Here is a 57,671-nt window from a genome sequence, read left to right as displayed (position 1 = left end):
GAGGCTGGATTGCAAGAGAAGCCTTAATACCACTCTATAATCCAGGGATAATTGCCATACCAATTGGATTTTTAGGAGCATATCTTGGAGCGGTATTATCACCGAAAGGGCAAGAAAATGCAGTCCCATTTCATGCTTTCTATCTAAAATCACAAACTGGGATTGATGCAAGGAGAGATCGTCCGTGATGTATTTGACAATCGTTTTATTCGAACGTTTAGGTTTATTATTAGTTATTGCTTTTGTCCTGACACGAAGCCCTGGATTCAGGTCACTGCTTTATCGTGAATTTAGTTTCAAAATGGCAGTTATTCATGCGTGTGTATTTGGTTTGTTCGGAATTGCAGGAACACTAACCGGAGTCGTTATCGGAAGTGACTTTACGGTAGTCCAAGCGTTTGTTTGGGATGTAGGGAACGATCAAATGGTTGTTAGTTCTAGTTTAGTTGCCATTGTCATTGCAGGTCTATTAGGAGGACCAATCGTTGGTCTTGGTGCCGGGATTATTACTGGTTCGCATTTGTTTTACCTAGGAGGGATAGGTTTTCTAGCGAATAGCCTCGTGAATCCACTAACAGGATTATTGGCAGGATTTACGGCACGATTTTTTTCACAAGAACGCGTTATCTCACCAATAAAAGCGCTATTTATTGGGATTTTCCCTCCCATTTTATTGATGCATTTATTGCTTATTTTTGATTCGCAGGACAGGGAAATGGTTGCCATGATTAACACAATTGGCTTGCCGGTTGTATTATCGAATAGTATCGCTATTGCAATTTTTACAGCAATGATTGCCATAGTGATGCGGGAGCAGGAAAATGAAGCAGCATTTGCTACAAAACAAGCATTGACGATAGCAGAAGAAGCATTGCCTTTTTTAAAGGAGGATTCCTTTCAAAAAAAGGCAGAGGGGATTGCGGGTCTTCTCTATGCGCGTTTAAAATTAGCAGCGGTCACAGTTACAAATGAAAAGGAAGTGATGGCACATAAGGGGCTAGGGAGTGATCATCACAAAAACGGAAACCAGTTAACGACAAAACTATCACACCGGGCAATGGAAGCAAAGCAAACGCTTGTAGCCTATTCACAGGCGGAAATTCAATGTTCCAACAAAAATTGCCCATTAGAAGCTGTCATCATTATTCCAATATTAGAAGCGAGTAAAACAATTGGTTTGATAAAATTATATTTTCGCAAGGCACAGCATATCCGTCCGGTAGAGCTGATGCTGGCAGAGGGTCTCGGGCAATTAATTGGAAATCAATTAAAAACGATCAAAACGGAAAGGCTTGAATTACATACACGTGATGCAGAGTTAAGTAATTTACAAGCACAAATCAATCCACATTTTCTGTTTAATACACTGCATATGATTGCGGCATTATTTCGTAAAGACCCTGAAAAAGCAAGACATATAACCGTTCAATTAGCACACTTTATGCGATTCAATCTGAAGCTTGTATCCACACATCTCGTGCCATTGGAAAAGGAATCGGAACATGTAAAAGCATATATTGCGATTATCCAAACTCGATTTACGAGTCGATTACAAATTAATTTTACAGAACCAGAAGGCATTTCCCATCTGCTTATTCCGCCGTCATCGATCCAGCCACTTGTTGAAAATAGTGTCAGCCATGGACTAGAGCACGTGACAGAAGGGGGACGAATTGATGTAACGATGGAGAGAAAGGGTGATCGAATGAAAATATGTGTTCGAGATAATGGAAGAGGATTTTCTGAAGAAATTTTATCACGGGTTGGAAATGTTGTGTTGACAGAAAAGCAGCATGGTGGGACCGGTTTATATAATGTGAATCAGCGCTTAATTAATCTGCTTGGTGAGGAAGCACGATTACATGTACGGAATTTACCTGGGAGTGGTAGTGAAGTATATTTTACGATCCCCTATAAAGAAAGGTAGGTATTATATGAAAATCCACACGATGATTGCGGAAGATGAACAATTGGCACGTGAAGAATTAATATATTTATTAGAAAAAGAACAAGATGTAAAGCTGTTGCCAAGTGCGGAAACAGGGGAGCAGTTAGTTGAGCTGTACATTGAGCATGAACCAGATGTCATCTTTCTCGATGTACATATGCCAGGTATGCGTGGCGTAGATGCAGCGAAGAAAATAACGGAGCTTGTTTACATGAAAGCCCCATTATTTGTTTTTACAACTGCGTATGATGAATATGCAGTAGAAGCCTTTGACATAGAAGCGATTGATTATATGCTAAAGCCTTACGATACAGAACGGTTCCAAACAGCGATGAATCGTATCCGTAAGCGAATGCAGCAAGTAGAGAGCAATGGGAAGCGGTTATCAAACCAGCACATACAGCAGGCGACGAAATTACTGATTGATGATAATGATCGGACGGTTGTTCTGTCTCCAGATGCGATTTATTATGCTGTTCCATTTAAGCGGATGTTAGAAATACATACGGAGGATAAGGTCATTCATAGTAGGATGACGTTACAAGAACTGGAAAAGAAGCTTCAAGGCTATGCTTTTTTTAGGACTCATCGTAGTTACCTTGTTAATTTGAATCATGTCCAGGAGATTACACCATGGTTCAACGGAACGAGCAACGTCACGTTAAAAGATAAAAAACAGACGACAATCCCAGTTAGTCGGGCTGCAAGAAAACATCTTTTCGATTTGTTTGGAAATTAACCATTAATGGCAATATTAAAACAGTTCAATCGTCAATTTAAACCGTTGATGCAAATTTCCTTACTTGTATGTTATCTTCCTTTATAATCTCGGTAAGCGTTTACAATGGAGAACTGGAAAAATATAAAGGGAGGAAATGCGGAGTGACTGAGACATTTGCAGCCGTTAAAGAGAAAGTAAATATGCCTGATTATGACCAAGCATATCAGGAGTTTAATTGGAAAGATGTGGAGAATAACTTTTCCTGGCATGAAACTGGAAAAGTAAATATGGCCCATGAAGCAATAGACCGCCACGCAGATAGCTGGAGAAAGAATAAAGTTGCACTTTATTACAGTGATCAACAACGAGATGAAAAGTATACATTTCGGGATTTGAAATTACTATCCAATCAATTTGGGAATGTATTGCGCACAATCGGTATCGAAAAAGGTGAACGAGTCTTTTTATTCATGCCACGATCACCCGAGCTTTATATTAGTTTATTGGGGATTTTGAAAAATGGTTCGATTGCCGGTCCGTTATTTGAAGCATTTATGGAGCAAGCTGTTCGAGACCGTTTGGAAAATAGTGATGCTCAGGCGTTAATCACGACTAAAGAACTCTTGCCGCGTGTACCATATACGGAGCTTCCTCATTTGAATCAAATTATTTTAGTCGGTGAAGGAGAGTTACCAGAAAACACGGATGACATAACATTTTATAAGTACGAAGCAGAAATGAAAAAAGCTTCACGTGATTTAGAAATTGAATGGGTTGATCGTGAGGATGGCATGATTCTACACTATACCTCCGGTTCAACCGGGAAACCAAAAGGGATCTTACATGTTCATAATGCGATGATTCAACATTATCAAACCGCTAAATGGGTATTGGATTTGCAGGAAGAGGACATTTATTGGTGTACAGCTGATCCAGGGTGGGTAACTGGTACCTCGTATGGGATTTTTGGTCCATGGTTAAACGGTGCATCCAATCTTATCCGAGGTGGTCGTTTTAGTCCGGAAGATTGGTATTTAACGATTGAAAAATACGGTGTCACGGTGTGGCTAAGTGCGCCAACGGCATTTCGAAGGCTGATGGCTGTAGGTGATAATGTTTCAGAAGAATATGATTTAAGTTCATTGCGGCATATTTTAAGTGTTGGTGAACCGTTAAATGCAGAAGTCGTTCATTGGGGAATGAAAGTTTACAGGTTGAGGATTCATGATCATTGGTGGATGACAGAAACAGGTGGCATTATCATTGCCAATTATCGCTCCATGGAAATGAAGCCAGGTTCGATGGGTAAACCGTTTCCGGGTATTGAAGCAGCGATTTTGGATGATGCGGGAAACGAACTTCCGCCAGGGCAAATGGGTAAGCTCTGTGTAAAAGCTGGATGGCCATCGATGCTTCGTGCCGTTTGGAAAAATGAGGAACGCTTTAATCAATATTTTCCAGTAGACGGTTGGTTTGAATCAGGCGACTTGGCTTCAAAGGATGAAGATGGCTATTTCTGGTTTGGAGGCAGGGACGATGATGTTATCCAAACATCTGGTGAACGTGTGGGTCCATTTGAGGTGGAAAGTAAGCTTGTTGAACATCCTGCTGTTGCAGAAGCAGCAGTAATCGGAAAGCCGGATCCGGTACGTGGCGAAATCATTAAAGCATTTGTTGCTTTAAGGGATGGATATACAAAAACAGATGAATTGCAAGAAGAGCTTCGATTATTTGTTAAGCAAGGGCTTGCGGCACATGCTGCGCCAAGGGAAATAGAAATTCGTGACTTTTTACCGAAAACAAGAAGTGGGAAAATCATGCGCCGTGTATTAAAAGCATGGGATCTCGGTTTGCCAACAGGTGACCTTTCAACGATGGAAGAATAGAAGTTCGTAAACGATTTAGAAGGGATGGAGAGGTTTTCTAAGGCTTGGAACTTAGAAAACCTTTTATCTCAAAATCCGAGGAGGATGCATATGGGTGCAGAAAAAGAATATAAGCAAGAGCAGAGGGCTACAAAAGAGGTAGACTATGTTCAAGTAATTGAAAGTAAATCCTTTAAAAAGCTCATGCATGATCGAAGAAAATTCATTATACCCTTAACTATCTTTTTTCTAGTATTTTACTTCTTATTACCAATATTAACTTCATATACGACCTTTCTAAACACGCCAGCGATTGGAGATATCTCTTGGGTATGGCTATTCGCGTTAGCTCAATTTGTGATGACATGGGTTCTATGTACGGTTTACGTGAAAAAAGCAGCTTCCTTTGATAAGCAAGCGGATCAAATTATGAAGGAGATGGAGCAAGGGGGAGATAGTCGATGAGTTCAACTGTCATAACACTCTTTCTAGCCATTGTCGTACTAACTCTTGTAATCACTTTTTTTGCAGCCAGAAGAACGCAAACGGCAGGCGATTTTTATACTGCTGGTGGAGGACTCACAGGAACGCAAAATGGTCTAGCCATTGCAGGTGACTATTTATCAGCGGCATCTTTTCTGGGAATTGCAGGTGCCATTGCACTATTTGGATTTGATGGCTTTTTCTACAGTATCGGATTTTTAATTGCGTATTTAGTTGTGCTATTCCTTGTAGCCGAGCCATTGCGTAATCTTGGCAAATATACACTTGCTGATATGATTAATTCCCGTTTTGATGCCAAGAAGGTTCGGGGGGCAGCAGCACTAAATACTATTACAATTAGTACGTTCTACATGATTGCACAGCTTGTTGGTGCTGGCGCATTAATCCAATTATTGTTTGGCATTGATTATTGGCTTGCTGTACTTATTGTTGGTGTCATGATGACAATTTACGTATTATTTGGCGGGATGATTGCGACAAGTTGGGTACAAATTGTAAAGGCAGTTCTTCTTATGGCTGGGATGCTTATCATGACGTTCCTTGTCTTATTAAAATTTAATTTTAATATTGGGCAAATGTTTACGAATGTAAAGTCTGTTACAGCTCACGGTGAAGCATATTTAATGCCTGGTTTACAATATACAGAACCACTAGGCACACTTTCGCTTATGTTGGCGTTAGTTCTTGGGACAGCGGGCTTACCACATATTCTCATGCGTTTTTTTACCGTTCGAGATGCGAAAACAGCAAGAAGCTCTGTTGTTATCGCAACATGGGTGATTGGGATATTCTATGTACTTACATTATTTTTAGGTTTCGGCGCAGCAGCTTTTGTTGGGTATGAGGCAATTATTGCGGCAAACCCTGGTGGGAATATGGCTGCACCACTACTCGCACAAGCCATCGGCGGCGATTTATTGTTTGCCTTTATTTCAGCTGTTGCCTTCGCAACGATTTTAGCTGTAGTAGCAGGACTCGTATTATCTGGTGCATCCGCATTCGCCCATGATTTGTATGGTCAAATTATTAAAAAAGGGAAGGTGACGGAAAAAGAGCAAGTGCGTGCTGCGCGTTACGCATCTTTGGCCGTATCTGTTCTATCTATTGTCTTAGCATTATTTGCACAATATTTAAATGTAGCATTCCTTGTTTCTCTTGCCTTTTGTATTGCTGCAAGTGCCAACTTACCGGTTATTCTTTACACCGTATATTGGAAACGATTCAATACTGCGGGGGCAGTTACAGCAATGCTAACGGGATTATTATCCGCGTTAATCCTTGTATCGATTAGCCCAAGCGTCTTCTCGCCGGTTGAAGGTGCAGCATTATTTGTAGGAGAACCAATTTTCCCACTTACAAATCCAGCACTTGTATCGGTTCCTCTTGGGTTCCTAGGAGGGTATTTAGGAACAATACTGTCGAAGGAAACGGATATGAAACGTTATGCAGAAGTAAAGGTAAAAGCGAATACAGGATATAAGCGCAGTGGTGTTAGTCATTAGGAAGAAATAGAAAAAATGCTTGCAGCGAATAGCGTGCAAGCATTTTTCTTAATGGATAAATCTCACTTTTTCATTTGTTATTAAGCTTGCTCAGATTTAAATCTATAATATAATACAGTAAGTACTTATATGTTTTCTTTCTTATCGGGAATTAAAAGACTAAAGATAATTCCAAAGAAAGCTGCAATGAAGAATGTTGTAAAGCGTGATGTGACCATTTCCTCAAGTGGTGTACTTATCCAAATGATTGTTGAAATTAATCCAGACAAGATTGTAGCAATAACACCTGCACTTGAATAGCGCTTCCAGAAAAATGTCATTAGAATAGCAGGAGAAAGGGTACAGCCGACACCAGCCCATGCCCAGCTGACAATAAGATATACTAATGATTCTGAAACCAATGCAATGATCATACCGACAAGTCCAAAAAATGCTACGGAAAGACGAGATAGCCATACAAGTTGTCTATCTGAAATCTTCAGACCTAATGCTTTATGAATAATATCCTCTGTAACCGAGCTCGTAACTACTAATAACTGCGAATTGGCAGTTGTTATAATAGCAGCTAGCACTCCAGCTAGCAGTAGCCCAGCAAGCCATGGGGGCATTAACTGAAGCACCATAGTAGGTAAGAGCGTTTCAACATCGGCAAATGATCCTTGATCATACATTGCTATTGCAGCTAAACCAATTAAAAATGCGCCACCATATGCAAGGAATGTCCAGATAATAGCAACGATACTACCTTGATTCGCCTCTTTATTATTCTTCAAAGCCATAAAACGTACACTAAGTTGTGGTTGCCCACCTAGAAAACCGAAGAACCAGGAAAAATTATTGAAAAAAAGGACACCCAGCGAAAATCCAGTTAAACCACCAAACCACGAATTATATGAATCACCCGAAGTAGCTAATGATTGACTAATTGATAGGTCATTCGTATAAATGTAAACGAATGCTACAATAGGTAAGCCGACCAATGTAATTAGCATCATTACACTCTGTACCATGTCTGTCCATACAACTGAAATGAACCCACCAGCGAAAGCTGTTAAAATAATAATGGCTGTAGCTATCAGAATACCAATAGCTGAAGGGATTTCAAAAGTTGTAAATAACATTTTTCCCGCACCAGCCATTTGAGCACTGATATAAAACATTAAAAACCCAGCAATTAAAACACTTGTTAACCAGCGGATTATTTTTGCCTTTTCTCCGAAGCGAACAGCTAAATAATCTGGTAGAGTTATAACATTATACTTATCCGTTTCTGTCATAAATTTTTTAGCTAAAACTAACCAAGCAAAAATAATTCCGCATGCAATTCCTACAGCTACCCATATACCTGATAAACCAGTCATAAATACAAATCCGGTGTAACCTAACAGCAGCCAAGCAGATTCTCCTGTTGCACGCTCAGAAAAGGCCAAAGCCCAGCCAGGCAATTTTTTGCCGCCTAATAAATAATCCGCCTGTGTCTTCGTTTTTTTACTAAAATAGTAGCCTATCCAAACGATTACAATACAGTAAAGGATAAATTCAACTAAAATAATCGTATTCATAACAACCTCCATGTAGATTAAAGTCAATTTAACAGGAAAAAATTAAAAATCTGCACTATATTTATTGATCTATGTATCAACTCCTTCTGCAAGGCCATATTTGTGTAATCTAATCTATTATGTTGATTACATTGAAGGAGGGTTTTATCTGAAAAATAGATAAATTATATTATTCTATTTATACAAGAAAGAGAGGATAAAAAATACAGCATAATTGCACAAAAAATCTATGTTATTTCCAACGTTAAATTTGGAATGAATAAAATAAATGAACAACATGCTTATGAAGGTAGGGGCGAAGAATAATATCGCATTTAGAGAAACTGCCCAAAAATAATGAAAGCGATTACAAAAATCACTTTCATTAAAGGGAGAGTCGATTAAGAAAACTGTTTCCTTAACCCTAAGTATAGCAGCATACAATGTTCAAAGCTTTTTGTATCAAGTGATGTTATTTCTTCAATCTTTTGTAACCGATAAATAAGCGTGTTCCGATGAATAAAGAGCTTCTTGGCTGCCTTACTCGTATTCATATTTGCCTCACAATAAGTTATAAATGTTTTTGCGAGCTCTGCAGCAGATTTATCCTGGAGTAATGGTAATAGCCTGTACCCAAGCTTGTCCTTATAGGTAGTATGGATTTTCTCTGGAAGCAACCCAAGTAACATTTTCCAATTATGATAACTATAAATTTTAGGCGAAATGTTCAACACTTCGCCGTATTGAATTAAGCTGTTTGCTTCTTGGAATGATTGATGTATATCTGCAATTGTTTGTGATAGGCTGCCAATTGCAATGGCGGTATGTTTGATCTGAAAGGAACGCAGTACAGTCATTAATTTTAAGCTTTGCTTTTCAAAGGATTGAAGTGTATCAACGTATGCCTCCTCACTTTTCACGGAATTTAATAAAGTGATTTTCTCTGAGTTTAAAAATGTACAAAGGCTATCCCGCATACATTGAAATGATTCATGCGTTGCCTCGAGCAACTCTGCTTTAAAATCGCCAATTTTATTTTGTATGTTTGTATTTTTTAATAAAGCATTTCCAATGTCTATTACGATGCAAAAACGTTTTGAACTATAACTTATTTGAAGCATGTCACAGTACTGCTCTAATGTCTGCTGGTTGTGCGTATCGTTTAATAAAACATACTGTGCGAACGTTTCGGCTGCTTTCAGACGAAGGTCCTTTGTTTGACGATGAATTGCATCTTGCCACATCATTTCCACATAGCTTTTCACTAAGTATGCATATGGCTTCACTTGTTCTGGTGGACCGATAATACCAAGGACTCCAACGGCTTTATTCTCAAATGTTAATGGAATGACGACTCCAGGCAGAACATTATTCATATTTTTTGTTTTTTCCTCATCACATATTAATACAGTATTTTTCTGCAAAGCCTCTTTGGAAGGGGGATGAATTGTTCCGATTCGATCGGGATTTGTTGATCCGATGATATAGCCATTTTCGTCAATTAAGCTGATTGGAAATGGTAATATATCTGAAGTCGATTTAACTATTTTCTGTGCAAATTGCACGAAACCTTTAATAATCGTCACCTCCATTTTTTTCGATTCATTTTACACCATATTAACATAGTAATATGATTAAGAAAATATAGAAAACTTATTTTTTTGTACATCTTGTCTATAGATTTATTGATATTACGAAGCTATAAATAAACTATACGATCTTTTAAATGGGCATGGAGGTGCGGGTTTGGTTAAAAAGACAGACATCATTATTGTCGGTGGTGGGGTTATTGGATCAAGTATTGCATTTAACCTTTTAAATGATGGGTTTGAAGGAGAAATTACTTTATTTGAAAAAGATAAGACGTATGAATTTGCCTCTACACCAAGAAGTGCAGGTGGTATTAGGCAATTGTTTACGACAGCAATCAATATTCAGATTAGCCGGTATAGCTTAAAGAAGTATGTGACATTTGCCGAAGATATGGCTGTTGATGCTGAAAAAGCAGAAATTGATTTTAAGCAGAATGGTTACCTATTTCTATCAAGTAATGAAAATAGAAACCAATTAATGAAGCAGCAGCAATTACAAGCGAAATATGGGGTGCCATCTAAAGTTTTATCAAGTGAAGAACTGCGTACGATTATTCCTGAATTGCATATCGATGATTTACAAGGAGGGCTTTATTGTAGGGAGGATGGATATTTAGACCCTTACTCTGTCATGCAAGGATACATTCGAAAGACCAAACAGCTTGGTGGCGTATACCAATATGAAGAGGTTGAGACAATTATTCATGAAAGAAACAAGGTTATGGGTGTTTCATTAAAGAATGGCGAGATATACCATGCGCCAATTGTTATAAATTGTGCAGGTCCTTGGGCTCCAGCATTAAGTGAAACAATTGGTTTACCAATTCCTGTTGTCCCATTAAAGCGTCAAATTATTCAATTTGATATTTCGGTACCTTTAACGAATGAATTACCTTTAACCATTGATCCAACAGGTGTCTATTTCCGACATGAAGGAAAATTCTTGATTACTGGTTATTCCGAGAAAGTAAAACCTGGCATTGATTTCAAATGGTCACGCGATTTTTTCTATGAACGTTTATGGCCGGTTTTAAGTCATCGTGTGCCAAACTTTGAGAACGCAAAGATAATCCGTGGCTGGGCGGGAATGTATAGCCATAATACGCTTGACCAGAACGCTATTATAGGAGGACATCCTGAGCTGCAAGGATATTATTTGGCGTGTGGATTTAGTGGACATGGGATGCAGCAGGCACCGGCAGTTGGAAAAGGATTATCAGAACTCATTCGCACTGGCACCTATGAAACACTAGATTTAAGACCGTTATGTTTTGAGCGATTTGCTAATAATAAATTAATTGTTGAAGAGGCAATTGTATGATGAATGGTAAGCAGCACTTTGGCATAGAGAGATTTGAAAGATGATCTTATTTTAAAAAGGGGAGACAGAATGAACAATTTTGTATCCAACGTCGTGAAGAATATGCCGGCATATTTGTTTTCAGAGCTTAATAGGAAGAAAAAAGCCTTGCAAGAAAAAGGGGTGGATGTGATTGATTTAGGAATTGGTGCACCAGATTTACCAACACCAGACTTTATCTATGATGTTTTAGTAAAAGAAGCAAAGCAGCCTGCGAACCACCGTTATTCTCCCTACAGCGGGACGCCGGAATTTAAAGAAGCAGTTGCTTCCTTTTATAAAAATTATTATGGTGTCGATTTAGATCCGAATACCGAGGTGTTAACACTCGTTGGCACAAAGGAAGGAATTGTGAATCTTATCCAGGCAGTAATCAATCCGGGTGATACAGTGCTTATCCCTGATCCAGGGTATCCCGTTTATCGGATGGGCGTTCATTTAGCTGGTGGGAACGCAGTATCCTTACCGCTCGATAAGAAAAATGGCTATATACCACAATATGAAGCACTCACCAAGCAAGAGAGAGAAGCTGCAAAATTATTGTTTTTAAATTATCCAAGCAATCCGACAGCAGCTACGGTTGAATTATCAACCTTTACAAAGGCTGTTGATTTTGCTAGAAACCATAACATCCTGCTTGCACATGACGCTGCCTATGATCTTGTAACATTTGACTCGTATCAGTCACCAAGTGTACTTCAAGTACCGAATGCGAAAGATATTGCGATCGAATTTGGAACATTATCCAAAAGCTACAACATGACTGGCTGGCGAATCGGCTATGTTGTTGGAAATAAAGAAATTATACACGCACTGGCAACTTTAAAGAGTAATATTGACACAAGTCAATTTCTCCCAATCCAAAAAGCAGCAGCCACTGCATTGCGAAGTGATCATCGAACGGTTAAAGAAAATAGTATGATTTTTAAACAGAGAATGGAAAAACTGCACAGTGCACTAGCTGAAATGGGGATGGATGCACATAAGCCGAGAGGTACAATTTTTCTTTGGGTAGGCGTTCCGAGTGGGTTTACCTCAGCTGAGTTTGCTAACAAGCTTTTAGATGAATTAGGTATCATTGTAACTCCTGGAACTGCGTTTGGTCCTAGTGGGGAAGGACATTTTCGAATATCTTTGTCCGTATCAGAAGAGCGTTTAGATGAAGTAATCAAACGAATGAAAAACTTAGATGGATTAGGGGTGAACCCATCTTGATTAGGAAAGAAGAAAACATGACTGCTGCTAGGGCGATTGTTGAATGCATGAAACGAGAGGGAATACAGAAAGCTTTCTGTGTTCCGGGAGAGAGCTACTTGCCCGTTTTAGATGCTCTCTATGACGAACCATCCATCCAGCTTATTTCTGCTAGGCATGAAGGCGCAGCAGCTTTTATGGCAGAAGGATATGCGAAAGCAACATTAAAGCCAGGCGTTGTTCTAGCAACAAGAGCTGTCGGAGGAAGTAATCTAGCGATAGGTGTGCATACAGCTTATCAGGATTCAACACCAATGGTTGTTTTCCTTGGTCAAGTTAGCAGGAAGTTTAGAGGTAGAGAGGGCTTCCAAGAAGTTGATTTAGATCGCTATTTTCAACCAATCACGAAATGGGCAGTTGAAATCACAGATCCGGAGCGGACGCCAGAAATCGTTAGTCGGGCATTTCGGATTGCGCAATCTGGAAGACCAGGACCTGTTGTTGTTTCCTTACCAGAGGACATTCTTCCTGTTAAAACGCATATGCAATTTGGTCCGGTAGCAGCGGCACCGAGACCTGCCCCATCTAAAATGGAAATCAACCAAGTGAAAGCACAACTCGCACAGGCAAAAAAGCCAGTCATTATAGCGGGAGGTGGCGTAAAAAGCGCAGAGGCAGAAGAGTTATTAATCGGTTTTGCTGAAAAAAATAAACTCCCAGTACTTGCTGCCTTTCGAAGGCATGATGTGTTTCCAAATCGGCACAAGTATTATGCTGGTCATCTCGGACTAGGTACGCCAATAGAAGTACTCGAAACTGTTCGTGAAGCGGATGTTATTCTCGCCCTCGGAACAAGGTTATCAGAGGTGACAACACAGGATTACACGATTATAAGCTCCAGTCAAAAATTAATCCATATCGATATTGACTATGACACGATTGGCAAGGTGTATGCACCAGAGATTGGGATTGTAGCTGATGCGAAGGAAGCACTAAGCTTATTAAATGAACTATCAATGCCAATAAATTGGGAAGCGTGGACACTGGAAAGAAGGCAAGCTTTTGAAAAAGTAACTGATTTAAAAGATCTTCAGAATGATGTGATCAATCGTCAAGTCATCGAGATACTGAAGAACAAATTACCAAACGATGCATTGCTAACAAATGACGCAGGGAATTTCGCGGGCTGGCTACACCAATTTTATGTGTTTAACGAACGGCATACATACATTGGACCAACATCGGGTGCAATGGGATATGGTATGCCTGCAGCGTTAGGAGCGAAGCTTGCTTTTCCAGCGAAACAAGTAGTTTCCTTGTCTGGTGATGGCGGATTTATGATGACTGTGCAAGAACTGGAGACAGCGGTTCGCTATCATATTCCGATTATTTGCCTTGTATTTAATAACCAAATGTATGGCACGATTCGGATGCATCAAGAAATGCATTACCCGGAAAAGGTAATTGGTACTGATTTAGGACAGGTTTCCTTTAAAGATTTAGCCATCAGTATGGGCGCTGATGGATATGTAGTAGAAACCTCTGCGGAATTTGCAGCTGCTTTTGATAAAGCGTTATCGAAAAACAAGATAGCTGTTATTGAAATTATGACGGAAAAGGAGCAAATTTCTGTTTCACAGACAATCAAGGGATTACAGGGGAAATGAATATTTAAGGAGGAGAGTCAAAATGACAATACAATTAGAAACAAGGAAACTAGCAAACTTTATTAATGGAGAATGGGTAGGAGTAGGGGAGTCTACAGGTGTTATTAACCCTGCGACAGGTGAGGAAATTGTTCAAGTTCCACTCTCTGATGCTAGTGATGTTGAGAAGGCAGTGCAGGCTGCTAAGAAAGCGCAAAAGGAATGGGCGCTAGTTCCAGCACCGCAACGGGCGGAAGTGCTATATCGTGTTGGTTATCTCTTGAAAGAACAGAAAGAAAGGCTTTCCCAGCTTTTAACACAGGAGAATGGCAAGGTAATTGAAGAAGCTCGCGGAGAAGTACAGGAAGGAATAGATATGGCTTTTTACATTGCAGGAGAAGGGCGTCGGCTTTTTGGTCAAACGACACCTGCAGAATTAAAAAATAAATTTGCGATGAGTCAGCGTGCACCAGTTGGTGTTGTTGGAATTATCACCCCATGGAATTTCCCAATTGCGATCGCTACGTGGAAATCATTTCCGGCAATCATCGCTGGAAATGCAGTAGTATGGAAACCTGCAACAGAAACCCCAATTATGGCGTATGAATTAGCCAAAATATTTGAAGAAGCTGGTCTGCCAAAAGGAGTAATGAATGTCATATTTGGTTCTGGTTCAACCGTGGGTGATGCGTTCGTTCATCATAAAGACATTCGTGTCATTTCTTTTACAGGGTCAAATGATACGGGGCGGAATATTGCAGCTGCATGCGGAAAGCAATTGAAGAAAGTTTCATTAGAAATGGGTGGTAAAAATGCTGTGATTGTAATGGATGATGCAGATCTTGAACTTGCTGTAGAGGCGATTTTATGGAGTGCCTTTGGAACGAGTGGTCAACGTTGTACAGCGTGTAGTCGGGTAATTGTGCATGAAAATGTCAAAGAAACATTAGAGGAGCGATTACTAGCAGCTATGAAGGATTTAACCATTGGTAATGGCTTAGATGAGTCCATTAAGGTTGGTCCAATTATTAATGAAGCTGGGCTAGAAAAGATAAAAAGCTATATTGAAATTGGAAAAAATGAAGGTGCTAAATTACTTGCTGGTGGCTATGAATTGACAGATGGAGAATATCAGCAGGGAAACTATTTTGCACCAACATTATTTACCGATGCAACAGCAGATATGCGGATTGCACAGGAGGAAATATTTGGACCAGTTGTATCCTTAATACCTGTGAAAAGTTTTGAAGAAGCAATCGAAGTAAATAATGGAGTCGAGTATGGACTATCAAGTTCTATTTTTACGAATGATGTCAATCGGGTATTTAAAGCACAGCGGGACCTAGATACAGGGATTGTTTATGTAAATGCAGGTACGACTGGGGCAGAGATTCACTTGCCATTTGGGGGAACAAAAGGAACGGGGAATGGGCATCGTGATTCTGGTGTTCAAGCTCTCGACGTGTTCACAGAATGGAAAGCGGTTTATGTTGATTATAGTGGGACGCTTCAGCGTGCGCAAATAGATGTATGAGGAAAGGGAGAGAGCAGAGGGGTCCCTGGATTTGGGTTTTAAAGAACCATGCTATTATCAAAGCAAGTTGTGTGACTATGAAATGAAGATAATGTGAACCACTAGGAGCTTGAGCGGTATGACGAGGACTCAAGCTCCTTTTAAATAAGTTAATGAAAACGCTTACTTTAAGGTTGTGCAAGTTGCACGAGAATCGTAATCATATGTTATGACTATCAAATAGCATGTTTAGTCCACATTCTGTTATTCTTTTTGCATCATTCTTACGAATAATTGGATTATTTTTAGTCATTTTAACGATAGATATCATGTCTTATTTCAGCTAGAAACTAATATAAATAAGTAACATTTTAAATACAAAGATAGAAGATAGTTGGAATAGTGAGAAGAAAATAGCATTACTGTGGAATTTTACTAAATAGTCTAGTGATTGAATTAGTTAGGAGGATGAAAGTGTATGTTATTTCTAAATGAAAACGATATTAAAAAAGCAGTTACAATAAATGATGTAATTGACGCAGTTGATTCAGCTTATCGTTTATATGAAGCAAATCAATTCCAAATGCCGCTGAGAATGCACGTTTCAGAAAAGGAAAACACATTATTGTTAATGCCTTGCTTTACTGCAGGGGCAATTGGAACGAAACTTGTAACGCTTTTTCCAAATAATAAGCATGTACCAATGCTGCAAGGGATTGTCATATTAAATAGCAGTGAAACAGGAGAAGTAAAAGGGATTCTAGAGGGATCTTTTTTAACGGGCTTACGGACAGGTGCTGTTGGCGGTTCTGCTGTTCGTCATTTAGCTAGGAAGGATGCTACTAAACTTTCTATTATAGGGACAGGTGTACAAGGTCTTTATCAAGCTGTAGCTGCTTGTTCACAAAGGCCGATTACAGACATTTACCTTTATAATCGGAGCCCTGAGAAACTACCTGAGTTTATCGCACAGTTAGAGAACTGGATTGAAACAACTGTTCATTTACACCCTATGGACACAGTAGAAGAAGCTATAAAGAATGTTGATATTATTATTACTTCCACAAGCTCGAATGATCCTGTTCTTCCAAATAAAAAGCACCTTCTTCGCAATAAGCTCGTCATTGGGGTTGGATCCTATCAACCATCCATGCAAGAATTTCCAGAAGCACTCTATGAACTTACAGATACCATTTTAGTAGATACGGAACATGCAATCGATGAATCGGGTGATCTGATTAATCCTCTAGCCCAGGGCTTAATAAAGCCTAGCTCTGTACAAAAAATGTCAACTTATATTTTGAGCGAACCAAAACCATCTCTTGGAAATACAACTGTATTTAAGTCAACTGGAATGGCATTATTTGATGTTGTCGTTGCTAATACAATCTATCAAAAGGCAATGGATAAAGGGGTTGGTACGATACTTTCTTTGTAGCTAAAAATACATACTAGAAAGGAGGGGAACCTATGCGTTCAAAATCTAAGCTTAAAGACCCTGGAATAATCCTGTTAGTAGTATTTATATTTTTGGCAGCAATTGTACTTGTTTGGTGGCCAACTGATATCTATTGGATGGGTATATCGCTAGCTGGTTGGTTAATGTTCTTCAGTTATTTTGTATGGTTTCTACTAGCTGTTGCTTATGTTTACTGGATTGAAAAGGTTGAAAAAGGATAAGCTCTTCCCTAAAAATAATGGAAATGGAGGGGAATACAATGCAATTAACCGAAACGATTATTATTGGAATCTATCTCGTGTTGATGGTTCTCATGGGAATTTATTTTACAAGAAGAGCACATTCGTCGGAAAACGATTACTGGACAGCAGGTAAAAGCATTAATACATTTGTCGGAGCATTTGCCTTATTCGCTGCCTTAGCCAGTTCGAGTTCTTTAATGGGGGCAGTTGGTTCAGGTGTGGCATTAGGTGTACCGTTTCTATTTGCATATGGATTTGGAGCGGTGGCCATTCTACCGTTTACCCTTTTCTTAGTTGCCGGACAAATAAGAAGATCTGGAGTTAGTACATTACCGGAATTTTTTAAGCAGCGGTTTGGTAAATCGGTTCAAATTATCGCTGTTTTTATTGTTGTCGTTGGAATGACATTCTACATGGTACCTCAATTGACGGCGTCAGGATTAATTGGTTCCTATGTGTTAGGTATTGATTATACAACAGCGGTTATAGTACTCGGTCTTGGATTTACGATTTATGCAGCATTGGGTGGGATGTGGGCAATCACATATACTGATCTTGTACAAGGTGCGATCATGCTTATCGGAATGCTCATATTGTCAGTACTCATTTTAACACAGCATAATGGCTTTGCATCATTAATTCAAGATGCTTTAGCTGTTACACCAACATTTGGAGAAATTACCCAGCCTTGGATGTCCTATTTTGGTTTATTTTTAGCTTTCTTATGGTTTGGTATTGTTTCACCATCAGCGGTTATGCGGAATTTTGCATCACGAGATGCAAGAACGGCCAGACGTTCAGCGATGTGGGCTTGCTTGCTTTATTTATCCGTATTTGTATTTGGTTTCATTGTTGCATCTGGAGGTGCAGCATTAGGCATTGCTGATTCACTTACGAATATGGATATGATGTTTGTATCCGTCATCGAACATTATATGTCTCCAATATTGGCGGGGATCATGTTTGCTGGATTAATTGCAGCTATCATGTCTTCGGCAGATGCGATGCTATTAGCTATTTCTGCTGGGGTTGCTCGGGACATATATAAGGAATATATAAATAAAGAAGCCTCGGAAAAAACAGTTACCAGATTAGGATTTATTATTATGATTGTAGCAAGTACGATTGGTATTTTAATAGCAATCGAACCTCCACAACTAATAGCAATTATGGTTGGTTGGGTTGGTGGCGGATTATTATCTGCATTTGGATTTCCATTAGTACTTGGTATTTGGTGGAAAAGGGCCAACACTCCTGGGGCACTAGCTGGAATGCTCGGTGGCGCAATTACGTTTTTAGTATTAGTAATTACAAAGCCTTTCTCGTTGGTTTCCGAGCCAATTATTGCAGCACCAGTTTCTCTAATCCTAGTAATTGTTGTTAGTCTATTAACGCAGCCACCTTCTGTTGCAGTGCAAGAGCGTGTGGAAAGCTATCATTCTGATGCGAAGATAATAGAATAGAGGTGATCCCAATGGAAACAATGTTTCGTAAACAAATAACCATACTTGGTCAACCGAAACAAATTTCAGAAGATCAATTGAATCGATATATATTCAAATCATTAGGTATCATGACAAAAGTAAAAAACAAAGTGAACCAGCATTTTTTGGAACAACATGTGAAGCGTAAAGAATTGCTCTATCATCCTATGTGGCTAGCCAAAATATTAGTTATCGCAGACCGTAAACCATTCCCTCCGAAAAAGATTCCGAAAATGTGCTTCATTGACGCTATATCTGGTTATCGTGGCTTACTTACCACCGTTCCTAGTACTTCAAAGAAGGATGAGCCATTCCGTACATCGTTTGTAATTTCACCCGAAATAAAAGAACCAGACGAAGTAAAACGATATATAAAAGATGTTCAGGAAAAACAAATAAATCGTTCCTACATTTTAAAAAAGCCAGAACATCAGTTGATCGAGTATGATCTTGTATATTTGCCTTTGTGGAAAGTTCAGATGAAAAGTAGTACATTAACGAAAGATTTTTATATCAATGCAAATACTGGGGAATCAGAAGAATATTTGGCAAAACAATGGAAATCCAAACGCTGGTTGCTAAACCGCTAGTAGCTTAAATGCTCCATTTTTTTACTATGCATTTTGATATCTCGGAATGAGCAGAAATTTTATTCCTTTACAGCGCTTATGGCACGTAATAAGAATAAACTCCCTTATTTAGCTTGCTTTGTTTTCATGTATGAATTAATATTCGTCTTCATAAATTGAACTTATAGGAATTTTAATGTGGGGGGATGATTAAAACCGTGATCATTTGCAGATGTGAAGAAGTATTGTTACGCGACATTATCACTTCAATCGAAAACGGCGCAGAAACATTAAAAGCAATCAAAATGGAAACGAGGGCAGGAATGGGCATCTGTCAAGGTCGAACGTGTCGAGTGTTGTTGGAACAGGCTATCGCTCCTTATACAGATATAACTATTCAAGAAACGAATAACATAATGTACAAAAATCCAGTCCGTCCAATAAGTTTAGCGAACCTATCCCGAAGTGGAAAGGATTCTTCTCAATGAGAATAAAAAAACATCCAATTCTTGAGAGTTTGGAGCGGAAAGAAGTACAGATCACCTATAATGGAAAAAGTTATCTAGCGTTTGAAGGAGAAACAATTGCAGCAGCATTACTTGCTAATCAAATACGCATATTACGATATACCGAGAAGGGTAAGGCACCACGAGGAATTTACTGCGGTATTGGTCACTGTTATGAATGTCGTGTAACAGTTGATGACGAAAGAAGTGTAAGAGCATGTATAACACGTGTAAAAGATCAGATGAAGATTATTTCCCAAGGAATAGATGCGGATGAAATATGATCTTGTGATTATCGGAGCTGGCCCTGCAGGGATGTGTGCAGCAATTCAAGCGGCATCAAATGGTGCACGAGTAGCATTGGTCGATGAAAATCCAGTTCCTGGTGGCAAATTGCGCGGTCAGGTCTATAAAGAACCTAAATCAGACTGGTGGATTGGCGAGAAAATTGTACGAAGCATGGAAAGTAAAATAAAGCAATTAGGCGTTACGTGTTTCCTGGAACGTGAAGTTTGGGGAATTTATCCAAAATGGAAAGTCATGTTGAATAATGGAGAGCAATTAGAATCAGATTTTGTTTTAATTGCAACAGGTGCGGCGGAAAAAGCAATCCCAATTCCAGGCTGGACAACACCAGGAGTTATGGCCATTGGAGCAGCACAAGTATTGGCAAATATTCAGCGTGTAAAACCAGGAAACCGAGTTGCCATCATCGGGATTGATGCCCTTTCTTTAACAATAGCCTATGACCTTAAAATGGCTGGAGTTAATGTTGTTGGCATCTATCTTCCGCCATTGAACGCATTTTCATTGGAAAAATCGAATCCATTAAAGATGATCGCCTATCTTTCTAGTTTATCCCATTTAGCCCCGAATCCAATGCTTAAATTACTTGGAAAGTTAGGGCAAATAGAGTCTGTTCAAAAACTGGGAGTTAATTATTATCCTCCATTTGGCATGAAAGTATGGGGAATCCCGTTGCATTTAAGAAAGGCAGTAGTTGAAATTATTGGAAATGAAGCAGTAGAAGAAATTGTGGTAGCAGCGGTTGATCAGAATGGACAGCTTGGAAGAAAGCAAGAAAAACGAATACCTGTTGATTGTGCTTGTATATCAGGGGGACTCTATCCTCTAGTGGAGCTTGCAAATGCAGCTGGATGTGAGTCTGTCTATATCGAGGAATTAGGCGGACATATCCCTTTGTATAATGAGGAATTGGAAACGACACAATCAGGCATTTTTGTGGCAGGAAACAGCACTGGTATTGAGGGTGCAAAGGTTGCCATGGCACAAGGGGAACTCGTGGGAACCGTCATTAGTATTCGATTAGGATTCGTAGAGGGTGGACCAGAATTAATTAAAAAAGCAAAAGAAAAAGTTAACTTAGAGCGAGAGAACGCTGTTATTAAATTTCACCCTGGGCTTGAAAACGGCAGAGCAAAACTAGAGCGTTTGTCTCGAATTAGAGAGTAGTAAGTCATAACAGAATGAAGCTTTCTTTTATAGAATGAAAAGCTGTTTGAGGAGTTGGAGTTCATGGAAACAGCTGATGTTGTAATCATTGGTGGTGGAGTAATTGGAACATCGATTGCTTACAGGCTTGCGGGAAATCACAAGGTGATTTTAATCGAAAAAGGAGAGATCGGTGCTGGGACGTCGGGCTCCTGTGACAAAGCGATATTTTTACAATCCAAAAAGCCTGGATTCCCTATTAAACTAGCACAGGCAAGTAGAATGGTGTATGAGAATCTAGAAGAAGAATTAGGAATGAAAATTGAATTTCAAAAAAATGGTGGCATGATTGTGATTGAGAATGAAAGCCACCTTGATTTCATGAGAAAGTTCGTAAAGCAACAAAATAAAGCAGGCATAAATGTAAAGCTAGTCGATCAAAAAGAAGCATTGGCATTTCAGCCATGCTTATCCCCAGAAATTGTTGGCGCGACCTATAGTACGGAGGATGCGGAAGTCAATCCGTTGCTATTAACACAAGCTTTTGCTGAAGCTGCAAAGCGAAAGGGGATAATTATTCGCACGCATACAGCAGTAACCGATATCGTTACAAAGGATGGTCGAGTAATCGGAGTACAAACCAATAAGGGAAGAATCGAAACGGAACTTGTTATCAATGCTGCTGGCCCCTTTGCTCCTAAAATAGCGGAAATGGTCGGAGTTGGGCTTCCCATTATACCGCGCCGCGGAGTGATTCTAATTTCGGAGAAAGTAAAACCAATGGTTCACGGGAATATTTTATGTTCACAATACATTGCTACGAAGCATCTATCCAATAACACAGATGCTCCATCCTATGGAATTGGACTTTCACTTGGACAAACGGAAAGTGGAAATGTATTAATTGGGGGAAGCAGGGAATTTAAAGGGTATGATAAAGCGGTTGAACCGGAAGTATTAACAGCTATTGCCATGCATGCTCGTCGAATAGCTCCATTTTTAGATTCGATCCGGATTATTCGCACAATGGCGGGATTTCGACCATTTACGAGTGATGGGCTTCCTATTATCAGTGAAACCCCAAATATGAAAGGGTTTATTATTGCTGCAGGGCATGAAGGGGATGGAATTGCACTCGCTCCAATTACCGGCCTATTAGTTGCCAGCTTGGTAAATAAAGATTTGAAATACAAAGATTTTTTAGATCCATTAAAATTCGACCGTTTTAATGCAATTCATGCTTCACCTAAACAGGGGTGATAAAGATGTTGGAAATTATAATACCTTTAGTGTTACTTTTTGCCATTGTTTTTGTTAAACAAATACCAAAAATCGGTGGTGATATAAGAGCAGCGCTTCTCGTTGCTGCAATCTCCTCTGCATTTATTTCAGGCTTAAACTTTAATGAGATGATTGTTGCATTTATTGATGGGATCGATCGCTTATCCTGGGTTATTATGCTTTCTCTATTTGGCAGTCTATATGCTGAATCTCAAGTGAAATTAGGTGCAATGGATACAACGTTGAATAGTTTACGGGCAGCATTTGGTAAATCTCCAAAAGGGTTAATTGCCGCGGTGTTTATTACATTAATTTTAGCTGGCTCCTTTCTTGGAGATGCCATCGCTGCTGCTACGGTAATTGGATTTCTCGTAATTCATGCACTGACTGAATTGAAATTAAAGCCTGAGCAAATTGGAATGATTATCCTGCTCGGTGCATCTATTGGATCGATAATGCCGCCTATTACACAAGGCGTTTTCTTGTCTGCATCTCTTATTGGTATTGATCCTGGCCCGGTTGCTAAGCTTGCGTATATAACCGTATCGATTGGTGGAATTCTAGCAATCTTAGAATCATTCCGCTTTGTTCGAGGGAAAAAGATGCCTCCAGAATTAATTCCGAATCAATCTGTTTTCCAAATACTGAAAGGAAATTGGATAACGCTCATTCCTCTCCTTGTTTTAATCGCTATTGTTATCGCAAATACCCTGTTTGACTATAATATTTTTACCGAAATTGCACTTTTCTCTTATATCCTTGAACCGCTTATCGGGATACCTATTTTACAAGGGCTAACCAATCAAATTGTAGCAGCGATTATTATTGCACTTCTTGTCAGTTTCTTATTCCCTTCCGTTAGAAAACAAACAAAAGGTGTTATAAAAAACGGGTTAGGGAAAGTAAACCAAACCGTCCAAATTCAACTTTCTGCAGGAGTTATGGTCGGAGTGTTCTATGCTTCAGGTTTGATCGAAAAGGTTGCACTTATGACAGAAGGTTTAGCTTCGTCAATGATAAAACTGGGAGGAGCAATGGCGATGGTAGTTGTCGGGATGCTAACAGGCTCTCAAACTACTGCGCAATCTGTCGTTGTTACATTCCTTGGTCCCATCTTAGAATCAATGCATGTTGATCCAACATTAATTGCATTAGGTGCATCCCATATTGCAGCAGCTGGGCAAAATATGCCACCAGTAGGATTAACCGCATTTGTTGTTTGTGGGTTAATTGGTGGGATATTAAATAAAAAGGTCGACCCCATTAAAGTGATGACATTAGCATTACCAAACTCATTTTATTTCTTAATCATTGGTTTAATAGTGTGGTTTATCTAATGGATAAGAAACCACTTATTGGCATATTAATGTTAGATACAAATTTTGATAGACCGAGGGGGGATATTGGTAATCCGGAAACATACGCTTTTCCAGTTGCATACCAAGTCATTGATCATGCAACAACAGATCGTGTTATTAAATTGGGTGATACGCGTTTAATTGAGCCCTTTATTAAGGGAGCCAAAGTACTTGAAAATAAAGGAGTAAAAGCAATCACAACCAGTTGCGGTTTTCTCGCATTATTCCAAAAAGAGATTCAACGTGAATTGCGAGTACCTTTTTATTCGTCAAGCTTAATACAGATTCCGTTGGTACAGCAAATAACCGGCGGGATGATAGGTGTTATTACTGCACGAAGGTCAAGTTTAACGCAAACACATTTTCAAAGCGTTGATGCTCATCATACACCAATTGCTATTGCCGGTATGGACGATATGCCAGCATTCACAAACGCAATTCTGAATGAGACAAATATTCTGGATAGAAAAGCCGTTGCACTCGAAATGCAACAGGTTACGTTAAGATTGCTAGCTAAAAATCCAATGATGAAGGCAATTGTTTTAGAATGTACGAATATGCCGCCTTATAAAAGTGCTATAAGAGAGGTTACGAGATTGCCAATTTTTGATATAAATACGTTGACAGAATATGTAGTGTACGGATTATCTGATTTCAAAGTTTAATGGAGTTAAGCAATCTTGTCATGCTCGATTTCGCGATAAATTTTAATGAATTTAAAATTCGATAAAATTCGAAGTTGACCATTAGTATAGTTTTTGTTAAATTAAAAATAATAAGATAATAAATAACTGCCCCATCTAAATGACGTTGTTGGCGAAGCAGCGCACTACCTAGGTGAAAACCAGTTATATTGACAGTCTAAACTTATAAATCTGTCCATATTTCTGGTTTTTTCGTTTTCATACAAGTGAAAATAAAGAAGTTTGGACACAAATCGAGGAGGAATTATAATGAAAAATTTAATCGAATTGGACAAGAAGCATTTCATTCACCCAACCTCATCTATCCAGCAGCAACAGGAAAAGGGAGCGAAATTGATTGTAGAAAAGGGGGAGGGAATCTATTTAACTGACATAAATGGAGACGTATTCATTGATGCAATGTCATCCTTATGGAATGTAAATATTGGGCATGGCAGAAATGAACTTGCCGAAGCGGCTGCAGATCAAATGAAAAAACTGGCGTATAGCTCTGCTTTTTCAACATTTAGCCATGAACCAGCTATTAAACTAGCAGCAAAGATTGCTTCACTCGCACCAGAAAATTTAAATGCTGTCTTCTTCACGTCAGGTGGATCAGAGTCCAATGATTCCGCTGTTAAATTGGTGCGTCACTATTGGAAAATACAAGGTCAGCCAAAGCGCAGGAAAATTATAGCATTAAAACGTGGCTATCACGGCGTTGCAGCTGCTTCTACAAGTGTTACTGGAATTCCTGAGTTTTGGGATATGGCTGGCCATTTAATGAATGACTTTATCCATGCAGACACGCCATACTGGGAAGGGACAGAGAAGGCTATTACGTCGCTGCGTTCGGTTATTGAAGAAGAAGGTGCAGAGAATATTGCTGCATTCTTTGCGGAGCCAGTACAAGGTGCTGGTGGTGTGTTAATCCCTCCATCTAATTATTTTAAAGAAGTACGTGAATTATGTAATGAATATGGCATCTTGCTTGTTGCAGATGAAGTGATTACTGGATTTGGACGAACTGGAAAATTCTTTGGTATTGAAAATTGGGGAGTAACTCCTGACTTAATGACGTTTGCAAAAGGAGTTACAAGTGGTTATATCCCAATGGGTGGGGTAATTGTGTCCGATTCTATCCACAACGTATTGAAGGAAAAATCAAAAGGGACATTATTCCATGGCTTTACCTATAGTGGACATCCGACAGCAGCTGCTGTTGCATTAAGAAATATTGATATTATCGAAAAAGAAGGGCTAGTAGCTAATGCTAAAGCAATGGGTGTGCACTTGCTCGAAGGATTCAAAAAAATAAAGGAACAATTAAATATCGTTGGTGACGTAAGAACAATTGGCTTACTAGGAGCAGTTGAGCTAGTTCAAGATCCGGCTACAAATAAGCGTTTTCCAGCCAAATTGCAAGTCGCTCCGAAAGTGGTGGAAGCCTTGCATGAAAGAGGTGTGATTTGCCGGGCAGTTACGTATGAAAACACGGATATTATTTGTTTTTCACCACCATTAATTATGAACCCATCACAAATTGACAGCATGGTAGAAAAATTACATGATGCTATTTTATCTGTTCAAAAACAACTTGTTCATCATACGCTGAACGAAAAGTAGTAAAAATCATATTCATCCAGATTTAACATAAAGTGAAATTTCATTTAGTGAAGGGCCTTTCTTTCCTGCTAAATATTAGTCGAGCAGAATTAGAAATTTACGGGCCGTTATATCCCGCCTTCACGTTTCCAGTTTCTCATTTTTGCGCTAGGGGCATTACAGCCCATTAATACGTGGAAAATCACGAAGTTAAATGGAGGAATAAAGGATGGAGAATGAACAGAAGCTGCTAAAAATTTTAGGGAATAGAGATGTACTTACACTTGCATTTGGAGCTATGATTGGCTGGGGATGGGTCGTAACTGCTGGCTTGTGGATAACAGGTGCGGGCTCGTTAGGGGCAATACTCGCCTTTGCAATCGGTGGGGTGATGGTAATCTTTGTGGGGCTCACCTATGCAGAGCTAGCTTCAGCACTTCCATTAGCTGGTGGTGAGCATGTTTACAGTTTTAAAGCGATGGGGAGAAGGGCATCATTTATTACGACTTGGGCCATTATTCTGGGTTATGTATCGGTTGTTGCATTTGAAGCAGTTGCCCTTCCGACTGTTTTCGAATACTTAATTCCAAATTATAGTCAGGGATATTTATATACAATAGCAGGTTGGGATGTCACGCTAACATGGGCTGGTGTCGGGATTTTAGGGTCTATTATAATTGCTTGGATCAATTATCGTGGCATTAAGTTTTCGACCTCGATTATGTTCATCCTTACATTATTAATTATTATTGCAGGTGTATTGCTGATTACAGGCAGTACCATTGGTGGAAGCACGCAAAATATGCAGCCTTTATTTGATAATGGGATGGCAGGGCTATTAACGGTACTTATTATGACACCATTTATGTTTGTTGGATTTGATGTTATTCCGCAATCAGCTGAAGAGATTAATTTGCCTCAAAAGCGGATTGGACAGTTATTAATATTTTCCGTTGTACTTGCGATTGTCTGGTATATTTCCGTTATTTTTGGTGTCTCACGAATTTTAACGCCTGCAGAGCTAAATGAATCAAACCTGGTAACTGCCGATGCAATGGGGAAGGCTTTTGGAGGTAGTCAAATGATGGCTAATATTCTTGTCCTTGGTGGTATTGGCGGAATTTTGACAAGCTGGATTGGCTTCTATGTAGGAGGGAGTCGTGCTATTTATGCACTTGCTAATGCTGGCATGCTTCCTAAAAGCTTAGGAGAACTCCATCCAAAATATAAAACACCGCATAAAGCTATCTTACTAATTGCTGCGCTATCAACTGCTGCTCCATTATTAGGCAGGCCTGCATTAGTTTGGTTTGTGGAAGCGGGTGGGCTTGGTTTGATTGTAGCATGGCTTATGGTAGCTATATCCTTCATTATTTTACGTAAAAAAGATCCAGATATGAAACGGCCATTTAAGTTGCCTGGTGGAACAACACTTGGTTGGATTGCTGTTGTAATGGCTGGAGGAATCGCAACACTTTATATGCCAGGTATGCCATCAGCACTCGGTGGTCCTGAGTGGATTATTATTGGTATATGGTCTGTATTTGGGCTCATCTTGTATAATGTGTCAATGGCTAAGTATGGGAAGGAATTTGCTGAAGAGCATATGAAAAACGAAATTGACCGTATCGCTTAGAATTAAAAAAACAACAAAGGGAACAGTTGTAATTTAGCTGTTCCTTTTCATTAAGAAGTTTAAAGAGATAGGATAAAATATAAAAATGGAATTGTAACAACACACAACAAGCTTGAAACAATGACTCCAATCGATGCAAAAAGCGTGTCGCCATTGTATTCCTGAGCATAAATTGAAATAGTAGGCGCAGAAGGCATCCCAGCGACGAGAACGGCAATGGTTAGTAATGGTAATGGTACAGAAAGAAAAGCAAAAGGGAGCAGAAGGAGTGGGACGATAAGCAGCTTCGCTAGTGCAGCTTTCCAAATATACTTATTTTTAAGTAGCAACGGAAAATCATTGTATTTTACATCTGCGATTAAACTACCAATTAAAATCATGGAAAGCGGCACAGTCATTTTTCCGAGACTTTCCAATGTGTTAGCGACTCCACTTGGCCAACTGATGGGAAGAAACAAGATAATTAATCCGATGAATGTAGAAAAAGTTCCAGGATTCAAGAATACTTTACTCCAATTGATCGTTGCTTTCGAACGCGAAAATAAATAGATTCCATATGTCCAGATAAGAATGAATAAAACAATATTATACATCGTCAAATAAACGATTCCTTGCTCCCCGAAAATAGCAAAAATAACTGAGAAACCAATATATCCTTGATTGCCGAAAATGATAAGTCCCTCATAAACGCTTTTCTGATTTTCGTTCAGCTGGGAGCGATTCCGCATCCAAATAGCAAGAAAAATGGATAAAAGAAGGGCATAGGAGGACATTGCAATAAGCCAAAGGAAATCTTTCATTAAATGATAGGAAAACGGCATATTTAAAGAGTATAAGATGAGTGCAGGTAAGGTGATATATAAAATAAGCTGTGTCAGTACATGATTGGTATTTTCATTTAAAATACCAAATTTTTTGACTAAAAACCCGAGCAATGCAATGCTGTATAACTGTATCATCTCTTGCAGGAAATTCAACGTTGAATCCATTATGATCCCCCCTCGAAGTACTATATGTGCAAATGACCTAATTGGTCTCTGCTGTTTGGAGGATTTTCTTAAATAATATGTTTATATAATCCTTTATTTAAAGGTAGGGGGAAGATAATGATTTTTTCCTTTATGTAGAGCCTGAGACAAAAGCGTTTTTATCACATAAACTCCGAACATGATTGGCGAAAATAACCCGCTCCAGAAATATAATTCGCGCATCCTACGGCGGCTGGTGAGCCGCCTTGTACTATCGTACTTCGGTGTCTCGCCTATGCCTTACCTCCCACAGGAGTCTATGTATATTTCCTAAGCTTATACATCGTTCTTTTTTTGCGTTTAACACTTTCGTTATGTCCCAGCTCCACTTTTTAGTTTGGATGGTAGGCAAATTCATGAACTTAACACAAACTGCTTTTGATAATGAACAAATATTGACGTATAGGATGATATGCAAAACCTTGCTGTGTCATATGTTCTTACATGTAGTATTAGCTCTCCCAACTCTTTTGTTGCTTACGAATGTTAATAATCTGACCAATATGATATGCATTATGCGTCGTTGCATTTCCGATAAGTTCCCACCATTTAGCAGGTTCATAGTCCCAGCGAACAGCTTCATCTAACTTTTCCTCTGTTAATAGCTTTTGCCATTGTAAGAGCACGTCTAATAATGTGTTCTTTAAGTCGTCAAACGTTTGCCCCTCTGGAATGGTGAAGCTTTGATTGTTATTTTCTAATGAAGGTACAGCATGCACATCTGATTGAATAAACCTTGTCTGCCATGTTTTATTCCAGTAAATAAGGTGCTGCACAATTTCTGCAATGCTGTTACTAGCTTCATTAGGCTTCCAAAAAGCATCTTCTTCAGACAAATTTTTAACAGAACTTGTAAATGGAAGATACCAACTAGGATCATTTGCATTTGCCAATAATTGATTAAGTAAAAGCTCTTTCGTGTGTGCCATCTATAGTTCACTCCTAAAAATAGATTTTGGTGCCTAAATATTCCATTAAGCCATTTCTATTAGTAATTGATAGCTTCTATTGTTGAAAACAATGTACTTGATCTTAGCTTCGTCACAGCCTTTTCAAGAACTTCCTCTGGTTGGACAAGCCCAATACGAACATAACCTTCACCAGCGTCTCCAAATGCATTACCTGGCACAACAACGATTCCGGCGTCATCCATTAATCGGTAAACGAATTCTGTTGAAGTGAACAGCTTCGGAACTTTTGCCCAGATAAACATAGATGAACTTGGTGCATCAACCTTCCAGCCAAGCGCATTTAAACCATTTACTAAAATATCTCTACGTTTCTTATAAATCGCTCTTAATTCCTCACTAAAGCTAGCAGAATTCTCTAATGCACGGATTGCTGCTTTTTGAATCGGAAGAAACACACCATAGTCAAGGTTTGATTTAAGTCGATTTAGTCCAGCTATGATAGTTGGATTGCCAACGATATAGCCAATTCGACAGCCTGCTAAGTTAAAACTTTTTGAGAATGAATTAAACTCAACACCAACGTCCTTTGCTCCTTCTATGGATAGGAAGCTAACCGGTTTTTGTTCATAGTAAAGCTCTGAATATGCAAAGTCATGAACGACAGCAATCTGATGTTTCTTTGCAAAAGCTACTACCTGTTCGAAAAATTGTTTTGTTGCCAAAGCAGGAACAGGGTTTCCTGGGAAGTTTAAAATCATGAGCTTAGCTTTTTCCCGAATTTTTTCTGGAATAGCCTCTAAATCCGGTAAAAAGTTATTTTCCTCTTTTAGTGGCATGCCATAAACAGTCGCACCAGCCAATGTGACACCTGTATCATAGGCGGTATAGCCAGGATCAGGTAAAAGAATAATATCTCCAGGGTTCGTTAGCACCATTGGTAAGTGAACGAGTCCATCTTGTGATCCCATCACCATTAATGCTTCCTTTTCTGCATTCAGGGATACACCATATTGATTGCGATAGTAGGTGGTAATAGCTTCATGAAGTTCTTCGATGCCTGTTAATGTATAGCCGTAGTTAGAAGGTCTGGTAACATGCTTGGCAAGCTCATCAATGACAAATTGTGCTGGGGGTAAATCAGGGCTACCAACACTTAAATCAATCATTTCTTTTCCATCTTGGATTTTTTTCTTTTTGTAACTGGCAAGCTCATTAAAAATGGAAGTTTGGAAATGGTGCATTTTATCGGACAGGGTTATGTTCAAGGGAATCACCTCAAAAAATAAATTATATATCTTAAAACTCTGTATATTATAACATTTTTTGGTGCGAGATGATTATTGATTAATTGTATTAGTGATAAATCAGCTCAACAAATGGAGGTTGTAAAAAACTGTTAAGGTAGATTCGTTTAGCTGCAGGTACTAAAGAAATTGTTCTAAACTGGTTTTTTAGCAAAATCTACAACAAAAATTGCGTAAAAAAACGGAGAAAGGAATCTTTTCAAAGTGCTGTTTGCAGATATGGAAAGTAGATTAGCAAGGTATTGGTAAAGTCAATTAACAAAGAAAATGTTAAACTTTGGCGTTGTTTAAAAGCAGACTAGTAATGTCAAGATACTGTGCACATACTAATTTTTAGTGAAAGATAACGATAATCCTAAAACCTTAAAAAGGTATTAAACTATTTGTATGAAATCTTTCTATAACCTTAGACCTAGTTATTTTTACGAAATTTTCATGCAATATTTAATCCCCGTTAACATGCGAAATCTATACTTAATAGGAACGTAAACTTAGTCATGGAGGGAAGAGCATGAGGAGAATTTTTGCACTACTATCGGCTATTATGCTTTTATTTACGACTATCTTTCATGGAACGGCACCTATTTATGCCTCACCTATGAATGGATCAGATGCAGAAGTTATCGAGAAAGATGCCGAAGCAGAAGAAGCGCAAGAGATTTTACCAATTCAACATGAGCTGCCAAATCAGCTGACACAAGGAGAGGAATTCCAAGTAGAAGCAACGATTCAAGATGCAGAGGAAGTGTCGTTGTTCTATAAGCAAGACGTGAATGCTGAAGCGAAAGCAATCCCAATGGAGCGTTCAGAGAATACGGATTTATATATTGCAGTGATTCCAGGGGATGCTATATCAAGTACTAAATTGGAATATTGGTTTGACGTAACAAATGAGAATGAGAATGTTACATCATTACCTTTTATTGTGGAGGTAAAAGAAAAGGAACCAGAAAAACAGGAACAAGAAAAGACGCAGGACGACCAGGATTCTACTCCTGCTGCAAGTGAAGAAGGATTGGCAATTGAGCATGAAGCTATTACGACTATCGATGGTGGAGCGGATGTTACATTTGAGGCGAATGTTAAACTTGCAGAAAATGTGCTCTTGCAATTCCAAACAGGTGAACAGATGGCAGTAAAGGAACTGCCATTCAAAAAGGTTGAAGCAACAGAAAACTATACAGTTGAAGTTCCCGCAACGCATTTTTGGTCAGATAATTTTAAGTACAACATAATCGCACAGAATGTAGATGGAGAGGAAATAACATACTCTGAAGAAGGCTACATAGAAGCAACGGTACAATTAGAAGAACCGGATGCGCAAAATCTTCCAGTTCTGCTTATTACAGAAATTGTACCACAGCCAGATGGTTACGGTTATATAGAACTTTACAATAATAGTGATCAGCCAATAAACCTGAAGGATTATCAACTTACGTACAGTGACGGAAATAACGCAACAGACCAAGTATGGGATCTAACAGAGACAGAGGATAAAGTTATTCCACCGGAAGAGACATTTATCGTTTGGGTGCAAGATAAAGCACTAACAACAGACGAATTTAATTCGAATTATGATGTTGCATTAACAGAAGATCGTGTAACAACAATTGAAAGCAGCGGGTTAGAAAACGATCAAGATCAAACCATTATCATTCGTAATAAAGCGGGTGAAGAAATTATACGTGCTGCTTATAACGAAATGGAAGAGGAGAATCAAGGAATTGTTTATCAATATCCGTCTGAAGATAATGAAATGCAATTCGTTGGAATGGGTGAAACTGCTACGCCATTAACCCTTATCAATGGACAAATTCCAAGTGAGCCAGTAGAAATGGAAACGATGGAAGTTGAGGCAGACACAGAAACGGATGTTGAAGCTCCTATTATTGGAAAGCCTACCGTATCCCTAACAGATGATACTGTAACGGTGGAAATTGAAGTGACGTCTGAGCAAGAACTAGATGAAGTACAGCTTCATTTTAGCCAAAGCAGTGCACTTAAGGAACAATCCCTGCCAATGGAGGTAGAGGAAGATTCTGTTTATAAGCTTACCATTCCGCGCAATCAAATTTGGAGTGAGCAGGTTCAGTATTATTTTACTGCTTCTACTGAGAGTGATACGGCAATGTCAGAAACTTATGAAGCAGTTATTCCGCAGCCGGAAGTCGATCCACAAGCCATGCCAAAGCTGTTAATTACGGAATTAACACCAGACACAGCAAACATGAATGGTGCAGATGCGTATGAGTTTATCGAGATTTATAACAATTCGGATCAGCCAATTAATATGAAGGATTACAAGATTATTTACCGATACCCAACAGGTACGGCTGATCAGATTTGGGATATTGCCGATGATAAGGTAATTGACGCACAGGAAAGCTTTATTATTTGGATCCATAATGACGGGAACCAACAGTCGACACTTGATGACTTCAATGAACAGTATGGACTCGAGTTAACCGAGGATCGAGTGGCAATCATTCAAAGTGCTGGGATGGCGAATGGAAGTGAACGTACACTAATTCTTGCAGATGAGTTTGACAATGAAATTGTACAAGCTTCTTATAATGATGGTTCAGATGATGTTTTTACCGATCGAGGGATTATGTATAAATATCCATCAGAAGGAAATGCGATGCAAAAAGTTGGGATTGCAGAAAGTATTTCCCCACTTACCGTTTTTCCAGAGCAAGTACCTAAAGAGCCTGTTGTTATTGAAATGGATGCAGAGGTTCCCATAATAGGTGAACCTGCAATTGATGTGAAAGATGAAGCAATAACGATTCAGCTTGAAGTTATTTCCGAGCAAGCTTTACAAGGGGTTAATCTTTATGTAAGCCAAAGTGAAGCGATGGGATTTGAATCTATCACGATGGAAGAGACAGAAGAAGCTGCAATCTATACGGCAAGTGTTCCTCGTGCAGAAATATGGAGTGACAAGCTAAACTACTATGTTGTAGCATCGAATCAAGCTGGCAGGACAACGTCAGAAATTGAGGCGTTCGACATCCCGCAAGCAGCTATAGACTATCAGGCCGTCCCGCCTCTATTTATTACAGAGGTTGTACCAGATTCAACAAATGCAAATGGTGCGGACGCCTATGAATTTATTGAAGTATATAACAATACAACAGAAGCAATTCATTATAAAGATTACACCATTCGCTATCGTTACCCGAATACCGGACCTGAAGGAGACTTACTTTGGGGACCGTCTGCAAGCCATGAGGATATAATTATTCCATCTGGTGAAACGGTTGTTTTCTGGATTATTAATTCTGGAAATACGGATTTAACGAGTGCAGATTTTAATGCCCATTATGGAACTGATCTGACAGAAGGTAAGAACTTAATTAAGATTTACAACAATGGAATGTCAAATAGTGCAGAGCGTACATTTGTAATGGCAACGAAGAGTGGCTATGAGATTTCCAATGTAACCTATTTGGATGAAGCTGGTGTAGATGATACGGTTGCTGATAAAGGTATCCTATTCCGTTATCCTATTGACGGCAGCCAAACGTTAAAAAAAATCAGCGCCGGTGTTTTGGATGCAACACCTGGAGAAGTCATTCCAGAGCAAGTGCCGAGAGAAAAAGTACAATTGCCTGATGACACCGTGAAACCGAACATAGAAGATACAACTGGAAAAGATGCCATCACATCGGAGGAATCTGTTCAGATTACAGCAACCATTACAGATGATATCGAAGTAAAATCTGTTAGTCTTTTTTACCGTACTATGGATGGAGAGAACTTTAGACAAGTAAATTTGGAACGACAAGCAGAAGATACATTTCAACACACCATCTATGAACCCGAACTAATCGGACAACAAGAGCTGGAATATTACTTTGTTGCACGTGATGGACGTAATGAAAGTTCAACAGAAATAAAATCCGTTCCGATTGAACATCCAAATGTAGAAACGGGACTTCGCTTAAATGTGGAAGAGGATGAATTAATTGCTGGTGAAAAAGTCATCAAAGCGACTGAAGATGCTTATACGGATGAGATGCTATTGTTCCTTGATGACGAGCAAGTGACAGATACGTTTATGGCGATGGAAAATGAAGCGTATTTCGCATTTGATGTTAGTGAAACAAATATTTATTTCCAAAATGGTGTGACGATGGGGGATGAAATCCTAGAAATTTTCGATGATACGTATACGGATTTTGTTACATTAACAGTCCCTATTCCTGCTGACATGCTGAAACCTGGAGAAAATACGATTACCATTCGTGCTGGAAATAAAGTAAGCCCGTTTGATGAAACATCGACTGAAAATCGAGATGACTTCACAATTAAAAATATTCGATTAGTACTAGAAGATGGAACAGTTATCTATGATCCCAACTATAATAACTCAGATACGAATTATGCTATTGGTGATAGCCCTGGGAAGGATCCAGTTTACGACTTTGATTTTACGATTGATGAAGAAAAATTCGCATCTCTTGCCTATTTATTCGATACAACTAGAGTCTCAGATGGGACACATGAAATAAAAGCAGCATTAGGTGATAATCAGACAATTGCAAATGTGATTGTTGATAATACAGCACCTATTATCAAGCCGAGCATTCAAGAAGGACAGGAGTATAAAGGTAACTTTACAATTGATGCAGCAATTGAAGATGCAAGTGAAGTTGTAGAAAATACAGCAACATTGGATGGGAAAACAATCACCCTCCCTTATGAGACATCATCTGCTCAGCTTGCGCCAGGTGAACATGAAATTGTCTATACTGCAACAGATGCAGCGGGAAATACTGGAACAAATACAGTTACATTCCTGGTTGTCGAGGAGCATCCTTGGCTTCCAGATTGGATGAATAACCAGCCGGATGCAACACAGGCAGATCTATCGGTGAAAATAAATGATCCAACTGGCGACAAGATGAAAGTCGACTTTTATCAGTCGTATCAGTATACAGCTGATGATTCAGAGCATCTCACGATATCACAAAATAGTGTTGGTACTGAACCTCCTGGAGAATTTTTACCAGAAGGAGAAACGGATTTTACAGAAGGTGAGTTGGCACAGTTATCCGATGTGGATGGAAAAGAAGTGTCAACCGAATCAACTACGGAATTTCCGTACCATCGCTTCGATGTTACCGTTGATAAAAATGTTCAGCCTGATGATGAAATCGAAATTGTATGGAATGGCTCCTCGTTGGATGGCCGAAAGGTAACGATGTATGCTTGGAATTATGAAACAACTAATTGGGATGAGCTCACATCGATTATTGCAGGTGAAGAGGCGTTTGAGCTAGTCGGTTCTGTTACTGGAGATGCATACTTACAAGACAGTAAAGTAAGTGTCATTGTTCAAGATCAAATTGCAAATCCAGGAGAGGATTTCACATTTGTGTGGATGTCAGATACACAATACTACTCGGAGAGCTATCCAAACATTTACAATGAACAAGTGGAATGGATTGTAAATAACCAGGAAGCATTAAATCTCGAGTACGTCATTCATACGGGAGATATCGTTAATATTTGGGATGATTTTGATCAATGGGAAGTTGCAGATAAAGCAATGAAAGTGCTTGATGATGCTGGTGTAGCCTACGGAGTTCTAGCAGGAAATCATGATGTTGATCAAAAGGATAATAATTATACGAATTATTATACGTATTTTGGTGATCATCGATTTGAGGATCGTTCCTATTTTGCTGGGTCCTATGAAAATAATCGCGGACACTACGACCTTATTTCGGTCAATGGAAATGACTTCATCATAGTCTACCTAGGCTGGGGCATCGACCAGGAGGGAATTGACTGGATCAATGATGTTCTGGAGAAGCATCCGAATCATAAAGCGATTCTAGGCTTCCATGAATATTTGCTTGCAAGTGGAACAAGGAGTCCAATTGGGGACGAGCTTTTTGAAAAAGTCGTTGTACCGAATGAGAATGTTCATGCGGTTCTTTCCGGACATTACCATAATAGCCAGAAATTAATTGATGAAATTGATGATAATGGTGATGGTGTGGCGGACCGCACTGTGTATCAGTTGCTTGCAGATTACCAAGGTGGTCCAGAAGGCGGTCAGGGCTATATGCGACTGTTAACCTTTAATATGGAAACAAACCAAATGGAAGTACGTACCTATTCTCCGTATATGGATGAATATAATTACTATGATCCAGTAGAGTTCCCAGAGAAAGATGAATTCAACTTGGACTGGGATCTCGAGCCACAGCTGAAAAAAGTTGCAACTGATTATGTAGAGGTAAATGTGTATACCAATAATCTGATTGATTCGGTAAAAAATGTTGAGAGCGGAGGGACAGCAACAGTTGTTTGGGAAAATCTAGCTCCAAATAGCGAATATTTCTGGTATGTTATTGCATCTGATGATTTTGGTGGTATGGTTCGTTCGAACATTTGGAGTTTCCAAACAGTTGATGGGGAAGTGATTGATCCATCCGAACCAGAAGTTCCAGAGTTTCCTGATCCAGACGAAGAGCCAAATAGGCCTGAAGAGCCAGGTGAAACTCCTGACGATGGAAACGACAAGGTTCCTGGTGAAGTTCCAAACGAAGAACTGCCAAACAACAAGAAGCAAACAGTGACACCTAAAGTTCAAAGTAATAAAGCTATGCTTGATAATGACGTATTTCATGAAGTAGCAAGTGATGGCAATATTATTGTTGATTTAAATGAACATGCAGACCAAGCAATCGTTGAACTCGAATTAACGGAAGAGCAAATCAAACTTTTAAAGGAAAAGAATATTATCCTAACGATTCAAAAAGGTGATATTACGCTGGATATCCCGGCATCTGCATTTAGCGGAGCAGGCGATGTCATTATTAAAATCGAACGATTGGAACAAATTGCGGATGCGTTAAGTAATGTATATGATATTACGATTACACAGGGCGGTACACTAATCAGTGAATATGCAGAACCAATTACGTTAGCGTTGGATGTATTCACTGATAAGGTTACAAAGCCTGAGCATCTTCATTTATTTTATTTCAATGAGGATTCTAAAGAATGGGAGCTAGTTAATGGAAGTGAATTTGCAAATGGTAAAGTAACTGCACCATTACATCACTTGAGTACATTTGCTGCATTCGAAAAAGCGCATGAAGCGACTACGGATGATGGTTCTACTCCAGTATCTGGTGAAAGAGCTGGGACAGATAAAAAGCCTGTAATTGAAAAAGCGGGATCAAGTGATGGTTCAGCTTCCGGTGGATTCTTGCCAGACACAGCTACTGATATGTTTAACTATTTATTAATCGGTATCGTGTTAATAATAAGTGGTGTGGGGATATGGTATGTCGGATATTATAGAAAACAGCGATTGATGGATTAATGGATTTGATGAAAGAACTTCAGCTAAGGCTGGGGTTCTTTTTTTGAACGATTAAAACAAAGAAATACCTTCTCGCATATAACTGTTCCTGCAATAATTTCCCTCATTAAAAGCATACTATTATCTGAGGTGAGAAATATGTATAAGCTATTGTCTCATAATGATTTAGATGGTGTTGGGTGTGGTATTTTAGCGAAGCTCGCTTTTGGTAAGGAGGTTAAGGTAAGATACAATTCCATTGCCAGCTTAAATCGAGAAGTTGAGTGGTTTTTTGAGAATGAGGATAAGGACATCTTTTTAATTATTACGGATTTGTCCGTGAATGAAGCGAATGAAAAAAGACTGGAAGCATTTCATCATGCTGGTGGGAAAGTACAATTTTTGGACCACCATAAAACAGCACTGCATTTTAACGAGTATGAGTGGGGACATGTTGTCGTTGAGGATACGCGAGGTAATTTAACCTCGGCAACATCTTTATTTTATGAATTTCTTGTTGAACATCAATTGCTGGAGGCTTCTGATGCCGTAACGGAATTTGTAGAACTCGTAAGGCAGTATGATACATGGGAATGGGAAAAAAACGACAATCAAAAAGCAAGGCAGCTCAATGCGCTGTTTTTTCTTGTTTCCATTGAGGAATTTGAGGATATTATGATGGAACGATTGCTACAAAGTGAGCATTTCTACTTTGATGATTTTGAAAAGAAAATCCTCAACATGGAAGATGATAAAATCGAACGTTATATTCACCGGAAAAAACGACAGCTCGTTCAAACGAAAATTGGTGATCATTTTGCTGGAATTGTATATGCGGAGTCCTACCACTCGGAACTTGGAAATGAGTTAGGTAAAGAATACCCACACCTTGATTACATTGTGATTTTGAATATTGGCGGAAAACGGGCAGGATTCAGAACAATCCATGATCATGTTGATGTGTCTGAAGTGGCAAGTAGGTTTGCAGGAGGAGGGCACGCGAAAGCATCAGGCTGCACATTAACCGATGAAGCATATAAATTGTTTGTAGCAGATACCTTTCACCTGGAAGCATTACGGGAGGATGAGAAAAGAAATCGATATAACGTAAAAGGATCTCCTTTTGGATCGATGTATGAAAACAGGTCGGAAGTTGTTTTTCTTCTTTACCCCGAAGATGATCATTGGGTGATTGAAAAAGATAGGGAAAAAATAGATCAAACCTTTTCAAGCTTTGCGGATGCAGAAAACTTTCTGAAGCGTAATGAAGAAGCCTGGCTTGTGAGAGATGATGCATTTGTCAGTTCTTTGATGGAGAAGATAGGCAGTGTAAACGGAGTAAAATTAAATAATGATGAGAAAAGGGTTTAAAAAGCTGAATATCAGTATCGGCAGACTTCCAATAATGTTTGGAAGTCTGCTTTTTGCTCGTGAGCTAAATTAGTGCATGGAAAAAAATAAAATTATCAAAGCTTTATGGTTTGATGTATAACCTCTTAGGAATTCAATTGAAGCAATGTTGATTGGAATGTCCATTTTATGTAACCGAACCAAACTGAATTGTTTAATAGTGAAACCTTTAATTATTCTAATTCGTACAACAGGGAAAGTGGCTTCTACAAATGCTAATCTAGGCAACTGTTTCGCAAACCACTCTGTGTCATAAAGTAAATATTTTTGATTTGAAGTACATTTATAAAAAATAACGAGAAAATAACAAAAATCTTTTAAAATTTGATGGCTTTACTTATTCATTGCAAAACTGCCAATAAGTATTTTAAGATTACTAATATATGGTAAAATGATTTATGGAATTATGTATATAAACTGTATGGGCAGAAGAGATGACAAAGAAAGAGCGAGAGTGGAGGGTATTGCAGTGTGGTCACTTTTGTAGAAGTTTTACGCACAATAGCTATCTTTTTACTTGTTTTTAGTTCAGCTTTTTATTTTAGGCACTTGGAAAAGATTAGAAGGAAAGGGAAACTTTCATCCTTTGAATTTACAGTGTATATCATCATACAGATTGCATATGGACTCTTTGCAATTAGCTTATTGATTTCAGTGTTTTTTATTTAAGGTAATACGCTTATTTTTGTAATCTAGTGGTCTGATGCTGTGATAAGAAGGTGGGAGATTAGAATTGAGGATTTTATTAGAACTACCACGTATAATAATTATTTTTGTGCTGCTTGGCGGATTGGGATGGGCGGTTATAGGGAATATTTATAGTATCAGTGAATCAACTGACTCTTATTCATGGCTTGGTGCAATCGCTATTTTTTTACTGCTGTTTGTATGGTATAGGAATAAGTTACAATTCTCAGGATGGTATAAAGGTAAAGGTAAAGTAAAACTCCCGAAATCCGTTTCCTTAACGCTTATTATCAGTTCAGTATTATTAATGATAATACCATTTATAGTAGGTTATTTATTGGCCTAGAAGATTGGTAGTTGAAAAGAAAAGAGGTAGCTTCTAATAATTTTAAAAGTAAATAGAAATTATATTTGGGTTATTCCTTTACTATTATTAGGTGAATTTAAGGATTAAAGGTCAGTATAGTTAAATGAAATGGAGAGGATAGAATGGATAACCAATATTTTGTAGGATGGGGTACACTAGCGTTGATAAATGCCGCACTTGCACAAGGGAAGAATAGAACAGGATTAAACTGGTTTTTACTATCTCTTGTACTTGGTCCATTGGCGACATTGATTTTGTTATTTGTTGAAAAGAGGATTTAATAGATTAATAATTTATTTAAGTTTATGTGTCTCTCGTTCATATTGATAAAAGCAGTATTGTTATTAAATTCAAAGGGAGGAGTTCGGTTTGACAAATAATTCAGCAGGCTTTTGGGTAAGGTTAGGTGCAGCTTTATTAGATGGTATTATTTTAACAATTACACTTGGGTTTGTAAGTTTACTTATTTATAATCAATTCTTTATGGAAGGTTTTTCTTTCATCGATATTTTAAATGCGTTGTATTTCTTGTTACTTCCTATTTTCTGGTATGGTTATACGATTGGAAAAAGAGCTTTAGGAATACGCATTGTACGTATTGATGAGGAAGAAGTAGGATTTGGAACCATGTTTCTACGTGAAATTGTATCGGGACTAGTTTATGTATTAACATTTGGAATTGGACTTATTGTCAGTGCTTTTATGGTAGGTATTAGAGAAGATAACCGTTCGATTCACGATTTTATTGCAGGAACATATGTTACGTATGAAAAACCTTAGAAAAAGGAAATCCCCAAAAGATCTCCTTTTTAATTGAACTATATTTAATTAAATATTATGTTATTTTGTATGAAGCTATTGAATTAAGTGTCCAATAAATAAACTGTGATTCTATAGCTGCGGGGGGATTATTTGAACATAGATATCGACTCACTGATTCATTTTCTATTGATGTGGGGAACACCTGCTATTATGATGCTTATAGCATATTTAAAAATGAGCAAAGAGGATAGAGATGACGTAAAAAAAGATTTTAAAACAGCAAATTTTATTTTAACCATAGGCTTTCTTGTAATTGGCTATTTTCTAGCTTCTTTAGGAAATCTGCTGGCATTAAACATTATGAAGCTACTTGGAATACCCTTAATGATCATAGCTGCTATTATGATAACCTTTAATATGTGGAACAAAAGCAAAGTTAAGAGCATTTTAATTCCTATACTTATTTTAGTTGCAATATTCGTTGTGGCTACATGATTCTGAAATAGTGTTTATTAACTTTATTGACAGGAAAAATATAATTTGAATACAGCAGATTTCCCGTTTTTTCATTCAACCAGCAACAACTATCTTAGCTCCTTCTTTAGATAAAGCCATAGCATACGCTAGACCTGATCCTGTCTTTTCCAATTATAATCAAATAAGGCTTAGAGAATATTATCTCTAAGCCTTACGTATGTTAAAATATCAATGTAAATATATTTAGAACACTTTCGTCGTCCAATTCTCACAATTCCACTTATCCGTAACAATACCCTCGTAAAAATCAGGTTCATGGGAGATGAGGAGGACGCTGCCTTTGTATTCGCTTAGTGCCCGTTTTAGTTCTGCTTTTGCATCCGGGTCTAGATGATTTGTAGGTTCATCTAATACGAGTAAATTGGATTCGTTATTAATTAATTTACAAAGTCGGACCTTGGCCTTTTCTCCACCACTTAGTACTTGAACTTTACTCTCAATATGTTTTGTTGTTAGTCCACATTTTGCAAGAGCAGCACGAACTTCATATTGCGTAAAATGAGGGAATTCATCCCAAACTTCTTCAATACAGGTTTTATTGTTTTCCGTTTTAATTTCCTGTTCAAAATATCCGATATAAAGATGCTCTCCTAGCTGTACAGAGCCCGAAATAGCAGGGATTTCACCAAGAATACTACGTAGCAAAGTAGTTTTACCAATACCATTGGCTCCATACAATGCAATCTTTTGTCCGCGTTCCATTGATAAATTAAGAGGCCTAGACAAGGCTTCATCATAGCCGATAACGAGGTCCTTCGTTTCGAACAGGTACTTACCAGGTGTACGAGCTTGTTTGAATTTAAATTCGGGTTTTGGTTTCTCGGCATCTAGCTCAATAACATCCATCTTATCCAATTTTTTTTGACGAGACATTGCCATTCGGCTTGTTGCTGCATTTGCTTTGTTTCTCGCGACAAAGTCCTTTAAATTAGCAATTTCCTGTTGTTGTTTCTTGTATGCAGCAGCAAGTTGCTGTTTTTTCATCTCGTATACACGCAAAAATTCATTGTAGTCTCCAGGGTAGCGTGTCAACTGTTGGTTTTCCATATGGTAGATGAGGTTCACAACACTATTTAGGAATGGGATATCATGTGATACAAGGATAAATGCATGCTCATACGCTAACAGGTAGTTTTTTAGCCATTCGATATGCTCCACATCAAGATAGTTTGTCGGCTCATCGAGTAATAAAATCTCTGGTTTTTCCAATAATAACTTGGCAAGCAATACTTTCGTTCGTTGTCCACCACTTAAGTCATGGACATCACGATCTAAGCCAAATTCGTCTAAGCCAAGCCCGTTCGCAACTTCCTCTGCTTTTGCATCGATAATATAGAAGTCACTGTTCGTGAGGGCGTCTTGTATTTGTCCGGTTTCTTCGAGTAGTTTTTCTAATTCGTCAGGACCGACCTCACCCATTTTCGTGAATAGTTCGTTCATCTCAGCCTCCATATCATATAAATATTGGAAGGCCGTTCTTAGCACATCTAAAATAGTCATCCCTTGCTTGAGTAGAGCATGCTGATCCAAATAACCTACACGGACATTTTTTGCCCATGTCACATTTCCAGCATCAGGCTCAAGTTTCTGTGTAATAATATTCATAAAAGTGGACTTGCCTTCACCATTCGCTCCGATTAGTCCAATATGTTCTCCTTGTAATAAACGAAAAGAAACGTCATCGAAAATGGCGCGATCGCCAAATCCGTGACTTAAATTTTTAACGGTAAGTAAACTCATTATAAAACACCTTTTCCTTCTAAAATACATTCTGTTCTATTATATAGGTCATTACAGAAAACGGCTAGTCAAGATTTGCTTCAGTAGGTAGGTTTTACAACTCGTGGAGGCAGTTCCTGTCACTGTTTTTTTATTTTGAGTATAGATGTAACATTTTTCTGTAAATTACGTCTGTAATTATAAGTAAATAGTCTAAATAGCTGATAGAAGTGAGAGGGTGGGTCTTTATGAAAAATGGGTTGTTTATTTTGATTTTTCTTTGGATTGGTATGTTGCTAGCTGCTTGCAGTAATGATGCGGAAAATAGTGAAGTAGGCAGCGACAGGGCTGATTATAACACGGAGGAAAGTGTGGAAATGGAAAGTGTTGAAATAGAAAGCAGCAATTCAATTAGTGGAGAAACTGATCGCACCACAGAACAAGAAGTGAGTGATTCACAAGAAGAAAGTGCTTCATCACAAGAAGGAGAAATCATCCAGTCAGACCGAAAAATAATTTACACTGCCAATCTACAAATTGAAGTAAAAAATTATCAACAGTCATTCAATACGATTGAGTCTCAGGTTGCAGATCGTGGTGGGTATATTGTGGATTCGAATATGCAAGGATACGCTGAAAATGATTCAACGACGGGACATGTGACAGTTAGAATTCCCCAGGGGCAATTTCGTGAATTTATTCAAATAGTGGAAGATGGGAGCAGTAAAGTTTTGGAAAGTTCCATTTCAGGTCAGGATGTGACAGAAGAATTTATTGATCTAGAATCCCGTTTGAAATCCAAAAGTGTCGTTGAAGAAAGGTTACTTACATTTATGGAGCAAGCAGAAAAAACAGAAGATCTATTAACCATTTCAGGTGATTTGGCAGAGGTTCAAGGTGAAATAGAGGAAATAAAAGGTCGAATGAATTATTTAGAAAACAGAACCGACTTGGCAACGGTTACGATCTATATGGAGGAAAACAATGTAACGATTTCAGGAATGAGTGAAGGGGAATTAAACACCTGGGAAAAAACCAAACAACAATTTTTGAATAGCATTAATTTTCTTCTCGCAGTATTTTCAGGGATTTTTGTTTTCATTATTGGTAGTTTGCCAGTATTTATCTTACTTGGAATTCTCGCGATGATTGGATTTTTCATTTATAGAAGAATAAGGAAAAATAGCCAGGATGATTAGGTTCATTTGAAGAAGTTCAGTGAGGGAAAGTCAATTTATTGAAACGTTATTTAGTAAACAGATTTTGAACAGCAAAAAGTGACCGATATTTATATATCGATCACTTTTTAATTTTCCATTGTTAAATCCAGCCAAGCGTCGGAACAATTGTATGAGGGCAATCAATGGGAAGAGAAGGAATTAAGCACATTTTAAACCAAAATACCTAATCCAACAGCCGTTAGCATCGCAAGAAAAAGTAATATCTTTTCATAATTACTTACCTGTTCATGATTAGCTACATCCATCTTCAGAACAAGTACTATCGCTATGGAGAGCATAATCAATAGAAAGCCTGCAGCCCAAATTCGGTCGAAACCTAGCCAAAGCATACATAATGCTGCAGCGAAAAAATAGAGCAGTGCTGGGAAGCGCGCATAATAAAGTCCGAATCGCTCAACAAACCAAACGACACTTGTTTGTTTTTTCGGTAAAGCTCGTCTGTCAGCTTGTAAATCTGGAATGTGATGAACCATTACCCATGCCATACAAAAAAGGGCATTAATTATGGCATTTTGGATTGCCCATAACGGAATTGTATTTAACATAATCCAAGGTCCAGCCAAACCAAGTGAAAAGATAGCTGGAAACAGACTTGCCCATTCCCCTAAAAATGGCCGGTAGCTCAGATGCAACGGAGAGACCGAGTAAGAAACAGCACCCCAAATTCCAATCAATAATAAAATGACGAGCTTGTATTGTGCAAAGATAGCGAGCACCAAGGCAAGGATTAGGAGAACAAAGGTAAATGCGAAAGCTAATTTGCGCACTGCATACAAAGAAAACATCCCATTCTGGATTACGCGACTTCCCCCAGACAAAATAGCTGGACTATAGCTATCCGTACCAGAACAATGATCGGTATAATCGTTAAAAGCATGTGTTAGAAGACCGTGAATGGCGAATGCAGCAATGGTAAGGAAAACAAATAACAGCCAAAGCCGTTCCGATGAGATTGATGAATATAAAAATAAAGGAAGTAAGCTAGAAATAATTGTCGCAACACTTGATGAGATAACCGCGATAGAACGCAGCAACACCCATCCTCCGCGAAGTATTGCGTAAACTTGATTCGGCAATGGTAGCAGCTCCTTTCGTTCATAAATTTTGAATATAAACCTAAACCTATTATTTCCATAAAGCAATTTATTTTAACGGTGGTGAATATATCATTCCCTTTTTGCCAAAAAATGCTACCTTTTTTACAATGAATTTCAATCGCTTAAGGAAATTAGAATATTTTACTTATGATTACTTATAACAACTTGTAAAAACGTATGAATAATGTATAATTACTTATAAATACGTATTGAAGTTGGTGAAGAAGCATTGTATCAAGAAGAGAGATTGCTATCAATTTTAGACTTCCTTCAAAAAAATAACCGAATATCGGTTGAAGAAATATGTACGATGTTTGATGTTTCAAGAGATACAGCGCGACGGGATCTCGTTAAGTTAGAAGAAGAAAATTCGATTATACGTACACGTGGTGGAGCTATCTTACCGTCTATTCAAGAAGAAATTAAAAATTACTCAAAGCGTCTGGAAACCGTATCACAGGAAAAAAAGATAATAGGGAAGAAGGCTGCTTCTTTAATTTATCCGAATGACAATATCATTTTAGATACATCAACGACAGTTCAAGCTTGTGCAGAGCACCTTCAAAACATGGAGTGTACGATTATTACGAATTCGATTAACCAGGCAGAAGTATTGTCTAATAAATCCCATATCAATATTCAACTTCTAGGTGGGACATTGCATAAGGAGCACCGGTTTTTATATGGTTCGTCTGTTGTAGAGAAACTTTCGGATTACTATGTGGATAAACTTTTTGTTGGTGTTATTGGAATATCAGAAACCGGACTAACCATTGCGCATGAAGAAGACGGTGTTGTAAAAAGAAAGATGGTTAAGCAAGCGAAACAAGTGATTGTTCTAGCGGATCATACAAAGCTCGGTACGAATCATTTTTTCAAATTTGCAAGTTTAAAGGATGTTGATCTATTAATTACCGATAAAACACCACCAAAGGCTTTTAGAGAAATCTTAAGAAAAAACAATGTAGAATTACTTGTGGCTGACGGTGAAACGAAAGGTGAGTAGTAAGATGGTAAAATTAATTGCAATCGATTTAGATGGGACCTTACTCAATGAAAAAAGTGAAATAAGTGAGAATAATAAACAAGCGCTTTTACAAGCACAAGCAAAAGGAATTGAGGTTATTATTGCAACTGGTCGTGCCCATTTTGATGTGCAAACAATATTTAAAGATACTGATATGAAAACATGGGTTATCGGAGCAAACGGAGCAACGATTCATCGTCCCAATGGAGAATTATTTCACCATATACCGATGAAGCGTGAAGATGCGCTGAAGAGTTTAAAATGGCTTGAGCAAGAGGGATTTTATTATGAGATCTTTAGCAAAGAAGCTATCTTAACACCGCAAAATGGTCGGGAACGACTAACGATTGAAATGGATCGTGTGTTAAGTGCTAATCCAAATATAAGTGTGGAAGAATTAAAACAGGCAATTGCTAAGCAATTTAGTCAAACTGGATTTTCTTACATTGATTCCCATAAAGAACTTAGTGAAATGGATATCGATATTTATAATATCCTTGCATTCTCATTTGATGAGGCAAAGCTAAATAAAGGCTGGGAACAATTTAAAGATCATAAAGACTTAACCATTGTATCATCTGCAAATCATAATTTTGAGTTGGAGCACAAGGATGCTTCCAAGGGGAATGCCTTGGCAATATTAGCGAAAAAATTAGGTATACATTTAGCGGATACAGCAGCTGTTGGAGATAGTTTTAATGATTTATCGATGTTAACGACTGCTGGAAAAAGTGCTGCTATGGGGAATGCACCTGATGCAATTAAAGAAGCGGCTGGAGAAGTTACGCTTTCCAATCATGAAGATGGAGTTGCCCATTTTATTAATTCGTTTAACGTATAGTTGAGTCTTGAAGATAATGTAGCTACTGAGATAGCTATCTCCACGATGCTCAGAATCGTAGTGAGATATCCTAAGGCGAATCGTGTGTTTTAGATTTTAGATTTCCATAGCCATTGGCTATTCCTAATATTTTATCGGGTTTGCTTGAAACCTGATACGTAGTCCACTTTCTGGCGTAACGCAAATGCGGCGTAACGGAAAGAGGGCTTTTTTACGTTTCACCGTATAGTCTGCTGACTCATTCCACTTTCTATATGTGATAAAATAGCAAGAAAAGGGGGGCGGCTAATGGAGATTTCTGGGTTTGAGATTCGAGGAGCAATTGACCAAGAAACACGTTGTCAGCATTATCATACTAGCAAAGATATTATCGCTATTCGTTTTAATTGCTGTAATCATTATTTTCCTTGTTATTTATGCCATGAAGCATATGGCTGCGGCAAGAAGGAAGTTTGGCCACGAGAAAAATTCGATGAAAAAGCTATCCTTTGTGGGAGCTGCAAGACAGAGCTGACAGTTAACCAATATATAGATAGTGACAACACATGCCCAAACTGTCAAGCATCATTCAACAGTGGCTGTTCGCTTCACTACCATTTGTATTTTGAAAAAGCCCATCCGTCTTGTTCATCTGGAAAAGATGGTTAGAAAAGAAGAGCCTATGCAACTGCGTTAGTTGTATAGGCTTTTCTATAATTATTTTGCTCGTGAATGAACGCGCTCACCTTGTACCCAGACTTCACGAATATTTTCCGGTCGGGTGAGATACATAATCTTCTGGAAAACATCATATAAATCTTCATTTGCATTAAAAATTGGTAATTTTGCAGTGGGTAATTTCGTATCGATAATTTGTACATCCCATGTATAGTTTTCCTCGATTCTACCAATTGGTAGGCTTAAGCTCTCGCCTCCGCCAGCAGTGGCGAAATAAAATGCTTCATTAATCGTAATCCGTGCGTTTGGCACACCGCGTTCTTCTGCTGGAAGTGCAGTATTTACGCCATCCTCTAGCATCCTTGACGAAACAACAGCCTGTCTAGCATTATCGAAAATGCTCGGAATTGAGCCAGCAGAAATATCCGTACCTAATCCAATATCTATTCCTTTCTTGTGAAAGTGTGCGATTGGAATGACACCGTTGGCAAAGTATGCATTGGATAGTGGGCAATGTCCAATCGCTGTACCTGTTTTAGCAAATAGGTCAGCGTCCTCATCCTCCAGGAAGTTACAGTGTGCCATCACCGATTTCTCACGTAATAGACCAAAATCGTTTAATGCAAAGGCATCGTTTTTTTTGAAGCGATCGCGTACATAGTTATGTTCCCAATCACTTTCGCTGCAATGTGATTGAATATGCGTATCATATTTTGTCGCTAATTCGCCTAACCCTTTTAAAGCTTCCTCGGTACAGCTCGGAATAAACCGGGGGGTTACAACAGGATAAACCCCTTGTTTTGTTGACTTATCTAAGTCCTTTACAGCCAAAATAAACTCTTCCGTATCAGCTAATGCAGTTTGCGTATCCTCATCCCGGTAATATTCTGGATTCTGTTCAGGGTCGTCCATAACGACTTTTCCAACTAGACCACGTTGCCCTTTTTCGGAGCAAATTTTGGCGAGTAACAAACTAGCTTCCTTATGAACCGTTGCAAAATACAGAGCAGTTGTAGTACCATTTGCAAGAAATGTGCTGACCAAATCTTCATAGACATCCTTCGCATAATCCAAGTCGGAAAATTTAGACTCTACTGGGAAGGTGTACGTATTTAGCCAATCATAAAGCGGCAGATCGAGTGCGGTTCCTGATTGTGCCCATTGTGGTGCATGGACATGTAAATCCACAAAACCAGGAAGTAAATACTGCCCGTCGGCTAACCGATGAAAGTTCTCCGTTTCTCCATATGCGTCGAGTAGCTTTTCATAATCTGGATCTGTTGGTGCAACAATTTTTTCAATAACCCCATCCTCATTAATACAGAAAAGATAGTCTACTAGCTGCTGCACTTCTTTCGCTGATTTACTTGTGAAAGCTGTTCCATGAAATATATGCGTATATTGTTTCATTTTACCACCTTAATGTTCGTATTTTGATATTGTATTTGTCATTATAAAGCATAAAAATAACTTCGTCTATGGAATGTCAGAGATCTTTTAAAGAGGAAAAAATCCTAGTTGTCCAATAGCTAGCGTATTTGTCTAAATTATTGGAAGGTTATTTTTTATTTCATGGGTCTTGTTTTTGGCCAAATGGGTGCTATACTATAAACATTCTAAAAAATATGTATTGTTATTTTCATATAATCGTAGGGATATGGCCTACAAGTTTCTACCGGTTTACCGTAAATAAACTGACTATGAGAAGCAATCGTGAATAGACATACATTGAAACTTACTTTATTTAGGGTAGTTTATTACTAGTTACTAGTAACTATCAAACGTGAAATTTGGTTTGTTTGAAGTATTGTCTTTTCGCGGTATTTCGATATCAAAAGCTCGAAGTACATTGCTTTCTCCATAGCGGAGAGCGTGTATTTTGGGCTTTTTTTATTCTATGTTTCCGTTATATGAGAAGCACTACAGTAATTTGTAAACATATTAAATCTAGTGAAGTACTAGACGAAGGGAGATAAGAGCTTGGAGAGTGCTGCGAGAGAATTAGAGACAAAGGTAGTAAAGAATGAGCAAGTTAGAAAGAAAGAGGAAATTTCAGTAGGGAAATCCATTTTTGTAGGGTTACAGCATGTATTAGCAATGGATTTATTTATTCCACCGATTATTTTAGCCGGGCTATTATCCTTTTCGGTTGCTGATAGTGCATTGTTAATTCAGATGACATTTATTGCTTGTGGGATTGCAACGATTATTCAAGCTGGGTTTGCAATGAAGCTACCTGTCATGCAAGGTCCATCATTTGTCCCACTTAGTGCGCTTGCGGCAATCGGTACAACGTCTGGAATGGGAGCGATGATTGGTAGTTTAATACCAGGTGCTTTGTTAATTGCTCTATTAGGCTATCCGTTGAAGATTTTCAGTAAAGTAGTGAAAAGATTTATTCCACCAATTGTTGCGGGGACAGTGATTGTCGTTGTTGGCTTTTCGTTAATGCCGACTGCAATCGGTTCGATCTATGGTGCGGAGGGAAGCTTTAATACAAATATATTGATCGCGTTTGTTACAGCAGTTGTATTGATTTCTTCGATATATATTGGTGAAAAAGCCAAAACGAAATGGAAACATATTAAAGTTGCATCTGTTATTTTAGCTTTAGGTATAGGTACAGGTATTGCTTCTTTCTTTGGAATGGTTGATTTTTCTTCCGTACGTGATGCTGCGTGGTTTGCATTACCAAGTATATTTGCCTTTGGTACGCCAACATTTGAACTAGACGCTATTCTGATTATGCTTGCTATCTATTTTATTATTATGATTGAAACAACTGGTACGTGGTTTACAGTAGGTAATGTCACGGAAGAAAAACTAGATCATAAACGATTAAACGGGGGAGCTTTTGGTGAAGGAATTGGGTGTTTTGCTGGTTCCTTCTTTGGTGGCACGCCAGTTACAGGCTATTCAACGAATGCAGGGATTATTGCTATTACTGGTGTTAAAAGTCGCAAGCCGATAATTGCAGGTGGGGTCATTCTTCTCATGTTTGGGATGATGCCCAAGCTTATGACTGTAATTGCTAGTATCCCGCCAGTGGTTATAAGTAGCGTGTTTGCTATCATTTGTGTTGTTATCATGATGAATGGATTTAAAGTGGTAAAGCAGGCACCGTTCACAGAGCGGAATATGCTTGTAATCGGTATCCCAATTATGCTTGCGCTATTTGCAGTACTCATGCCAGCAGATATATTATATGGCCTACCAAGTATCGTGACCTATTTTGTCTCATCTGGAATTGCTATTGGAGCAATTGCAGCACTGATTCTTAATCTGGTACTCCCAGAGAAAAAAGAAGATACTGGATTATCACCGGAAGTAAACGTGAATTAGATTAGAAGATTTTTGGAAAATAGTTATGATTTATTTGGCAGATAAGAAAGTATATAAACTTTCCCATCTGCATAAGTGCAACTTTAGATTTTGCTTGAAGGCTTGCACTCCAAAGTAGAAGGGCTTCTAATAAAGCAAACAATGCTTTTAAGAATCCCTTTAACGTATGCTAAGTTTACTAATAAAAGGGGAGTTTATCGTTATGCAACAAGACAGATTATGGAACCAGTGGCATCCAGTTTATAAAGCGGATGAATTAAAGGATGATCCAGAGCAAGTTTATGTGCTTGGCGAGCGCGTCGTGATTTTCCGTAATGCGAAAGGAGTGCATGCATTTAAAGATTTATGCATCCACCGCGGAGCAGCACTTTCATTAGGAAAAGTAAAGAATGGCAACCTTGTTTGTGCGTATCACGCTTGGGAATATGATTCGACAGGGGAATGTGTGAAAATACCTGCATTGCCATGTGACAGACCTATCCCTAAAAAGGCGAGAGCAACGGTTTATCATGCCCAGGAGTCTCTCGGTTTAATCTGGGTTAATTTAGGTGATGATCCAGATCCAATGATTTCCTATCTAGAATACGATAAAGCGGGTTATCGTACTGCTATTTGCGGACCATATGATGTGAAAGCAAATGCGCCAAGAATTATTGAGAACTTCTTGGATGTTTCGCATCTTATGTTTGTACATGAAGGAATGCTTGGTGATGAAGACCATGCCGAAATTGTTGATTATGATGTGGCGTTTATCGATAATCGTTTTATTACAAGCAAAATTCCTGTATTTCAACCGAATCCAGATGGGCGTTCAAAAGGCGGCTACGCAGATTACGTTTATGAAATTCTTAATCCAACGACAGCACGATTTACAAAAACGACAGAAGGATCGGATGAGGAATTGACGATATTAGCTGCTGTGAATCAAGAAGATAACGAACAAACGAAAGTGTTTATGTTATTAACGAGAAATTATGATCTCGAACAGTCTGATGATTCGTTTATTGAATTCCAAGATACGATTTTTTATCAAGATTTAGATATTGTGGAGAGTCAAAAACCAGAGCTGCTTCCTTTAGACTTGCAAGCAGAAATGCATCTTAAATCTGATGCACTAACCATTTCGTATCGTAGATGGTTGGATGAACTTGGTGTGGAGACTGGCACGTTAGCAATAGCCGAGTCAAAGCGAACTAAGCGGAAGAAAGTATTGAACTAAAAGGGTATTCTATAGAAATAGAAGGAAATCAACGTCTTGCAGATAGTAATGATCTGCAGGGCGTGTTTTTTATCACATACGAAATGGTGATGCAGTACGTGGAGTTCTCTGTACATTTAGCCGTAATGAATTGGAGCATAAATAAAGCAATGTGCAACTACTGACCAAGTAGAGACACATTGCTTTATTCTTTCTTATCTTACATTTTCTAAAACATTTTCCTGCGTTGTTTCAAGGGATTTTACAAATCGCCCAATTCGTTGCATCGCAATCTCCAGTTGCTCAATAGACGCTGCATAGGAACAGCGAATATAGCCTTCGCCAGAATCCCCAAATGCATTACCAGGTACGACTGCAACCTTTTCTTCTTGGAGAAGTCGAGCGGCAAATTGTTCGGATGTAAGTCCTGTTTTCTGAATGGAAGGGAAAACATAGAAAGCACCACCAGGTGTGTGGCAATCTAGTCCAATCTTACGTAGCGATTGGACCATGAAATTTCTTCGTCTCCAGTAATGTTGCCTCATTTTTTCAACCTGCTCTGTACTATTTCGTAATGCTTCCAGTGCTCCGAGTTGCAGCATTGTTGGTGCACACATCGTTGTAAATTGGTAGATTTTTACCATTACTTGAATAAATTCACGTGGTGCTGCTAGAAAACCTAAACGCCAACCAGTCATTGCAAAACCTTTCGAAAATCCATTAATTAAGATGGTTCGATCATACATTCCAGGAATTGCTGCGAAGCTAGTAAATTCCTCATCATACGATAACTCCGCATAAATCTCATCTGTAACGACAAGGAGGTCATGCTTGTCAACAACTTGGGCAATTTCAGTAAGCTCTGCTCTGTTTAGACAAGAGCCTGTTGGGTTACTTGGCGAGCATAATAAAATCGCTTTTGTCCGATCTGTTATCGCTGCTTCAAGTTGCTTTGGCGTTACTTTAAAGTCGTTCTCTGCATATGTTGCAATGCGAATTGGAACGCCACCTGCCAATGTTACAAGCGCTGTATAGGATACGAAGGCAGGCTCGATGATAAGAACTTCATCTCCAGGGTTCAAAATCGCCCGAAATGCTAAATCGAGGGATTGACTAGCACCTACTGTAACGATTACTTGGTCCTCTGGTTGGTAGCTAGTTTGAAAATTTCTTTTCAAATACTTGGAGATCTCCTGGCGTAGTTCCAACAATCCAGCATTTGCTGTATAAGATGTGTGACCGTCCTTCAATGCTTCAATTGCCGCTTCGCGAATATTCCACGGCGTAACGAAATCTGGTTCTCCAACACCAAGTGAAATGACGTCCTCCATACTTGCTGCTAAGTCAAAGAACTTCCGGATACCAGATGGTTCTAATCCTTTTGCTGTTGTAGATAAGTAGTTTTGAAAGTCTATACTCATGGGGTAATCACCATTCTCCGATCTTTGTCATCATTTCCTTCAATTATTACACTATCATGCTTATATCGCTTAAGCATAAAGTGGCTCGTTGTGGATACAACATTCTCTATCGTTGCTAATTTATTGGATACAAAAGCTGCAATCTCATTCATCGTCTTACCTTCGATGGTTACGGATAAATCATACGTACCAGACATGAGATAAAGTGACTGAACCTCTGGGTAGCGGTAAATTTGTTCCGCTACTTCGTCAAAACCGACACCTCGTTCTGGGGTAACTTTAACATCAATCATCGCTACAATTGTTTCTTTTCCCTCTATTTTGTTCCAATCAATAAGTGTCGGATAGCTAACAATGACTTTTTCTTTTTCTAGTTTTTTAATAACCTTTTGTACATTTCCTACACTTGTTCCCAGCTGCATCGCAATGGACTCTGTCGATACATGATGACTTTCTTCGAGTATCGATAAAATATTTAATTCCTCGTTTGTTAGTTTCATTACAATCCGCCTTCTATTGCTGTAATTTGTTTCATTACTTTATTGATTTACTTTATTAAACGAAGCAATGATGAAATTATATCATTTTTGAAAAGCAATCAACACTAAAATTTTGATTTTTTTACACAAGAAAAACAGGTGGGACGGAAAAGTACGTAATTCATGAATATTTCTGAACCATTTTAAACTTTTATATCCACTCGTACTATGAAAATGGAATAGTTCTTGATTCAAGATGGTGTATTAAAAGGACAAGATTAGATCGTCTAAACCAGAGAAGCGATAATCCCTCTACATGAGAAATTATCGCTTCTTAATTATTAATCTTCTTCTAAAATTTGATCAAATGCCTCAGATACGTTATCAAATTCTTCATCGCTTTCAATTGCTGATAATTCACCATCATCGTCGATTTTAAGGAAGAAGATATCAATGTCGCTTTCACTATCCTCTTGTAAATCTTCTAAAAAGCTGACTGCAACATAATCTCTATTTTCCAATGTAACCCTAGCAAGTACTTCTACTTCCTGATCCTCATCAGTTTCATCACTAATTGTAAAAACTTCGCCAACTTCAATTTTATCCATTTATTATCCCCGCTTCCTCATCTAGAATGAATTTGTAATAGCTTTCTTAAGTTTTACTTCATGTAGGGAAATAATGCAAATGTAAACAACAATCTTTTCGAAAGGTAGTAAAGAACGAATGGATGTTTCACAAATGAACGAGAAGCAACGTTAGAACTTTCCGCTTCTGCTGAGCCATAGAGAGTTTAAAAAATTGCTCCCTGCAAGTTATTTTGTTACATAATTTTCCGTGTAAAATGGTTGTGATTCGGTATTAAATGCAACCCCGACTGCGAGTGAACGGTAATCTTTATGCAATTTGTTTTCACGGTGACCGAGTGAGTTCATCAATCCCTCATGGGCAAAAATACTGCTTGGTTGGCCTGTAGCTAGATTTTCTCCTGCCATTCGATAAGCAATCGCATCTTCCGTCATTCGGTCAAAAGGAGACTGTCCTTCTAAGTTTGTGTGGCTGAAATAGTTATTGTCAGCCATGTCTGTACTATGATTTCGAGCTGTCTTTCTTACTGAATCCTCCCAAGTTAATACAGGAAGACCGTGGTTAACCCTTTCGGCATTGGTTAGGTCGAACAATTGATATTCAAAACCTTCTTTTAATTCTTCGCTAGGTGTAGCAAAGAATTTTTCTTTTTGTTGTTCGAGTTCTGTATGAATGATTAAAGTCGCAGTTACTGTACTCGATTCATGCTTATCATAAAAAATGGTTACATAATTATTATCGATCGTAAACGTATTATATTCTTGATTATCTTGAATTTGGTATTTAACAAAACCCTTGGTAATTGCATCTATAGGTTCAGGTAACGTAGAAAGTACGTCTTCTCTTGAACTCTCAAATATGATTCCATGTGTAGATGTTAGTAAGTCTTGGTTTGTGTATAGTCCGATCACTTGATCATGTTCATCATATGCAGCCATAAAGAAATTTTGATAGTTTTCATGGTAAGTAACCCAATTAACTCCGTATTCATTTAGAGAAGACCTCTTGTGTTCCCCGACTTGTTGCTCAACTTCAGAACGATCATCGCCGAGTTCAATATTATGAATAGAAAAGGATTGTTCAGAAGGAGGATGCAGATTGGGTTTTTCAAGAATAGGTTGTGTGGATTGTTCGTTCTCCTGAAAGGCTTCTGATAACTTACCATATAAGAACTGAATTTCCTGATTTACCGTATCTATTGTACTTATTACGTGCGGGTTCTCTTTAACCTCATTTATATCGGAACGAATGTCTTCATAAACACCTTGAAAACCGGACTGTGAGAAGGTGTCACCATAAAAAAACCAAAGTGCCCCCGCAACAAGTAATAAAGCGATAATTTTTAGAGATTTTGACAAAATTCCACTCCTGTCTAGTACTATTATTCCATTATTATTGTAACAAGTTTTAACAGTATGAACAAATGTAGTATAAGCTATGCTTTTGGGTGTATAAAGCTATACGTTTGTGTTGGGAAAAGTTGAAAAAAGAGGAAAAGCAATCCTCAGTACATTGATTCTCTTTGGAGATAGGGAAGGCAGAAGCAGCCGAAAAAATAATGGGGGCAATGGTTTCCGACGGGGATTTTGCCCCAGTTTACTACTCTTCTATGTGTATGGGTGCAACTTTCCTGTCCCTTTACACCCATATACAAGCATTCACATCGGAATTTAGGATTAATTTGTTAATTGTTCTTGACAGTCGATTCTATGCGTGCTAATATTTAAATCATTAGAATTGAATCAATTTTCACGAAGGATGTAGGTGGCCCCGCGGAGCTAATACCTACAACACATTACATCAAATTAAAAACTAAATCATTTATTTTCTTATCCAGAGAGGTGGAGGGACTGGCCCTTTGAAACCTCGGCAACAGACTATTCGGTACTGTGCCAATTCCAGCAAGCCTATGTGCTTGGCAGATAAGAAGAGCCATGTTTATACATGACAAAACCTCTTCTTATTTGCGTAGAAGAGGTTTTTTAATGTGCGCCAGGCATGGCGACTATCTAGGTGGTGAAAGTCCACTGTGGGGGTACACATCAACTAACCACTAGAGAAACGCAA

At 38.5% G+C, this 57,671-nt stretch carries 46 protein-coding genes and 2 riboswitches (1 of these 48 running past the window's edge); of the genes, 34 read left to right on the top strand and 12 right to left on the bottom strand.

Going from position 1 to position 57,671, the window contains the following annotated elements:
• From F1560_RS11740 to F1560_RS11715, 6 genes are all read left to right on the top strand, one after another.
• Positions 1-188 carry the end of a solute symporter family protein gene (locus F1560_RS11740; protein ID WP_149474822.1) on the top strand. The gene continues 1,357 nt to the left of window position 1, outside the view, so only the last 188 of its 1,545 coding nucleotides appear in the window; the start codon falls outside the window, past its left edge; its stop codon occupies positions 186-188.
• Positions 188-1,927 carry a LytS/YhcK type 5TM receptor domain-containing protein gene (locus tag F1560_RS11735; protein WP_245347834.1) on the top strand — a complete coding sequence of 580 codons (1,740 nt, stop codon included), beginning with the start codon at positions 188-190 and terminating at the stop codon, positions 1,925-1,927. Before F1560_RS11740 ends, F1560_RS11735 begins: the two co-directional genes overlap by 1 nt.
• A gap of 7 nt (positions 1,928-1,934) precedes the next feature.
• Positions 1,935-2,687 (top strand): LytR/AlgR family response regulator transcription factor, encoded by a 753-nt coding sequence (locus F1560_RS11730; protein WP_149474820.1) that lies wholly within the window; start codon positions 1,935-1,937, stop codon positions 2,685-2,687.
• Between the two features lie 182 nt (positions 2,688-2,869).
• Positions 2,870-4,555, top strand: coding sequence for an acetate--CoA ligase (acsA, locus tag F1560_RS11725; RefSeq protein WP_245347835.1), 1,686 nt, complete (start codon positions 2,870-2,872; stop codon positions 4,553-4,555).
• Positions 4,556-4,639: 84 nt separating this feature from the next.
• Positions 4,640-4,999: a DUF485 domain-containing protein gene (locus tag F1560_RS11720; RefSeq protein ID WP_420874454.1), complete on the top strand. Its 360-nt coding sequence runs from the start codon at positions 4,640-4,642 to the stop codon at positions 4,997-4,999.
• Positions 4,996-6,540: a solute symporter family protein gene (locus tag F1560_RS11715; protein ID WP_149474817.1), complete on the top strand. Its 1,545-nt coding sequence runs from the start codon at positions 4,996-4,998 to the stop codon at positions 6,538-6,540. The genes F1560_RS11720 and F1560_RS11715 overlap by 4 nt, the downstream gene beginning before the upstream one ends.
• Before the next feature lie 125 nt (positions 6,541-6,665).
• On the opposite strand, the gene F1560_RS11710 is transcribed toward F1560_RS11715, so the two are convergent.
• Positions 6,666-8,102, bottom strand: coding sequence for a sodium/proline symporter (locus F1560_RS11710; RefSeq protein WP_149474816.1), 1,437 nt, complete (start codon positions 8,100-8,102; stop codon positions 6,666-6,668).
• 380 nt (positions 8,103-8,482) lie between these two features.
• Positions 8,483-9,673, bottom strand: a complete 1,191-nt coding sequence (locus F1560_RS11705; RefSeq protein WP_149474815.1) for a CdaR family transcriptional regulator — start codon at positions 9,671-9,673, stop codon at positions 8,483-8,485.
• 154 nt (positions 9,674-9,827) lie between these two features.
• Here F1560_RS11705 and F1560_RS11700 point away from each other — a divergent pair, with 154 nt between their 5' ends.
• The 16 genes from F1560_RS11700 to F1560_RS11625 all read left to right on the top strand — a co-directional run bounded on the left by F1560_RS11700 (position 9,828) and on the right by F1560_RS11625 (position 27,661).
• Positions 9,828-10,994 carry an NAD(P)/FAD-dependent oxidoreductase gene (locus F1560_RS11700; RefSeq protein WP_149474814.1) on the top strand — a complete coding sequence of 389 codons (1,167 nt, stop codon included), beginning with the start codon at positions 9,828-9,830 and terminating at the stop codon, positions 10,992-10,994.
• Between the two features lie 69 nt (positions 10,995-11,063).
• Entirely contained in the window at positions 11,064-12,248 is a 1,185-nt protein-coding gene (locus F1560_RS11695; RefSeq protein ID WP_149474813.1) for an LL-diaminopimelate aminotransferase, read from the top strand.
• A 17-nt stretch (positions 12,249-12,265) separates the two neighbouring features.
• The gene (locus tag F1560_RS11690) at positions 12,266-13,894 is read left to right on the top strand and encodes a thiamine pyrophosphate-dependent enzyme (RefSeq protein ID WP_149474854.1); all 1,629 of its coding nucleotides are present in this window, start codon (positions 12,266-12,268) and stop codon (positions 13,892-13,894) included.
• 22 nt (positions 13,895-13,916) lie between these two features.
• Complete coding sequence (locus tag F1560_RS11685; protein ID WP_149474812.1) at positions 13,917-15,407, top strand: aldehyde dehydrogenase family protein; 1,491 nt, start codon at positions 13,917-13,919, stop codon at positions 15,405-15,407.
• A gap of 457 nt (positions 15,408-15,864) precedes the next feature.
• Positions 15,865-16,824, top strand: coding sequence for an ornithine cyclodeaminase family protein (locus tag F1560_RS11680; protein ID WP_149474811.1), 960 nt, complete (start codon positions 15,865-15,867; stop codon positions 16,822-16,824).
• Positions 16,825-16,856: 32 nt separating this feature from the next.
• A complete protein-coding gene (locus tag F1560_RS11675; protein ID WP_149474810.1) occupies positions 16,857-17,066 on the top strand; it encodes a hypothetical protein in 210 nt (69 codons plus the stop codon).
• A 38-nt stretch (positions 17,067-17,104) separates the two neighbouring features.
• The gene (locus tag F1560_RS11670; RefSeq protein ID WP_149474809.1) at positions 17,105-18,550 is read left to right on the top strand and encodes a sodium:solute symporter family protein; all 1,446 of its coding nucleotides are present in this window, start codon (positions 17,105-17,107) and stop codon (positions 18,548-18,550) included.
• Between the two features lie 11 nt (positions 18,551-18,561).
• Positions 18,562-19,161, top strand: a complete 600-nt coding sequence (locus F1560_RS11665; RefSeq protein WP_149474808.1) for a hypothetical protein — start codon at positions 18,562-18,564, stop codon at positions 19,159-19,161.
• 185 nt (positions 19,162-19,346) lie between these two features.
• The gene (locus tag F1560_RS11660; protein WP_149474807.1) at positions 19,347-19,628 is read left to right on the top strand and encodes a (2Fe-2S)-binding protein; all 282 of its coding nucleotides are present in this window, start codon (positions 19,347-19,349) and stop codon (positions 19,626-19,628) included.
• Entirely contained in the window at positions 19,625-19,930 is a 306-nt protein-coding gene (locus F1560_RS11655; RefSeq protein WP_149474806.1) for a (2Fe-2S)-binding protein, read from the top strand. The genes F1560_RS11660 and F1560_RS11655 overlap by 4 nt, the downstream gene beginning before the upstream one ends.
• Positions 19,920-21,119 (top strand): NAD(P)/FAD-dependent oxidoreductase, encoded by a 1,200-nt coding sequence (locus tag F1560_RS11650; protein WP_187773711.1) that lies wholly within the window; start codon positions 19,920-19,922, stop codon positions 21,117-21,119. The genes F1560_RS11655 and F1560_RS11650 overlap by 11 nt, the downstream gene beginning before the upstream one ends.
• 63 nt (positions 21,120-21,182) lie before the next feature.
• On the top strand, positions 21,183-22,358 hold the full coding sequence (locus F1560_RS11645) for an NAD(P)/FAD-dependent oxidoreductase (protein WP_149474804.1): 1,176 nt from the start codon (positions 21,183-21,185) through the stop codon (positions 22,356-22,358).
• A gap of 5 nt (positions 22,359-22,363) precedes the next feature.
• On the top strand, positions 22,364-23,716 hold the full coding sequence (locus F1560_RS11640; protein WP_149474803.1) for a hypothetical protein: 1,353 nt from the start codon (positions 22,364-22,366) through the stop codon (positions 23,714-23,716).
• Positions 23,716-24,402, top strand: a complete 687-nt coding sequence (locus F1560_RS11635; protein ID WP_149474802.1) for an aspartate/glutamate racemase family protein — start codon at positions 23,716-23,718, stop codon at positions 24,400-24,402. Before F1560_RS11640 ends, F1560_RS11635 begins: the two co-directional genes overlap by 1 nt.
• 288 nt (positions 24,403-24,690) lie before the next feature.
• On the top strand, positions 24,691-26,046 hold the full coding sequence (locus F1560_RS11630; RefSeq protein WP_149474801.1) for an aminotransferase family protein: 1,356 nt from the start codon (positions 24,691-24,693) through the stop codon (positions 26,044-26,046).
• Positions 26,047-26,254: 208 nt separating this feature from the next.
• Complete coding sequence (locus F1560_RS11625) at positions 26,255-27,661, top strand: APC family permease (protein WP_149474800.1); 1,407 nt, start codon at positions 26,255-26,257, stop codon at positions 27,659-27,661.
• A gap of 59 nt (positions 27,662-27,720) precedes the next feature.
• Here F1560_RS11625 and F1560_RS11620 read toward each other — a convergent pair whose 3' ends face one another.
• The 3 genes from F1560_RS11620 to F1560_RS11610 form a co-directional block, all read right to left on the bottom strand.
• Positions 27,721-28,650, bottom strand: a complete 930-nt coding sequence (locus F1560_RS11620; protein ID WP_149474799.1) for an AEC family transporter — start codon at positions 28,648-28,650, stop codon at positions 27,721-27,723.
• Positions 28,651-29,141: 491 nt separating this feature from the next.
• The gene (locus F1560_RS11615; protein ID WP_149474798.1) at positions 29,142-29,618 is read right to left on the bottom strand and encodes a DinB family protein; all 477 of its coding nucleotides are present in this window, start codon (positions 29,616-29,618) and stop codon (positions 29,142-29,144) included.
• A 59-nt stretch (positions 29,619-29,677) separates the two neighbouring features.
• A complete protein-coding gene (locus F1560_RS11610; protein WP_149474797.1) occupies positions 29,678-30,865 on the bottom strand; it encodes an LL-diaminopimelate aminotransferase in 1,188 nt (395 codons plus the stop codon).
• A 550-nt stretch (positions 30,866-31,415) separates the two neighbouring features.
• On the opposite strand from F1560_RS11610, the gene F1560_RS11605 reads away from it, so the two are divergent.
• From F1560_RS11605 to F1560_RS11580, 6 genes are all read left to right on the top strand, one after another.
• Positions 31,416-38,252 carry a lamin tail domain-containing metallophosphoesterase family protein gene (locus F1560_RS11605; protein WP_149474796.1) on the top strand — a complete coding sequence of 2,279 codons (6,837 nt, stop codon included), beginning with the start codon at positions 31,416-31,418 and terminating at the stop codon, positions 38,250-38,252.
• A gap of 138 nt (positions 38,253-38,390) precedes the next feature.
• On the top strand, positions 38,391-39,602 hold the full coding sequence (locus F1560_RS11600) for a DHH family phosphoesterase (RefSeq protein ID WP_149474795.1): 1,212 nt from the start codon (positions 38,391-38,393) through the stop codon (positions 39,600-39,602).
• Positions 39,603-40,374: 772 nt separating this feature from the next.
• Positions 40,375-40,674, top strand: coding sequence for a hypothetical protein (locus F1560_RS11590; RefSeq protein ID WP_149474793.1), 300 nt, complete (start codon positions 40,375-40,377; stop codon positions 40,672-40,674).
• 143 nt (positions 40,675-40,817) lie between these two features.
• A complete protein-coding gene (locus F1560_RS22145) occupies positions 40,818-40,976 on the top strand; it encodes a hypothetical protein (RefSeq protein ID WP_187773710.1) in 159 nt (52 codons plus the stop codon).
• 88 nt (positions 40,977-41,064) lie between these two features.
• Positions 41,065-41,475: an RDD family protein gene (locus F1560_RS11585; RefSeq protein WP_149474792.1), complete on the top strand. Its 411-nt coding sequence runs from the start codon at positions 41,065-41,067 to the stop codon at positions 41,473-41,475.
• A gap of 132 nt (positions 41,476-41,607) precedes the next feature.
• A complete protein-coding gene (locus F1560_RS11580; RefSeq protein ID WP_149474791.1) occupies positions 41,608-41,952 on the top strand; it encodes a hypothetical protein in 345 nt (114 codons plus the stop codon).
• A 225-nt stretch (positions 41,953-42,177) separates the two neighbouring features.
• Here F1560_RS11580 and F1560_RS11575 read toward each other — a convergent pair whose 3' ends face one another.
• Entirely contained in the window at positions 42,178-43,734 is a 1,557-nt protein-coding gene (locus F1560_RS11575; protein WP_149474790.1) for an ABC-F family ATP-binding cassette domain-containing protein, read from the bottom strand.
• Positions 43,735-43,961: 227 nt separating this feature from the next.
• On the opposite strand from F1560_RS11575, the gene F1560_RS11570 reads away from it, so the two are divergent.
• Positions 43,962-44,912: a DUF4349 domain-containing protein gene (locus F1560_RS11570; RefSeq protein ID WP_149474789.1), complete on the top strand. Its 951-nt coding sequence runs from the start codon at positions 43,962-43,964 to the stop codon at positions 44,910-44,912.
• Between the two features lie 191 nt (positions 44,913-45,103).
• Here F1560_RS11570 and F1560_RS11565 read toward each other — a convergent pair whose 3' ends face one another.
• Positions 45,104-46,030: a prenyltransferase gene (locus F1560_RS11565; protein ID WP_245347830.1), complete on the bottom strand. Its 927-nt coding sequence runs from the start codon at positions 46,028-46,030 to the stop codon at positions 45,104-45,106.
• A gap of 250 nt (positions 46,031-46,280) precedes the next feature.
• Here F1560_RS11565 and F1560_RS11560 point away from each other — a divergent pair, with 250 nt between their 5' ends.
• From F1560_RS11560 to F1560_RS11550, 3 genes are all read left to right on the top strand, one after another.
• The gene (locus F1560_RS11560; RefSeq protein ID WP_149474788.1) at positions 46,281-47,057 is read left to right on the top strand and encodes a DeoR/GlpR family DNA-binding transcription regulator; all 777 of its coding nucleotides are present in this window, start codon (positions 46,281-46,283) and stop codon (positions 47,055-47,057) included.
• Positions 47,058-47,061: 4 nt separating this feature from the next.
• A complete protein-coding gene (locus F1560_RS11555; protein ID WP_149474787.1) occupies positions 47,062-47,919 on the top strand; it encodes a Cof-type HAD-IIB family hydrolase in 858 nt (285 codons plus the stop codon).
• A gap of 288 nt (positions 47,920-48,207) precedes the next feature.
• Positions 48,208-48,567 (top strand): CHY zinc finger protein, encoded by a 360-nt coding sequence (locus tag F1560_RS11550; RefSeq protein WP_149474786.1) that lies wholly within the window; start codon positions 48,208-48,210, stop codon positions 48,565-48,567.
• A 48-nt stretch (positions 48,568-48,615) separates the two neighbouring features.
• Here the strand turns inward: F1560_RS11550 and guaD are convergent, their stop codons facing one another.
• Positions 48,616-49,986 carry a guanine deaminase gene (guaD, locus tag F1560_RS11545; RefSeq protein ID WP_149474785.1) on the bottom strand — a complete coding sequence of 457 codons (1,371 nt, stop codon included), beginning with the start codon at positions 49,984-49,986 and terminating at the stop codon, positions 48,616-48,618.
• A 209-nt stretch (positions 49,987-50,195) separates the two neighbouring features.
• A riboswitch (purine riboswitch) is annotated at positions 50,196-50,297 on the top strand.
• Positions 50,298-50,556: 259 nt separating this feature from the next.
• Between guaD and F1560_RS11540 the strand changes: the two genes are divergently transcribed.
• Positions 50,557-51,918 (top strand): solute carrier family 23 protein, encoded by a 1,362-nt coding sequence (locus tag F1560_RS11540; protein WP_149474784.1) that lies wholly within the window; start codon positions 50,557-50,559, stop codon positions 51,916-51,918.
• A gap of 202 nt (positions 51,919-52,120) precedes the next feature.
• Positions 52,121-53,137: an aromatic ring-hydroxylating dioxygenase subunit alpha gene (locus tag F1560_RS11535; protein ID WP_149474783.1), complete on the top strand. Its 1,017-nt coding sequence runs from the start codon at positions 52,121-52,123 to the stop codon at positions 53,135-53,137.
• A 194-nt stretch (positions 53,138-53,331) separates the two neighbouring features.
• Here the strand turns inward: F1560_RS11535 and F1560_RS11530 are convergent, their stop codons facing one another.
• The 4 genes from F1560_RS11530 to F1560_RS11515 all read right to left on the bottom strand — a co-directional run bounded on the left by F1560_RS11530 (position 53,332) and on the right by F1560_RS11515 (position 56,962).
• Positions 53,332-54,537 carry an aminotransferase gene (locus tag F1560_RS11530; RefSeq protein ID WP_149474782.1) on the bottom strand — a complete coding sequence of 402 codons (1,206 nt, stop codon included), beginning with the start codon at positions 54,535-54,537 and terminating at the stop codon, positions 53,332-53,334.
• A complete protein-coding gene (locus F1560_RS11525; protein WP_149474781.1) occupies positions 54,534-55,037 on the bottom strand; it encodes an Lrp/AsnC family transcriptional regulator in 504 nt (167 codons plus the stop codon). Before F1560_RS11525 ends, F1560_RS11530 begins: the two co-directional genes overlap by 4 nt.
• A 320-nt stretch (positions 55,038-55,357) precedes the next feature.
• Positions 55,358-55,624 (bottom strand): DUF1292 domain-containing protein, encoded by a 267-nt coding sequence (locus tag F1560_RS11520; RefSeq protein WP_149474780.1) that lies wholly within the window; start codon positions 55,622-55,624, stop codon positions 55,358-55,360.
• 207 nt (positions 55,625-55,831) lie between these two features.
• Entirely contained in the window at positions 55,832-56,962 is a 1,131-nt protein-coding gene (locus F1560_RS11515; protein WP_245347831.1) for a CAP domain-containing protein, read from the bottom strand.
• 468 nt (positions 56,963-57,430) lie between these two features.
• A riboswitch (SAM riboswitch) is annotated at positions 57,431-57,533 on the top strand.
• Positions 57,534-57,671: the final 138 nt, after the last annotated feature.

It is taken from the genome of Oceanobacillus polygoni (genome assembly GCF_008304605.1).
Taxonomy (GTDB): Bacteria; Bacillota; Bacilli; order Bacillales; family Amphibacillaceae; genus Oceanobacillus; species Oceanobacillus polygoni.
This window is presented reverse-complemented; position numbering and strand designations above follow the sequence as displayed.

Coding starts and splice junctions, on each gene's coding strand:
- F1560_RS11735 (WP_245347834.1), top strand. CDS start 188: ATGTATTTGACAATCGTTTTATTCGAACGTTTAGGTTTATTATTAGTT.
- F1560_RS11730 (WP_149474820.1), top strand. CDS start 1,935: ATGAAAATCCACACGATGATTGCGGAAGATGAACAATTGGCACGTGAA.
- acsA (WP_245347835.1), top strand. CDS start 2,870: ATGCCTGATTATGACCAAGCATATCAGGAGTTTAATTGGAAAGATGTG.
- F1560_RS11720 (WP_420874454.1), top strand. CDS start 4,640: ATGCATATGGGTGCAGAAAAAGAATATAAGCAAGAGCAGAGGGCTACA.
- F1560_RS11715 (WP_149474817.1), top strand. CDS start 4,996: ATGAGTTCAACTGTCATAACACTCTTTCTAGCCATTGTCGTACTAACT.
- F1560_RS11710 (WP_149474816.1), bottom strand. CDS start 8,102: ATGAATACGATTATTTTAGTTGAATTTATCCTTTACTGTATTGTAATC.
- F1560_RS11705 (WP_149474815.1), bottom strand. CDS start 9,673: ATGGAGGTGACGATTATTAAAGGTTTCGTGCAATTTGCACAGAAAATA.
- F1560_RS11695 (WP_149474813.1), top strand. CDS start 11,064: ATGAACAATTTTGTATCCAACGTCGTGAAGAATATGCCGGCATATTTG.
- F1560_RS11690 (WP_149474854.1), top strand. CDS start 12,266: ATGACTGCTGCTAGGGCGATTGTTGAATGCATGAAACGAGAGGGAATA.
- F1560_RS11685 (WP_149474812.1), top strand. CDS start 13,917: ATGACAATACAATTAGAAACAAGGAAACTAGCAAACTTTATTAATGGA.
- F1560_RS11680 (WP_149474811.1), top strand. CDS start 15,865: ATGTTATTTCTAAATGAAAACGATATTAAAAAAGCAGTTACAATAAAT.
- F1560_RS11675 (WP_149474810.1), top strand. CDS start 16,857: ATGCGTTCAAAATCTAAGCTTAAAGACCCTGGAATAATCCTGTTAGTA.
- F1560_RS11670 (WP_149474809.1), top strand. CDS start 17,105: ATGCAATTAACCGAAACGATTATTATTGGAATCTATCTCGTGTTGATG.
- F1560_RS11665 (WP_149474808.1), top strand. CDS start 18,562: ATGGAAACAATGTTTCGTAAACAAATAACCATACTTGGTCAACCGAAA.
- F1560_RS11660 (WP_149474807.1), top strand. CDS start 19,347: ATGATTAAAACCGTGATCATTTGCAGATGTGAAGAAGTATTGTTACGC.
- F1560_RS11655 (WP_149474806.1), top strand. CDS start 19,625: ATGAGAATAAAAAAACATCCAATTCTTGAGAGTTTGGAGCGGAAAGAA.
- F1560_RS11650 (WP_187773711.1), top strand. CDS start 19,920: ATGAAATATGATCTTGTGATTATCGGAGCTGGCCCTGCAGGGATGTGT.
- F1560_RS11645 (WP_149474804.1), top strand. CDS start 21,183: ATGGAAACAGCTGATGTTGTAATCATTGGTGGTGGAGTAATTGGAACA.
- F1560_RS11640 (WP_149474803.1), top strand. CDS start 22,364: ATGTTGGAAATTATAATACCTTTAGTGTTACTTTTTGCCATTGTTTTT.
- F1560_RS11635 (WP_149474802.1), top strand. CDS start 23,716: ATGGATAAGAAACCACTTATTGGCATATTAATGTTAGATACAAATTTT.
- F1560_RS11630 (WP_149474801.1), top strand. CDS start 24,691: ATGAAAAATTTAATCGAATTGGACAAGAAGCATTTCATTCACCCAACC.
- F1560_RS11625 (WP_149474800.1), top strand. CDS start 26,255: ATGGAGAATGAACAGAAGCTGCTAAAAATTTTAGGGAATAGAGATGTA.
- F1560_RS11620 (WP_149474799.1), bottom strand. CDS start 28,650: ATGGATTCAACGTTGAATTTCCTGCAAGAGATGATACAGTTATACAGC.
- F1560_RS11615 (WP_149474798.1), bottom strand. CDS start 29,618: ATGGCACACACGAAAGAGCTTTTACTTAATCAATTATTGGCAAATGCA.
- F1560_RS11605 (WP_149474796.1), top strand. CDS start 31,416: ATGAGGAGAATTTTTGCACTACTATCGGCTATTATGCTTTTATTTACG.
- F1560_RS11600 (WP_149474795.1), top strand. CDS start 38,391: ATGTATAAGCTATTGTCTCATAATGATTTAGATGGTGTTGGGTGTGGT.
- F1560_RS22145 (WP_187773710.1), top strand. CDS start 40,818: ATGGATAACCAATATTTTGTAGGATGGGGTACACTAGCGTTGATAAAT.
- F1560_RS11575 (WP_149474790.1), bottom strand. CDS start 43,734: ATGAGTTTACTTACCGTTAAAAATTTAAGTCACGGATTTGGCGATCGC.
- F1560_RS11570 (WP_149474789.1), top strand. CDS start 43,962: ATGAAAAATGGGTTGTTTATTTTGATTTTTCTTTGGATTGGTATGTTG.
- F1560_RS11555 (WP_149474787.1), top strand. CDS start 47,062: ATGGTAAAATTAATTGCAATCGATTTAGATGGGACCTTACTCAATGAA.
- F1560_RS11550 (WP_149474786.1), top strand. CDS start 48,208: ATGGAGATTTCTGGGTTTGAGATTCGAGGAGCAATTGACCAAGAAACA.
- guaD (WP_149474785.1), bottom strand. CDS start 49,986: ATGAAACAATATACGCATATATTTCATGGAACAGCTTTCACAAGTAAA.
- F1560_RS11535 (WP_149474783.1), top strand. CDS start 52,121: ATGCAACAAGACAGATTATGGAACCAGTGGCATCCAGTTTATAAAGCG.
- F1560_RS11530 (WP_149474782.1), bottom strand. CDS start 54,537: ATGAGTATAGACTTTCAAAACTACTTATCTACAACAGCAAAAGGATTA.
- F1560_RS11525 (WP_149474781.1), bottom strand. CDS start 55,037: ATGAAACTAACAAACGAGGAATTAAATATTTTATCGATACTCGAAGAA.
- F1560_RS11520 (WP_149474780.1), bottom strand. CDS start 55,624: ATGGATAAAATTGAAGTTGGCGAAGTTTTTACAATTAGTGATGAAACT.